Raw genomic sequence first — 57,671 nt, 5'->3', positions numbered from 1 at the left:
GGCGCTACTTCCTTTAGGAATTCGTAGTTCGGTGTCCAGTTCTACTTCTACAACCACGTTTCCGGGATTTGTATAATCATAAAATATGTCGCGTACAATACCTACACGAACACCGTCTGCGAATACCGGGCTCGACTTAGTCAATCCGTTAACGTTCTGAAATTTAGCATAGAAATAGCTGGAAGGTTGAAACATATGTATTCCTTTCAGCCAGTTAATCCCATAAACAAGTACACACAGTGCAATGATACCTGCGATACCTATTCTGACTTCTTTTGTAATATACTTCATTTTATCTTTTATTTATTTCTTCTTTTCTTAAACTCGGCAATTGCTTCATTGACATTCATTTTTTCACCGTCTCGGAAAGCAATGATAAAAGCATCTTTGAACTGGGCTGTAATAGTACGTTTGGTACGTAGTACCTTATTATAATCACCGGAGGCACCATATGTGTATTTATATATACCTTTTTCTTTATAATAATCTACACCTTTCAATCCTTTCAGTCTCTTGTCATTTTTAGCAAGAGGTTTGGAAGAGGTGAGTATTTGTATCTTAAACGTAATTTCATTGTCATTGGTTGCGCTTTCCGCAACCTTTTGAACGGTTACGGGTCTATCGTTTTCTTTCTCTATCTCTTGTTCTTTTTGTTCGGTCGGTATCACAGTCTTGCTGACTCCGGTTAGCCGTATTTCGTGCTCTCTTTTATAATTGAGGAAAGCATGATAGATTCCTTTAGCCATGGTTGTAGCCCCCGTTTCGGAGTTCAGATAACGTTCCTCCTCAGGAGTGGAGATGAATCCTAATTCTATCAGAATACTTGGCATGGCACTTGCTTTTAAGACGAGGAAGCCGGCTTGGTGTACTCCGCGGTCTAAACGTTTACAAGTATGACGAAATTGTTTCTGCATCAAAGACGCCAGGTGCACACTTTGTTCCATGTATTTATCTTGCATGAATTCAAATATGATATAAGACTCAGCTGAGTTCGGGTTGAATCCTGCATACCGAGTCTGATAGTCACTTTCGTAGAGAATTACAGAATTTTCCCGTTTAGCTACTTCTAGATTGGCGTCCGATTTAGCCAAACCGAGTGTCCAGGTAGATGCTCCTTTTGCAGTGCGGTTGTTTGCCAATGCATTAGTATGAATTGAAATAAAAAGATCTGCTTTCGCATTGTTTGCTATTTCCGCCCTTCGGTCTAGAGGAATAAAAACATCTTTGCTACGGGTATAGATCACTTTAACGTCATCGCAATTGTTTTTTATCAGATTTCCTACTTTTAAGGCAACGTTCAGATTGATATTCTTTTCTTTTGAGATTTTTCCAATAGCGCCGGGGTCGTGTCCGCCATGTCCGGCATCAATGACTACGACAAAATCTTTCCCCCATAAATGGCTGGTGCATGAGGGTAAGAAAAGAAGCCAGAGGCAAATGCATATATATAATATGTAGGGTCTATTCAGTTTCATATTTATAATACGGTGCAAATGTAGTAGAAATTTGTAGAAAACTTATTATTTGCCATTAAGTTTTGTGTTTTTTTCGGTTTAATGATAGCTTTTTTCCTGAAATCTCCGTTACTTTGCGCTCCGAAGTTAAAATGTACGACGATGCTTAAGTTTTTGAAGAATTGGACATTGCCTATTGCCATGTTGGTGGGTGCTGTGGGTTATCCGTTATTTATCTGCCTCTCTTTTCTGACTCCGTATCTTATCTTTACGATGTTGCTGTTGACATTCTGTAAGGTGTCTCCGCGCGATTTAAAGCTTAGACCGCTTCATGTATGGTTATTGCTGATTCAGATTATCGGGGCGTTGGCTGCTTATTTGCTGTTGTTTCGGTTTGATAAGATTGTGGCGGAAGGGGTGATGGTTTGCATTATTTGTCCGACAGCCACTGCTGCTGCCGTGATAACTTCGAAACTGGGTGGGAGTGCGGCAAGTCTGACCACTTATACGCTACTTGCTAATATCGGAGCTGCCATTGCGGTGCCTATTCTTTTTCCATTAGTGGAGGTTCATCCTGACGTTAGTTTTTTGGAAGCGTTCTTCGTTATTTTAAGCAAAGTATTTCCTCTGCTGATTTGTCCGTTTCTGGCTGCATGGTTATTGAGCAAATGTTTGCCGAAAATACATCGGAAATTATTGAGTTATCATGAACTTGCTTTCTACTTGTGGGCAGTTTCGCTGGCTATCGTGACGGCACAGACGCTGTATTCGTTGTTGAATGATCCTGCGGATGGATTTACTGAAATTATGATTGCTGTTGGAGCATTGGCAGCTTGTTGTTTACAGTTCTTTTTGGGAAAGACCATTGGTTCTATTTATAATGACCGCATCAGTGGCGGACAGGCATTAGGGCAGAAAAATACGATTCTTGCTATCTGGATGGCCCATACTTATCTGAATCCATTGTCTGCTGTTGCGCCGGGATCGTATGTTTTGTGGCAGAACATCATCAATAGTTATCAGTTGTGGAAAAAGAGAAAAAAAGAACTAATAAATTGAATATAAATAGTTGATATATAGTATTTTATTATTGTTGTATCTTATTTCCTTTGTTTTGCTTGTTTTCTATATTTAGCCTATAAATTCCTTTATTTTGTTACCAGTTTGTTACTCAGATAGTGTTGAGTAACAAAAATAAATACTATATTTGCCATCGGTAACAAAATAAAAACATAAGTATGGCGAAGAAAAAACAAGAGGTCAAACTGAAAGAACCTGTAAGAATCAGATTTAAGCAGCTTGCCAATGGTAATCAATCCATCTATTTGGATTATTACACTGGTGACGTGATTAGAAAAGAAAACTATGTTGGTGGTAAACGGCAATATGAGTTTTTGAAGTTGTATCTAATCCCCGAAAAGACGAGGGAAGATAAGACAAAGAATGAAGCGACTTTGGCACTTGCCAAAGCTATTCAGAGTAAACGGATTGTTGAGTTGCAGAATGATGCGCACGGATTTCAAAATACTAATAAATCCAAAGCAAACGTACTTGATTATTTAGTGGATATGCGACAGCAATCTAAGGAGCGTGGCAGTCTGAATTACGAAAAGACTATTGGGAATACTATCCGTGAATTGAAATTGTTTAGAGGGGATTATATCGCTTTTCGTGATATTGATAAGGATTTCCTTAGTAGTTTTGTGGATTTCTTAAAGCAGGCAAAGAAAGCGAGTAAATACGGAGTAACAAAAGCAGGCGGATTATTAAGCAATAATTCGGTGGTTGCTTATTATGGAGTATTGCGGACTGCTATAAATAGGGCTTATAAAGATGGCATTATAACAGTAAACCCGACAAAAGAGTTTGACTTTGCCGATAAAGTAAAAGCAGAAGCAAGCCGTAGAGAGTATTTGACAATGGAGGAATTGAGGTTACTTATTGCTACGGAGTGCAAGTATGAGATAATGAAACAAGCCTTTCTTTTCAGTTGTTTGTGTGGGTTGCGTGTAAGCGATATAAGAAAATTGAAGTGGAACGATTTACAGAAAAGCGGTGAAAGAATAAGAATTGAAATCAAGATGCAGAAAACCAAGGAGCCGCTTTACTTGCCTATATCCGATGAAGCGTTAAAGTGGTTGCCGCAACAAAATGAAGCAAAAGGCGATGATTTGATTTTTTCTTTGACGCATGAGGGGACTATAAACAAGACACTTCAAAGATGGGCGAAAGATGCAGGAGTTACTAAACATATCTCGTTTCATGTCGCCCGGCATACACATGCTACCATGATGCTTACATTGGGGGCTGATTTGTACACGGTTAGCAAACTGTTAGGACATAAAAATATAGCCACAACTCAAATTTATGCGAAGATTGTCGATAAGAAAAAAGAAGAAGCTATAAGTTTGATACCGAATTTGACGGATTAAAATTAAAGAAAGTACGGTTAGCATAAGTCCGTACTTTCTTTCTTTTTTTGCCTTTGTTTAGTCGAAAAAATATATCTTTGTTTCTACTAACTGAAACATAGGATATTATGACAGAAGAAGAACTGAAAATAAAATTCGACCATATACAAGGCATCTTTAACCGTTGTATCAATCATGCCAACCAAGTGTTGACAGACAGCATTGCTGCCAAGTCTGTATATCTCAATAAAGAACAGGCTGATAAGCTGGAACAGCAGGAATATATTCGTACCGCTGATGAGTTAGTACAGTTATATATACGTTATTCCGTATTGAATGATATTCAAAGTTTTTATTCGGTATCTGACTTCTTTTGGGAAAGTGGTTTTTATGAATCTTTGAAATCCGATGAGAAAAGAAAATACATGTCGTTTAATCCTCTTTCATTTGATTATTCCCGATATGAACAAGATAATACGGTTTATGATGAAGAACTGCCTTATTTCTCCGTAGTAGTCAAAGTTGTTGTGTTAGAAAGATATTCGGCATACTTGCGAAAAAAGAAAGAAGATAAGGTGCAAGTGGAAATGCAACCACAACAGGAACGGAAAGAACCGCAACCAATTCAAGATGAATACCAAGAGCCTAAAATTATACCCCATATTGCTAAAACTGAAAATCCTTTTAAGTCTATTTTAAACGATAGGCAAATAGAGTTATTGGTAGAGTGTATCAATGAGGTAGAGATTTTCAATGCCCCTATGACTTTTGAAGATTTGAAAGCGATACTTTCTTGTAAGCCTAAAGTTATATTTAGGTCTAATAACAACAGGCAAGTAGCTTTTCTTTTTTCGGAGTTAAGCAGTCGTGGTTTCATAACATCTAATTGGCAATCGGTTATTGCAAATAGCAGGCTGTTTCTTACAAAGAATACAAAAAGGGATAAATATCTAAATCAAGGGGATTTAGCTACAGCTACCAATTATGTGAAAGATTTGGAGCATGAAAAAGAATATGCGACTATTAGAAACTATATCAAACAACTGAAAAAACTTTAAGAATAGGTTAAGACCTCAAACATAGTTTAATCCGCTATCAAGCTATTCCTCAATACTTTTGCCCCCGTAATCGATTACAAGAAACCGGAGGGCATGCACTCCATATTGTCTAACGCAAATACTTTTGTTATATGGAAACAAGTATTGAGAAGCGAGTTGCAGAACTCGAAAATTTAGTGTTCCTTTCAAAGAACGTGCTTAGCTTCGATGAAGCGAGCAAGTTTTTGAACCTTTCTAAAAGTTACCTGTACAAGCTGACTTCGGGTAACTTGATACCTCATTACAAGCCGCAGGGCAAAATGCTTTATTTTGAGAAAGCGGAACTGGAAGCATGGTTACGTCAGAACCCGGTCAAGACGCAGGCGCAGATAGAGCAGGAAGCGCAGAAGTATATCCTTAACCGTCCTCTAAAGAAATAACGGTTATGGAAAATAGAAAAGCGACAGAAGCCGGGCAGGGCGTTACCATGCAGAAAGAGGATTTCGCAGCCCTTTGGAAAACCATTCATCTAAAGGTGACGGACACTTTTGAAGTGCCGCCCGAAATACTTTGGGTGAATGGCTCTACCATCGGCACGCTGGGTAATTTCAGCGCATCCACGGGGAAAGCCAAGAGCAAAAAGACATTCAATATTTCCGCTATCGTTGCGGCGGCGTTGAAGAATGACGAGGTTCTGAAATATTCGGCATACCTGCCACCGAACAAACGTAAAATCCTCTATGTGGACACCGAGCAGAGCAAATACCATTGCCACAAGGTTATGGAGCGTATTTTGCGGCTTGCCGGACTGCCGACCGACAAGGATATGGACGATTTTGTTTTCATCGTGTTAAGGGAACAGACACCCGACAAGCGGAAACAGATAATCGGCTATATGCTGGAGAATATGCCCGATGTGGGGTTGCTCATCATTGACGGAATCCGTGACTTGATGTACGACATCAACAGCCCCGGTGAATCGACCGACCTAATCAATCTCTTGATGCGCTGGTCAAGCGGATATAACCTGCATATCCACACCGTACTGCATTTGAACAAAGGAGATGATAATACAAGGGGGCATATCGGTACGGAACTGAATAACAAGGCTGAAACCGTTCTGCAAATCACGAAAAGCCAGCAGGACGGCAACATAAGCGAGGTAAAGGCGATGCACATACGTGACCGGGAGTTTGCCCCGTTCGCATTCCGTATCAACGACAGCGCATTGCCCGAAGTCGTGGACGGTTATGTATTCAAGCAGCCCAGCCAAGACAGGGGTTTTTCACTGGCAGAACTGACGGAGCAACAGCACAGGACAGCTTTGGAAAACGGTTTTGGCAAACAGGTTATATATGGTTATGAGAATGTCCTAAAGACCTTGAAACAGGGTTATGCGAGTATCGGCTACGAGCGTGGGCGCAATATCCATGTGGATTTGAACAAATTCCTTGTGAACAAGCGCATGATTGTGAAAGAGGGCAAAGGCTACCGCTACAATCCCGATTTCCATTATTAAAAATCGGTTTGGTTTAGTCCGGGTGTATATATAAGCGGAACGGACTTTCTGCTTTCCTAATATTGGCAACAGACAAGTTTAGTATGGTACGGGTGTATATATAGCGGACTAAACAGGACTGGCGCACTTTTCAATTATTCTTTCAACCATTAAAAGAAAATATTATGAATATCGAAGATATAAAGAAAATATCCATTGTGGATTATTTGCACAGCTTGGGCTATTCACCCGTCAAGCAGCAGGGAAACGGTTTATGGTACAAATCACCGTTGAGGGAGGAACAGGAAGCGTCCTTTAAGGTGAATACCGACCGCAATCTCTGGTATGATTTTGGCGCAGGCAAAGGCGGCAACATCATCGCACTGGCAAAGGAACTTTATTGCTCCGACCATCTGCCATACCTTTTAAACCGGATAGCGGAACAGACACCGCACGTCCGCCCGGTCAATTTTTCATTTCGCCAGCGGAGGACGGAGCCGAGTTTCCAGCATTTGGAAGTCCGTGACCTCACCCATCCGGCATTGCTCCGTTACTTGCAGGGGCGTGGCATCAACATCGGACTGGCAAAAAGAGAATGCAAGGAACTCCATTTCACCCATAACGGCAAGCCGTTCTTTGCCATCGGTTTCCCGAATATGGCAGGCGGTTACGAGGTGCGCAATTCCTTTTTCAAAGGCTGCATCGCCCCGAAAGACATCACCCACATACGGCAGCAGGGAGAACCGAGAGAGAAATGTTTGGTATTCGAGGGATTTATGGACTATCTTTCTTTCCTCACGCTCCGGATGAAGAACTGTCCGACCATGCCCGACCTTGACAGGCAGGATTATGTCATTCTCAACTCTACCGCCAATGTGTCGAAAGCCATTGATGTACTGTCACCGTATGAGCGCATACATTGTATGCTTGACAATGACAAGGCAGGGTATAAAGCGACACAGGCTATCGCATCGGAATACTCCTATCGTGTACGTGATTTCTCGCACAATTACAGGGGTTATTCGGACTTGAACGATTATCTGTGCGGTAGGAAGCAGGAGCAGAAAAACAGTATCAGCCAAGCGCAGGAAATGAAGCAGGAAACCGGACAACGTACCGCCCCAAGACAGAAAAGAGGCAGGGGCATTTAGTCCGGCAGAGTTACCAACGGCAGGCGGTTTAATTTGGAGAGCAAGGTTATGTTTCGGTAGACCGAAACCACCTTGCTTTGCTGACCGCAAAGAAAATTTCTCCCGTTGGTCGCAATTTTTAAGATACCATTTAAAAGCAAAAAAGTATGACAGACATAAAGGATAAGCCGGGCGGTCGTCCGGCAAAGAAACGGATAGACAAGCAGCAACGGGTAGTCAGTACGAAGCTGACCGAGTTGCAGTATTACGCCATCAAGAAACGAGCCGGAGAAGCCGGGTTGCAGGTCAGTGAGTATGTACGGCAGGCGGTCGTTTCGGCAGAGGTCATACCCCGGCTGAACAGGCAGGATGCAGATACCATCCGCAGGCTGGCAGGGGAAGCCAACAACATCAACCAGTTGGCGCACCGGGCTAATGCCGGAGGTTTCGCACTGGTGGCGGTGGAACTGGTGAAACTCAAAAACAGGATTGTCGAAATTATAAACCAGTTGTCGGATGATTGGAAAAATAAAAAAGGGAAGCAGGTTTAAGGGTTGCGTAAACTATGTGTTGGGCAAGGAACAGGCGGCTTTGCTTCATGCGGACGGGGTATTGACGGAAAGCCGGGGCGATATAATCCGCAGCTTCTGTATGCAGACCGGGATGAATCCCGACTTGAAGAAGCCGGTCGGACATATTGCGCTAAGTTATTCGGCAGTGGATGCACCCAAATTGACAGACGAGAAGATGATACAGCTTGCACTGGAGTATATGCGTGAAATGAAAATCACCGATACGCAGTATATCATCGTGCGCCATCAAGACCGGGAACATCCACATGTACATATCGTGTTCAATCGCATAGACAACAACGGCAAGACCATTTCGGACAGGAACGATATGTACCGGAATGAACAGGTGTGCAAGAAACTGAAAGCCAAACACGGGCTTTATTTCGCTGGTGGAAAAGAGCAGGTGAAGCAGCACCGCTTGAAAGAGCCGGACAAATCGAAATACGAGATTTACAACGCTGTAAAGAATGAAATCGGGAAGTCCAAGAACTGGCAGCAGTTACAGCAGCGGTTAGCGGAAAAGGGTATTACTATCCAGTTCAAGTACAAGGGGCAAACGGGTGATATACAGGGCGTTTCCTTTTCCAAAGGCGAATACACGTTCAAGGGTTCGGAGATAGACCGCAGTTTTAGTTTCTCCAAACTGGATAAATGTTTTGGGGATGTAGGGCAAACGACAGTCGGAAGCAATAAGCAGACGGTTACCGCACCTGTTCAGAAATCAGTATCAGCACCCGACAAAGCGGATAATTCTTTTATAACAGGTTTAGGCGGTCTGTTTTCCGATTTGTCAGCCCCGGCTGATGAAATGCCCGATGATTCCTTTTTGAGAAAGAAGAAGAAAAAAAAGAAAAAACAACTAAAGTTATAAGCGTATGGAGAACAATTTGATTTTAGAGGGGCTTCTCTCAGTGGTTACTGAACTGAAAGAGAAGCAGGAAGCACAGGTAACGCCAGCCAGTCGGGAGGAAACTCTCGAAAGACTGAACGCAATCGAACAGGCATTGTCGGAACTACATAGTAACCCGGCTATTCCCGAAAAGGATTTGCAGGCTATCCGAAGCCAGCTTGACGATATAAGGAACGGGATGCAAGGTCAGCGGAAACATATCGAGGACACCAAGAAAATAACATTGGAAACTTATCGTTGTTTCAAGGCTATGGTTGAAACCTTGAACTCTTACAAGACGGAGAAAGAGAAAGTAGAACCAATATCGCTTTATCAGCGAATTTATAACAAGGTCGTTTCTTGGGTTCGTCCGGGATTGTTTCTTTTTTCGGCAGTGCTGGTTATCTGTTCCGCTTCCATATTCTTGAATGTCCGTTTGGCTGAACGTATGCAGCAGTTGCAGGACAACGATATAAAATACCGCTATTTGCTGATGCAAGGACAGGCAGACGGAGAAACTTTTGATATGCTGGAAAATAAATTCAAGTGGCACCGGGATAACCATTTTATCCAAAGTGTTACCGATTCAGTGATAGATTTTGAATACCGTAGCCAAAAGCAAGCGGAAGCACTGGAACGTGCAAGACTGTTGAACGAGCAAGCCGAGCAACTAAAGGAAGAAGCCGATAAGTTGGTTAAGCCATAAATGGAGAAAGCCGGAACGGATGAGACACATTCACCGTTTCGGCTTTTCAAATTCACTTCTTTTTCTTCGTGCAGTGTTCTTTCTCGAACTTGTGCAATGTGGTTACGTTAAACCTTTCCTTGATGAACTCCCGGACATCGGAAGCCTTGTAATACACTTTTCCGCTGATTGTGAAGTATGGCAGCACACCGATAGCCCGGTAGCGTTGCAGGGTTTTGATACTTACTTTGAACAGTAGGCACAAGTCTTGATTATCCAACAGGTTATCATCTTCGGGCAATACCTTGTCTGCATTGCGCAGTACCCGTATGTCCTTGCAAAGTTCTTCCAGCTTGGCATATAATTTCTGCATCCATTCGCTGAACTCGTTATTTTCTATATACATAGTCGCTTCATATTTTAGATTATACCTTTTGTAATTTGATGAAGCAAAGTTCAGAAAAAGAGTGCAAGGTAATTACGAGGGCGCACATGGAATCCATTATAAATAAATCGTAAATCGCTGATTATCTATATCCTTTTTTATCGTGTTCTTTTCGGATAAGGTCTGCCAGTCCATTAAGAAATTCGGTAAGTTTGCCCGGTTTACGCTTTATTACATCCTCATGCTTTTGGTGGCAATCGTTTATTTTGATGTTGAACAACCATTCAAAACCTTTGGATAAGTCCACCAAGTAGGCAGGTTTCCCGTTCTGATATACGATGTTTTTGGAGAGGAATAGACCGCTTACCATTTCCATAATATTGATAAGGGCTGTTTTATCAGCGAGGTAGAGAGGGGAAAGTTTTTGTTTTTCAATCACCTGTTTGAGTTGTTCCGGATACTTGATACGCCATTCGATAAGGCATATTTCAGTGTTTAAAAGTTCTATCGCTTCATCAATAAGATGCAAATAGGGCATTTTTTTCTTGCTCAAACCGTACACGGTACGATTTAAGACGATGCAAGCCAAAAGAAAAATAACGGAGCAATATGCTATAATCCTGTTCGTTGATACTGAAATTGGCTACATGTGTAGCCAATTCCTCAATAGCTTCTGTAAATTCATTTACAGAAACTTTACGTTGCGAATATTCCGACAATAATCGGAAAAATCTCTGTTGCAATAATTCTTTCATTTTACAAACTATAATGATTAAAAATAGGTGGTGTAGGCGTTAAATCGTAATAATCCAATTCACTAATAGCAAGACGAAAATAAACTAATTCTGAATATGAATGATATAAGCGTATTAGAACTGGATTTGTTTCATAGATTTCTTTTCCTATATTATTGGAAACATCAAAAAGAGCTTTTCCCTTTACTCTTACTGAAATATTTCCAGCCATTGCGAGTAATTCCACAAAAGGATTTTTTTGCAGTTGCTGATAAACTTCTTTATGGGTAGCTGTTGCAAAATAAAGTATGTCTTTATTTCTTTTCATTATTTGGAAGACGCGAATTTTAGGTTTATCTCCCTCTACTGTTGCGAAAGCTACGTCTTTGTGTTCTGATAAAAAACTTAAAGCATTTTCCATATTGCATTTATTTTAAACAATATAAGGCTACCAATGGCAACCTTATATTAAATGTGAAATTCTATTTTTACTTGTACAAAATATTAGCCAAGTCTGATAATCCAGCCTCTCCGGGTAAATTAGGATAAGCCTTTTTCATGGCATCAATAAATGAATCGGCTGTATTATTTGCTGCAATTGTACGTTTCATTGTTTTCAGATAGTTAATCTTAAATTTTACCATATTGCTTTTTGCAGCCCCACCGTGCCCACCAATAAAATATTCGCATCCAGATTTTAAAGCCTTTTCTGCTTCTGCAATTTCCGCATCAATCGCAGCTAAGGAAGATATTTGTAAATGGCTGATGTGAGATTTAGCAGGTGCCCAGTGTGTATAATAAACCTTGCCGCCTATTATAATACTTGCTGCCGGAAAATCTGTTGAAGCTCCTTGTTGAAAAGAGAACTTCACACCACCCCAATTTTGGGTACTTCCTAAAGATACTTCCTCTGCTTTTCCGGTTGGCATGGGGACAATGGCATCACCAAACATCTTTGCAAAATTCTGCATCATTCCACCATAAATAGCTCCCTTGACAAATTCCGGCATTCCCTCAATCATCACAATATCATGATTTCCCGTGCCACCTACATGATAATTAGTGATAATTTTCTGTACAGGCTTATTCAATGAAGTCACATAGGTGTTGAATTCCGATACATTATCCCTAAACAGTGGTTGTTCCAATGTTACAACTCCGTCATTGCCCTCTATAATGTAGCTTGCATCTCCAAGTGCATCATTTGTATTATATACATGCAGTTTAAAATTACCTAAATCCAATACTTCAAAATTTCCTTTAGTCTGTGCTTCTGCCACCATTGCTACAAAGGTCAGCAAGAATAAAAATACGTTCTTCATAATTTCTATATTGTTATCATTAGTAACCGATGGTAAAACGCTCCCAGTGATGATTTGCCTGTTCCATTTCATCTACCATTGCAACTGCATAATCTTCTACTGAAATGTGGCTGTTTCCGTTTTCATCAACAATAAGGTCGTCCTTTCCCAAACGGAATTTTCCTGTACGTTGTCCCGGTTCAAGAGTTCCGGCAGGTGAGAAAAACACCCAGTCAATTTCTTTTTCATTGCACAATGTATTTAGGTAGAATTCACCTAAAGACTTCACACCGCCCATAATTTCAGCAGGTATTGCACCCGAATCCACTACTCTAAGCCCCGGAGCGCAAAACAAAGTACCTGCACCACCGACACACAACAACCGCTTAATGCCTGCTTGCTTTACTGCTTTGAGGATTAATGGATAGTTTTTCAACGTCTCTTCGTAAATATTGGGGTTTGTCCAGCCGGGATTATAAGCGCTGATAACAATATCTTTATCCTTACAAGTGGCAGTTATTGTTTCCACATCAGATACATCTGCCTTAACTACTGATAAATTACTGTTGCTAATTGTAATCTTTTCGGGATTACGAACTACTGCTGTAACTTTGTTACCTCTGTTTAATAACTCACTAAGGATTGCAGTTCCAACAAAACCGCTTGCTCCAATCAATACTACATTTTTCATAACTATAAATATTTAATAATCAATATTACTATCTAAAAGATTGTTTATCTCTTTTCGGATGCAAAGATGAAACACTTTTTTCAGTTATACAAGAAGGCACTTTGTACTCAGATAGTTACCTGTATGAAACTATTGTTGATTATGAAGAATTTGAAAAATACATGTTTAACACTATTTAGCTGATTACTATTTCACCCTTGCTTATTTGAAGAATGTTAGTTACTTTTGTAGTGCGAATTGAAATATAATATATTATGGTAAGAACAGAAATTCAAAATGAATTATATCCCGATTGTCCTATTCGGAATATACTTGCTCGTATAAGTGATAAATGGTCTATATTAGTTCTTTTTACATTAAATCAGTCTGCATTAATGCGTTTCAATGCCTTGCAAAAAAATATCCCCGATATTTCACAGAAAATGCTGACTGTTACTTTGAGAACTCTTGAAGAGGACGGATTTGTCAGAAGACAGGTATATGCAGAAGTGCCGCCAAGAGTTGAATATTCACTAACTGATAGAGCTATATCTTTGTTGCCACATATCAACAGTTTGATAACTTGGGCAAAAGATAACATGGATGCAATTTTAGTTGATAGAGAAAATAATAGATTAAAGTCATAAACCCAAGTTTAGTTTGTGCCTTTGCCTATATAGCCAAAACGGACTAAACTTATTTTTATTGATAGCAAAATATATATGCTGGCGAAAAGAGAAGAAGAAAAAATACCTTTGTTTTCTTTTTGCCAGCATTATTTTTGTACTTTTGTCGCATATAACAAAGCGTAAATGGATATAAATCAGAATTATAGAGAAGCAGTAAAGACCATAAAAGAAGCTATCCTACGTAGCCAGTACCGTGCAGCCGCATCGGTGAACAAGGAACAGCTCTCTCTTTATTACGGCATCGGACGTTATGTGTCGGAAAATTCTCGTACAAGCTTTTGGGGGAAAGGTGCAATTGAACAGATATCTTCCCTATTACAGAAAGAATTGCCGGGGCTAAGGGGATTTTCAACTCGAAGTATTAAAAATATGCGGCAATTTTATGAAGAATGGGAACTTGTTTTAAATCAGCAGCCAGTGGCTGCCGATTTGGAGTTGGATGAAAAATTGCTTCTCATAGAAATTCGGCAGCCAATGGCTGCCGAATTTAACTGGTCTGATTTCCTTTCAATCGGCTTTAGTCATCACATAGAAATCATTGCCAAAGCTAAGACTTTGGAAGCAAGGCTATTTTATATACATGAGTGCGCTACTCGCTATTGGAGTAAATACACTTTAAGGGATTATTTAAAAGCAGACCTGTACAGCCATCGGGGAACTTTACCTAATAATTTCGTCCAAACATTGCCCGATACTAAGCAAGCTCTAAAAGCTGTTTGTTCATTTAAAGATGAATACCTGCTTGATTTCATTAATGTGGAGGAACTGGATGAACAAGAAGAGGATTTAGACGAAAAGATAGTAGAAAAGGCGATTGTTGCCAATGTGAAAAAGTTCATCATGACCTTTGGGCAGGATTTCAGTTTTATAGGTAATCAATACCGTATTGAGGTAGCGGGAGAGGAAATGTTCATTGATTTATTGTTTTTCAATCGGGAACTTAATTCTTTGGTCGCTGTTGAATTGAAGTCCGGAAAATTCCGAAGCTCCTATTTAGGGCAACTGAACACTTACCTTTCCGCATTGGATTCATATGTGAGAAAGCCGCACGAGAATCCCTCTATCGGAATCATCCTTTGCCGAGAAATGAACCAAACCTTTGTAGAGTTTGCAGTACGTGATTACAATAAGCCAATGGGTGTTGCTACTTACCGGGCATCCGAAGATATGCCGGAACGACTTCGCAAAGCATTGCCGGATATTGATGAATTGAAAAAGTTGTTATAGAAAACAAGTTTAGTCCATTCTTTTGTCTATATATCCAAAACGAACTAAACCTATTTCTATTGACAGCAAAATATATATGCTGGCGAAAAGAAAAAATAGTATTCTTCTTTTCGCCAGTTTTACTTTTATGGTTAGAGGGCATTTGTTACCTTTGCACATGAAGCCCACCATAAAGCGATTTCTTCGTTTTTTTTTGTTACTATTTTGTTACCCGCTGTTAGTAACAGGTGGGCTTTCCTTTTGATAATCAATATTGTATGCTGTTGTATATATAATATGTGGCAAAATATCATTAATAGTTGGCAATTGTGGAAGAAGAGAAAGCGGGAAGAGAATCAATAAAGCAGATACTTCTTTCTCGTCTCCCGATAAGCCCGTAATTCTTTTTTCCAACCATTTCGAATAGTTTCTTCAGATTCTCCTCTGAGAATAGCTTTGCGCACCGTGTCGGTTCCCATAAGTAAATCAAACCATCGGGGGCGGGAAAAGAATCCGGCTCCTTCACCTGATATTTGATAAAAACGTAGGAAATAGTAAAGGGTAAAACCATTAGTATCCGTGTTGTTCCGTAAGTCTTCTCCGTAGCAGGCTATTCCTTTGTGTAATGGATTCTTGTTGAATCCAGGCAGGGAACGAGGAGTGAAAACGAAATTGCCATATTTTTTATTGGGTGCACCTAATACCTGAAAAGGAAAGGTTGTTCCCCGTCCTACGCTGATGCGGGTTGCCTCAAAAGGACAAAGTGATGCATACAAACGAATAGACTGGTCATTGGGCAGATTAGGAGAAGGTTTAATCGGAAGCGAATAGGGCTCTCCATGTTTCCAGCCTATCATTGGAATTACTTTTAATAAGCAGGCGTTTTTTTTGTTGGCAATCCATCCTTCTCCGTTTATCATTTGTGCCAGCTCGCCTATAGTACATCCATGAAGTATAGGAATGGGAAGCATACCAACAAAACTCCGATAGGGGGATTTGAGTACCGGACCGTCTATATAGTCACACGGGTTAGGCCGATCCAGTACGAGCATTTCCTTTCTGTTTTCTGCACAAGCCTCCATGACATAGTACATTGTACTGATATAGGTATAAAAGCGCGCTCCTACATCTTGGATATCAAACAAGATGACATCAATGTCTTTTAATTGACCAGCGGTAGGCTTCTTATTATTGCCATAAAGTGAAATAATAGGGATACCGGTGCGTAGGTCCTTTCCATCCTTTACTGTTTCGCCCGCATCCGTATTGCCACGAAAACCGTGTTCGGGGGCAAATACTTTCACTATTTTTATATCCAACTTTAATAAGGTGTCGAGCAGATGAGTCTGTTCTATTCCTACAATAGAAGTGTGATTGACTACCATTCCGACACGTTTGCCTTGAATAAGTGATAAGTATTGTGCGATACGTTCTGCACCGGTTGTTATCTTACTGTGGGTATATCCTGAAGGGGATATAGCGAGTAGATAAAAAAGAATGAGCAAAGTTCTAGCTTGCATGTCGGCATTTTTTTGTAATATTGCACAAAAATATTAATTTCTCATCAAGAGAACAAAAAAACGACACATGAATCCATACGAAATCATTGATAAGTATTATCCGGAGAATACGGAACAGCGACAAATCTTAGTAATACACAGCCTTTCAGTGTCAGGAAAGGCTATGAAGATGCTAGATGCACATCCGGAGTTGCATTTGAACCGGAGCTTTGTGAAAGAGGCCGCTCTTTTGCATGATATCGGTATCTTTCAGACAGATGCTCCGTCCATTCGATGTTTCGGTACTCATCCTTATATTGCTCATGGATATTTAGGAGCTGAAATTTTGCGTGCTGAAGGTTTTCCTCAACATGCGTTAGTTTGTGAACGCCATACAGGAGCCGGTCTTTCCTTGCAGGATATTATTGATCAGCAACTTCCGGTTCCTCACCGTGAGATGCTTCCTGTCACATTGGAAGAGCAATTGATTTGTTTTGCGGATAAGTTCTTTTCTAAGACTCATTTGGATGAGGAAAAGACGGTGGAGAAAGCACGGAATAGCATTGCAAAATATGGTGAAGAAGGACTAAACCGTTTTGACAGATGGTGCTCTCTCTTTTTATAGCACTAAAAAATAATTAAATAACGGAGATTCTAACTCATAATTGGTGAAGTTTGTGTACTTTTGCCACTTCAAGCGTAAACTATTAGTTAATGGCGCCATTGAAAGCAAGAATACTTATATCATTTATACTGCTGATTGTCTTACTGATGCTTCCCGATGAGGCTACGTCTCAACGTCGAAGGAGAGGAATGATTACCTCCAATACTGCACAAAAAGATTCACTACAAGGAAGCGATTCGTTGAAGGCAGATACGGTTACGGTACGCATTGATTCTATAGCACCTGTTAAGAAGAAACAACCGCTCGATGCACCGGTTGTTTATGAATCCAACGACTCCACTGTTTTTACATTGGGAGGATCGGCCACACTTTATGGTAGTGGAAAAGTGAACTACCAGAATATAGAGTTAGCTGCGGAAGTTATCTCGATGAATCTTGATAGCAGTACTGTTCATGCATACGGTATCAAAGATTCTACCGGAGTAGAGAAAGGTAAACCGGTCTTCAAGGAAGGGGATACTTCTTATGATACGGAGACCATCCGCTATAATTTCAAAACTAAAAAAGCCGGGATTACCGATATTGTCACTCAGCAAGGTGAAGGTTATGTGACCGGAAGCAAAGCTAAGAAAGGGGCCAATGATGAAATCTTTATGGAACACGGTCGCTATACAACTTGCGATCATCATGATCATCCTCACTTCTATATGCAGCTGACTCGTGCAAAAGTGCGTCCTAAAAAGAATGTGGTGACAGGACCTGCTTATCTGGTAGTGGAAGATGTTCCTTTGCCATTGGCTGTACCGTTTTTCTTCTTTCCGTTCTCCAGTAGTTATTCATCCGGTTTTATAATGCCGACTTATATGGACGACTCCAGTCGCGGTTTCGGCTTGGCTAATGGAGGATATTATTTTGCTATCAGTGATATTATGGATTTGAAGATGACGGGGGATATCTTTACAAAAGGTTCATGGAGGCTTTCCGGATTGACAAACTATAATAAACGCTATAAATATTCTGGAACGTTGCAGGCGGATTATCAGGTCACCAAAACGGGTGACAAAGGGATGCCGGACTATGCAGTATCTAAAGACTTTAAAATTGTCTGGAATCATCGTCAAGACGCTAAAGCCAGTCCGAACAGTACTTTCTCGGCCAGTGTAAATTTCTCGACCAGTAGTTACGAACGTTCTAATATCAACAACCTCTACAACTCTCAGTTGCTGACTCAGAATACGAAAACATCAAGTATCAGTTATTCACGTAGTTTTCCCGATATCGGCCTGACGCTTTCCGGAACGACCAATATCGCTCAGACAATGCGTGACTCTTCTATTGCAGTAACCTTGCCCGACCTTAATATAACATTAAGCCGTCTGTTCCCATTCAAACGTAAGAAGGCTGCGGGGGCCGAACGTTGGTATGAAAAAATATCCATTAGTTATACCGGACGTCTGACAAACAGTATTCGTACAAAGGATGACCGTTTGTTCAAAGCAGGTCTGAGCGAATGGGAAAATGCAATGAATCATAATATTCCTATCAGTGCTACTTTTACATTGTTCAAGTATTTGCAGGTTTCTCCTTCAGTCAATTATACGGAACGTTGGTATACCCGTAAAATTAATCAGCAGTATAATGAAGTGGACCGCAGATTGGAGTCGTTACCGGGTGATACGTTGAACGGTTTCTACCGAGTGTCTAACTATTCGGCAAGTTTGAGCCTGAGCACGAAGCTTTACGGTATGTATAAACCTCTTTTCGCAAAGAAGAAAGAGATACAAATCCGCCACGTATTTACTCCGCAAGTGAGTTTGAGCGGTGCTCCGGGATTCAGCAAATATTGGGAAGAATACACAGACTATAATGGTAACACGCAATATTATTCACCTTTCACCGGACAGCCTTACGGTGTGCCTTCGCGTGAAGGTTCGGGTACGGTCAGTTTCTCTATTTCCAATAATCTGGAAATGAAGTATTATGATGCAAAGAAAGATACACTGAAAAAGGTGAGCCTAATCGATGAACTTGGAGCGAGTATGTCTTATAATATGGCGGCCAAAGAACGGCCGTGGAGTGATTTGAGTATGAATCTCCGTTTGAAACTGACTAAGAATTATACGTTCAATATGAATGCGTCATTCGCTACTTATGCCTACACGTTCGATAAAAATGGTAATGTGGTTACCGGCAATCGTACAGAATGGTCTTATGGTCGTTTCGGACGTTTTCAGGGCTATGGATCTTCTTTTAATTATACTTTCAACAACGATACTTGGAAGAAATGGTTCGGACCGAAAGAGGAACAGGGAAAGGATAAGAAAAAAGGAGACGAGGAGGATGAAGATTCAGACGGAGCCGATGAAGAAGAGGCTACAACTAAGAAAGTAGAGAAAGCCGCGGCTGATGCGGATGGTTATCAAGTGTTTAAAATGCCGTGGTCATTAAGTCTTAGTTACTCATTTAATATTCGTGAGGATAGATCGAAGCCGATTAATCGTCATTCAATGAGATATCCTTATACCTACACACATAATATCAATGCGAATGGAAATGTGAAGATCTCCAATAACTGGTCGCTCTCATTCAATTCCGGTTATGATTTTCAGGCAAAAGAAATTACGCAAACCTCTTGTACTATCACACGTGATCTGCACTGTTTCAACTTGTCTGCCAGTCTTTCGCCTTTCGGACGTTGGAAATACTACAATGTGACAATCCGTGCGAACGCAAGTATTTTGCAAGACTTGAAGTATGAGCAGAGAAGCCAGACTCAAAGTAATATTCAATGGTACTAAAATAGATGAATATATAAAAAGTGGCGGCATTTATTACGAAAGAAAAATGCCGCCACTTTTTATATATTATTGTAAACTTTCTACCAGATAATTTCTGTTTTTCCGTGTGCCTTTAAATAATCGTTTGCCCGGCTGAAATGTTTGTTGCCGAAAAAACCATTGTAAGCAGAAAGGGGAGAAGGGTGTGCTGATGTGAGTACTAAATGTTTGTTGCGGTCGATAAAAGCCCCTTTCTTTTGTGCGTATGATCCCCACAAGATAAATACGATATTTTCTCTATTTTCTGCTAACGTGCGGATGGCTGCGTCAGTAAAGACTTCCCATCCCCGATTTTGGTGTGAACCGGCTTGGTGAGCTCGCACAGTTAGGGTAGCATTGAGGAGCAGAACTCCTTGCTCGGCCCAACGTGTTAAGTTACCCGTAGCAGGTGCATCGGTACCAAGGTCCGTTTTAATCTCTTTGAAGATATTTACCAATGAAGGAGGGAAAGGAACTCCGTCATTTACGGAAAAACAGAGACCATGTGCTTGACCGGGACCATGATAAGGATCTTGCCCTATAATTACAACTTTCACTTTGTCGAAAGGACAAAGGTTGAAAGCATTGAAAATCAGTCTTCCCGGAGGAAATATCTGATATTGACTATATTCGCTTCTGACGAAATCTGTTAATGTCCGAAAGTAGTCTTTGTCGAATTCAGGTGCTAAATGTGCTTTCCAGCTTTCTTCAATTTGTACGTTCATGATAATTATATAAGGTGAATTTCTAGTTCTTCGCATTCCTTGCGCATATCTTCGGGCCAAATACTGGCTTGTATCTCTCCGATATGGGCTTTACGAAGGTAAAACATACATAAACGAGATTGACCGATACCGCCACCGATGGATAATGGAAGTGTGTCGTTCATCAAACGTTTATGGAAATAAAGTTCCAGTCTTTTCTCTTCTTTTTCTTCTTTTAATTGTCGTTGTAGAGCCTCCTTGTCTACACGTATACCCATTGATGACAATTCGATGGAACGTTGCAGTACGTCGTCCCACAGAAGAAGGTCACCGTTTAATCCGGGTAAATTATTCAGTCCGATTGTTGTATAATCATCGTAATCCGGCGCACGTCCGTCATGTTTTTTACCATCACTCAATTTGCATCCTATACCGATGATGAATACAGCACCGTATTTTTGGCAGATAGCATGCTCGCGGCATTTAGGCTCCAAGTTAGGATAAAGTTGGCGTAACTCCTCTGAATGAATGAAATGCAGCTTTTGTGGCAAACAAGGTTTAATTTGGGGATACATTTCGTATACCATATATTCGGTGCGAATCATAGCCGCATAAATACGGTTTACGATTTCTTTTAGGAAGTGTATGTTTCTGTCTTCATCGGTGATAACGCGTTCCCAGTCCCATTGATCCACATATAGAGAATGTAGATTACCCAGTTCTTCATCCGAGCGAATAGCATTCATATCCGTATAAATGCCATATCCCGGTTCAATGTGGTAATCAGCTAAAGTTAATCTTTTCCATTTGGCCAATGAATGAACCACTTCTGCCTGTGCGTCTCCCAAGTCTTTGATGGGGAAAGAGACAGGACGTTCAATTCCATTTAAGTCATCATTGATACCCATTCCTTTTAATACAAACAAGGGGGCTGTTACACGTCTGAGACGTAATTCAGATGATAAGTTTAATTGGAAGAACTCTTTTATTTGTTTAATTCCCAGCTCGGTCTGTTTGAGGTCGAGTAGTGGTTTATAGTTCTTAGGTTTTATCAAGTAACTCATAGGTTTGTTGAATGTTAATTGTCGGCAAAGATAGGAATAAAATTGATATATGTAATGGTAAATCTCTAAAAGATTGTCAAATTGATAAAGTATATGCTCTAAATCATTTCAAAATAACAAACTCTTAATAAGATGGATTGCCTTAAGAACTATAAAAAAAGGAGAAACATTAGGAAGATGAGAAGATTTTTTATACTTTTGCTTCGCATTTAAAAAAAATGGCCCCGTAGCTTAGTGAATAGAGCGTCAGATTCCGGTTCTGAAGGTCGTGCGTTTGAATCGCACCGGGGTCACGAAGAAATCCCTTGATAATCAGTTGATTGTTGAGGGGCTTTTTTTTTAGGTGACTATTATTTTAAAGTCAAAATTGGACTTAATCTTGTCTAATATGTCTTATTGTTGATCTATTGTTGACCTTAAATTCATATTTAATCGTAAACTCCGAAGACTGAATTTACTTCTCTTCCATATTGATTTCATACCTCTTCTTTCATGAATCGGTACCATCTTTTATTTTATACTTGTATAATTTAGTTCAAATTATACAAATAAGTTGTTTAATGCAATCGGTATCTCCGTAGAAAATATTATTTTTGCAATGATGATAATTTGTATTAACCCTAGATTTTGCTTATTATGGAAGAAGCTGGAAAAAAGAAATGGTCTAGTATTGTGTTGGTTGTTGGAGCTATCATCTTTATCGTTCTTTTAATTTATTTTACAGTAATCTCAAGTATTAATCTGTAAACGAACCAATTATGAGAATTGAAAATTAGAGCCTGGACATGACGGATAATTCCTATGTCCAGGCTTTAATTTGAGATTTTAGCTTCTTGAAATCTGAAGTCCTTTATCGGAAAGAGACATTTCTACAAAGCGGGCACGTGGATTTGGAGCCTCTTCAGTCAGAATCCGACGAATCAGTCCTGCGGCTTGTGGATCTTTGGCTACCATATACAGATAGCCACCACCACCTGCACCCGGCAGTTTATATCCTAGCGTATAATCTTTGATCTTTTCGATAATGGCAGCTACTGCCAGTGGATTCGTTCCACAATCCAATGCTTGGTTCTGTATCCAAGTTTTGCCCACCAGATTGCCGAAATTAGTGAAATTACTACGGAGGATAGCTTCGCTCATATCCATAGCGTGTGCTTTCATTTCCGCCAATAGACTCAGATGTGTGCCTGAATTAAGGAACATGGAACTGACTATTTCTGCCAGAATGCCTTTGGCTGTGCGGGTGATTCCCGTGTAATATAATAAGTGGCAGTCACGATAGTCGGGATGAACAAATAGCTGGTCGGGCAGCCATCGTACCAATGGATTCTGTTCGAAACCTGCTTCGGATTGAAGCAACTTGACACCAGAGAAGACACCGCCGTATTGATCCTGCCATCCGCCTCCTGTGGTTAATAACTGTTCCAATACAAGTGTATAACTGCAAATCTCGTTTTTATCCCAAGCCAGTCCGCAGAAGTCATTGATTGCTCCGAGTACGGTAGAAGCCAAAATAGAACTTGTTCCCAAACCTGAACCGGCAGGAATAGCTGCTAATAACGTTATTTCAAGGCCCGAACCAAAAGCTTTCAATTGCTCTTCCAGTGAGGTGTAACGTTCGGCAGAGAATGCAGGAGCGAAACCTGCCAAAGTAAGAGCGGCTTTGGGGATAGAAAACGGAGAACCTACTTTCTTGTAGTCTTGCAGTTCATCATAATTACTTATGACCTCCATAGCTCCCATATCTATAGAACGAAGAACAATATGGAACTCCTTGCACGGTTTTACATATACTTGTAAGGGTGGCTGACCGTTTAATTCAATGGCGAGATTGACAACACTTCCTCCCGAATAAAGAGAATAAGGAGGTGTATCCGTCCATCCTCCTGCCATGTCAATTCGTACAGGGCTGCGTCCCCATACGATTTGATCGGAATAAACGCTGAGTGTCGGATGATTTTTTTGTGCGGACATTGCTCCTAGTAAACCATCGCGGAGAAGTTGGAAAGCTGCTTGTTCTTCTTTCTGCCATTCGCCGTTTCCACGTAATTTCATAATCCGTGCACGGAGCATTCGGTTATGTATCCGTACCATTGGAGCCGCATCTTCTTTCAAAATGTCGGGAGTTTCCAAGTCTAAATGTACAAACTCGTTGGCAGCATCCTGTAAATCGAGCTGATAGAAAACACTCTTCTCATAATTAGCTGCCAAGCCTTTCCAATTCTCACACCGATAATTGCGACGTTGGGTGTAAAGACGTTTGAGATTGGCATTTGCCGAGATTTCATCAGCAGAAACTTTCACGGATTTCTTCCAAAGTTCTTTCCCTTTTTCCAATTGTGGTTCCGATGTCATCCATCGGAGTATTATTCCCAATTCCTCAATGGAATTGGTTCTTGGGAAGATAGCAGCCGATTGTAAGTCGTCCGTCCGGCCTTCGATTGTTTCCCAGTCAAGTCCTCTTTCTTGCATCCACTGTGAAAAAGGGATATTGAGATACATAGTCGTTTCATTGTTCAGGGCCCCCTTGAATATGTCATCCAACCCGTACGGGCGTGCTATAAAATCATGTTCACCGATAGGGATGATATCGATGCAGACATTGTCAGGAATAGTTATATTCCAATGGTTTTCCGGAACTCCCGTTATGATTTGACGAGCCCCCAGTTTCCATTCTTTTCCCACATAGCTGTTTTCGATCCACAAATTAGCATTGTTGGCGGAAAGAGATACCTGTGTGATGGAATTCTGAATGAAAATAGCCGGATTCGGTTTTACTTTACGGTGCATGATTTTCCGTTGGTCGCGTACCTTATCCTGTATGGTTAAAGTGGAAGATATCAATTCGTGGCTTGTGCCGTAATGATAAAATTCTCCACCGGGCAGTGGCAGGATTGCTACCGATAAGCGGTTGATTTCTTCATCTTCCGTTTTAGGGTGTTTTCCCAAAGCCAGGCCGTAGTCCGAATATAAGTCATAATAGTTAATATCGCTCGTTCCACTTTTTAATGACCGTTTCATTAATACTTCAATGGCACGGTCACTTAAAATCCAGATACCGATATCCATCAAGAAGAGATGTGTCTTCGACAGCCTTTCCAAGTCTTCGAGAGAAGGCTTCTGTAACATGAAATCAAGAATCTCCGGACTTTCCCGATTAGAAACAAACACGCCGTGATGTGTTGCTAATGAAGGATTTACCCATAAACCGTAACATACCACGTCTGCATTCGGAATGTCTTGTAGTGGCTTTTCCGAACGGATATATACATCGCCGCTCGCTATCAAAGTATTCAGCCCGTCGGGAGCTTGTTTCATGATTCTTTCATATAGCGGAAGTTGCAGCGACAGCAGGTTCTGTCCTAGCTTTTGTCCCCGTTCCCAACTGAAGATTGGGATCGGAGTCAGTATCTTGCCGGAAGGACCGTAGCTTGGCAGGCGACGGCTTTGTCCGCCCGCATGGAGTAATATTCTTTTCTCTCGTCCTATCCAATCACTGAAAGGAACTTGTGGAGCAAATTCCTGATGACAGGCTTGCAGTAGCCATGTGGTTCCACCACCGGAGCCTAATTTGCTTCCAACAGGATCAGACGTGCAAAACCAATCGGTACGATTCACTCCTTCCAGTTCATGAAAGCAATGAATTAAATTTGGGGGTAAAGACAATAACTTTTGCATAGTGGAATTGGTGTTAACTTAGATAGAATCTAGGTGAATTAAGCAGTTGTCCCATTCATCGCATAAGGCTTGCATGGAAGGAAACAATAAATCAGCCCCGGAATCCAGCAAAACCTGACCATCTAGCGGACCTGTATTAACGGCGATAGTGAATATGCCAGCTTTATGTCCGGCTTCCACTCCTAAAGGAGCGTTTTCTATAACTACGGCTTCATCGGCTTTCAGTCCACCTTTTTTAAGGGCCATCAAATAAGGTTCCGGATTTGGTTTCCCATATTTCACATCAAAAGCTGTTACCATCAGTTCTTTATGAAACATTCCGGGAAAGTTGTGTTCCAGCCGTTCGAGCAGAGACAACTGTCCGGAGCCTGTCACTACCATAGGAACCAGTCCTTCATTTTTTATTTTTTGCAGCAACTCCCATGCGCCGGGCATCCGCTCGGCTTCTGTGTAAGAATTGAATAAGACACTTTTCTCCTTATAGATACTTTCTATTTCTTCCTGTGTCGCCTCCCTACCCAATTCGCGTTGGAATACAATATTGATAGTAGCGGCTCCCGTTCGTCCTTCGTGCATATAAGCTTCTTCGCGACTAAGAGTAAGTCCATGCGATTTCATTACATTATGCCAGGCTTCGGAATGGTAAGGCATAGAGTTAAAGAGCACGCCGTCCATATCGAATAGGACAGCTTTTATCTTTTTCTGAGACATATCTAAATACCTATTAATTAGTTTTAAAGCACAAAGTTACACATTTTTTGCTATTTAGAAGATAATATGTATTTTTGTAGCATTATAAAATTAGACGATAGCATGAAAAAGAGAGTATTACTACTGCTACCATTGTTTCTAGGCGCCTGCTCCGATGGCGGGGAGAGTCCTATCATTAAAATAGAGAAGCTATCTGTTAAGGTTGATTCTGACAATAATAGCGTTGAAGGAGAAGACTATGCCAATAAGATGGATAATTTGCCGACTCTGAAAGTGGGGGATGAGGTGGAAGCTCTTTTACTTTTGGACGGTAACGGAGCTGAATTAAAAACATTCAAACTTCAGAATGATGAAGAATTGGCTACTAAGCTTATTTATAAAGAGGAGGAAGTTTCGACTGAAGGAAATCTGACGGATGAAGATAAAGGGCAACTGCGTTTCAAAGACGGCGTGACACAAAGTCAGGTTATAGTTCGAGCTACCATCGAACACGTTGATGAGAACGGTGACGTGAAATTGGAATTTTATCTTTCCTCCAAAGCTGAGTGTGAAGGAGCTGAAGAAGTCATCGGACTGAAAACAACGAATGAAAAAGAAAATTGATAGCTGATTGCAGTTTATTGGTTTAAACGCAGAATTAACGCGGATTCTCGCAAAGGAATCTTCTTATAAAGAAGTCTGATCTGCGAAAATCTGCGTTAATTCGCATTTTAATATTACTTACAGTCTTGCCTGAATCGCTTTAGATTCTTCTTCATAACCCGGCTTGTTCAGCAAAGCAAACATATTCTTTTTGTATGCTTCCACACCCGGTTGGTTGAAAGGATTGACGCCTAGCAGATAGCCACTGATACCACAAGCCTTTTCAAAGAAATAAAGCAGACCGCCGATATTGTACTCGGTCAGTTCCGGAAGAACGATACGCATATTAGGTACACCGCCGTCAACATGAGCCAATTGAGTACCCAATTCCGCCATTTTGTTTACTTCATCCACGCGCTTGCCGGCTAAGAAGTTCAAGCCATCCAGATTTGCTTCGTCAGAAGGAACTTCCAGTTTATGATTTACCTTCTCTACTGAGATTACAGTTTCGAAGATAGAACGTTCACCTTCCTGAATCCATTGGCCCATAGAGTGAAGGTCAGTTGAAAAATCCACCGATGCAGGGAAAATACCTTTATTATCTTTTCCTTCAGATTCCCCGTAAAGTTGTTTCCACCATTCGCTCACATAGTGTAGTTTCGGGCAGAAGTTAACGAGAATTTCAATCTTCTTGCCATTTCTGTATAACTCGTTACGGGTCGCGGCATAGATAGCGGCGGGATTTTCAGCAAAAGCAACGTCAGAACCACATGCCTTTTCCATGTCGGCAGCACCGGCAACCAGTTTCTCAATGTCGAATCCGGCAACTGCAATCGGCAGTAAACCTACCGGAGTCAGTACAGAAAAACGTCCGCCCACGTTATCGGGGATGATGAACGTTTTATATCCTTCCTTGTCGGCTGTGACACGGGCAGCACCCTTTTTTGCGTCCGTAACGGCAACGATTACTTTCTTGGCAGTTTCTTTACCGCGTTGGTCCTCACATTGTTTTTTCAGCAAACGGAAAGCAAGTGCTGTTTCAGTTGTAGTTCCTGATTTGGAGATATTAATGACACCGAACTTCTTGTCTTTCAGATATTCAGTGAGTTCATACAAATAATCTTCGCTGATATTATGTCCGGCATAAATCATGATCGGATCAGCCTTCTTATTCTGCAACCAGGTAAAGCTGTTGGACAGAGCCTCGATGACGGCACGTGCTCCCAAGTAGCTACCACCGATACCGGCAACGATTACTACCTCGCAGTTATCTCTCAAAACCTTTGCAGTAGCATTTAAGTCAGCCAGGTGTTCTTTAGTGATAGAAGAAGGCAAGTGCAACCATCCTAAAAAGTCATTACCTTTGCCTGTTCCTTTTTCAAGCATTTCCTGTGCGGCTTTAACCTCAGCTTCGTAAGCAGAAACTTTTTCTTTGGAGATAAATCCAAATGTCTTTTCAATGTTCAAGTTTATCATATCGTTTTTGTTTATAAGGTTATCTAAAAGAATCAGTTAATAATTTAATCTCGATCGTGGGCGAGATACGCTCGTACAGGATGTTGTAAACAGCGTCCAATATGGGCATATTGACATGATGATGTTTGTTGATTTCCTTGATACACTTCGTACCATAGTAACCTTCCGCAATCATTTCCATTTCAATCTGTGCACTCTTCACGGAATATCCTTTGCCTATCATCGTGCCGAATGTACGGTTACGGCTGAAATTGGAATAACCGGTCACCAGCAAGTCCCCCAGATAAACAGATTCATCTACGTTTCTGTTCAACGGGTGTACCGTGTTTAGAAAACGGTTCATTTCCTGTATGGCGTTGGAAATCAACACAGCTTGAAAGTTGTCACCATATTTCAACCCGCTACAAATACCGGCAGCAATGGCATATACATTTTTCAGCACCGAACTGTATTCGATACCCGAAACGTCGTCGCTGACCGAAGTTTTGATAAAACTGCTTCCCAATCTGCGTGCGAAGATACGTGCCTTATCCTTGTCGGGACAAGCGATGGTTAGATAAGAAAGACGTTCCAAGGCCACTTCTTCCGCATGGCAGGGACCTGCCAGCACAGCGATGTTTTCAGATGGTACGCCATATTCCTTAGTGAAGTATTCGGACACGATAACATTGTCGTCGGGTACGATTCCTTTGATAGCGGTAATGATAAATTTATCTTTAATCTTGGTTTTCAGCTTTTTCAAGTGTGCCTTCAGATAAGGGGAAGGAGTGACGAAGATTAGTGTATCCGATTCTTTCACAATATCGTTGATATTGGAACTGAAAGAGATACGTTTGGTATCGAATTTCACTCCTGTTAGATAAGCCGGATTATGCCCTAATCTCTTGAAATCTGCGATGCGGTCGTCGCGTCGCATATACCAATTGATAGAGTCTTCTTGAGCCAGACACATCTTTGCGATGGCTGTAGCCCAACTTCCTCCGCCCATTATCGCTATCTTGCCGGGTAATTTCATTTCTAATTGAAAGTTGAAAAGTTGAAAGTTGAAAGTTAAGACTTGAAAATGTTATTCATATAACAACTTTCAACTCTCAACTTTCAACTCTCAACTTATTTAAGTTTGTTAATCCACTCAGTTACGTCGTTTACCGACGGATTGGTAAGCTCTAATTTATATTTTTTGTTGATACCGCAGATGTCTTGGTGCAGTTTCTGCGGATTCACATCTTTCATATCGTCTACTGTGTTGTAACCGGCTTTCTGGATAACCGGCACCCAGTCTTCTGCAATTCCCAATTCCATGTATTTGGCAGCAGCGTCTTTTTTCACTACTTTTTCCGGGCGCATTTGCGGGAAGAACAATACTTCCTGAATGGTAGTCTGTCCGGTCATTAACATCACCAGACGGTCGATACCGATACCGATACCCGATGTAGGAGGCATACCATATTGTAAAGCGCGCAGGAAGTCCTGATCGATAATCATCGCTTCGTCGTCTCCCTTGTCGGCCAAACGCATTTGTTCTTTGAAACGTTCTTCCTGATCCAGCGGATCGTTCAATTCCGAGTAGGCATTAGCCAGCTCTTTACCGTTCACCATCAGTTCGAAACGTTCGGTCAGTCCCGGTTTAGAACGATGCATCTTGGTCAGCGGAGACATTTCAACCGGATAATCGGTGATGAAAGTCGGCTGGATATACGTATCTTCGCAGAATTCTCCGAAGATTTCATCAATCAGCTTGCCTTTACCCATTGTCTCGTCGATTTCCTCCATTTTCAGTTCCTTGCAAACTTGGCGGATTTCTTCTTCGCTCTTGCCGTTCAGGTCATATCCTGTCTTTTCTTTGATAGCATCCAGGATAGGCAGGCGGCGGTAAGGAGCTTTGAAACTGATAGTTTTTCCGTCAACAACGCTTTCCGTACAGCCGTTTACAGCGATACAGATACGTTCCAGCAGTTTTTCGGTGAAATTCATCATCCAGTTGTAATCCTTGTACTGAACATAAAGTTCCATACAGGTAAATTCCGGATTGTGAGTTTTATCCATACCCTCGTTACGGAAGTTCTTACCTATTTCGTATACACCTTCAAAACCACCTACAATCAGTCGCTTCAGATAAAGCTCCGTTGCGATACGTAGGTAAAGGTCTATATCCAATGAGTTATGGTGAGTGATGAACGGGCGTGCACTGGCTCCACCGGCAATAGATTGCAGGATAGGAGTTTCCACTTCCGTGTAACCAGCCTCATCCAAAACGTTGCGCAAAGTTTTCACTACAGTGGCGCGTTTCAGGAATGTTTCTTTGATGCCGTCATTTACTACCAGGTCCACATAGCGTTGGCGATAACGGAGTTCGGGATCTTCAAAAGAGTCGTAAGCTACTCCGTCTTTGTATTTAACGATTGGCAACGGTTTAATAGACTTTGCAAGTACAGTCAGTTTCTTTGCATGGATGCTGATTTCACCCATTTGTGTGCGGAACACGAAACCTTCGATACCGATAAAGTCACCTAAGTCGAGCAGGCGTTTGAATACAGAGTTGTACAGTTCCTTGTCTTCTCCCGGGCAGATATCATCGCGGGTGATGTACACCTGGATGCGACCTTTAGAGTCTTGCAATTCAACGAAAGATGCTTTACCCATCACGCGGCGGCTCATGATACGGCCGGCTACGGAAACTTGGCGTGGCTCCTCGTCGTCTTTAAATTCAGCTTTAATATCTGTGGAGAAAGCATTGGTTACATACTCTGCTGCAGGGTACGGATCAATACCCATCGCACGAAGCTCATTCAGGCTGTTGCGTCGAATGATTTCCTGTTCACTTAGTTCTAATATATTCATTTCGTTACGTATTAACTCAATTTTGGAGGCAAAAATACGAAACTTTTCTCATATATCCTGTAATCCACCTCTTTTTTGTATCTTTGCCGCCTCAAACTAATAGGTATGACAGGACAAAAGACACCCACTGCGCTGGGTACGGAAAAGATTGGGAAGCTTTTAATGCAGTATGCCATTCCGGCAATTATAGCCATGACGGCATCTTCTCTTTATAATATGGTAGACAGTATTTTCATCGGTCACGGTGTGGGGGCAATGGCGATTTCCGGGTTGGCACTGACCTTTCCGCTGATGAATCTTGCCGCGGCTTTCGGTTCGTTGGTCGGTGTGGGAGCGGCGACACTTGTTTCGGTGAAACTGGGACAGAAAGATTACGATACGGCCCAACGGGTGCTCGGCAACGTACTGGTTTTAAATATTATTATCGGGCTTGCCTTTACGGTGGTTACTTTGATATTTCTTGACCCGATTCTCTATTTCTTCGGTGGCAGTGATGCGACGGTAGGTTACGCCCGCGATTATATGGTCGTTATCTTGTTAGGTAATGTCATTACCCATCTTTATCTGGGTTTGAATGCTGTGCTCCGTTCAGCAGGCCATCCTCAAAAAGCGATGTATGCCACGATTGCTACGGTAATCATCAATACGATACTCGATCCGGTCTTTATCTATGGTTTTGGTTGGGGGATTCAGGGAGCGGCTGTGGCTACCATTACCGCGCAGGTTATCGCGTTGGCATGGCAATTTAAATTATTCTCCAACAAAGAAGAATTGCTGCATTTTCACAAAGGGATTTTCCGGTTGCGAAAGAAGATTGTTGTAGATTCGCTTGCCATCGGTATGGCACCGTTCTTGATGAACCTGGCGGCTTGCTTTATTGTCATCCTGATAAATCAAGGATTGCAGCGTCACGGAGGCGACCTTGCCATCGGGGCGTTCGGAATTGTGAACCGGCTGGTGTTCCTTTTCGTAATGATTGTGATGGGCTTGAATCAGGGAATGCAACCGATTGCAGGTTATAATTATGGAGCCAAGCAATATCTTCGTGTGACGAAAGTGCTGAAAATAACGATTTATGCCGCTACCATAGTGACAACTGCCGGATTTCTGATGGGAATGTTGATTCCCAAACTCGCTGTTTCCATCTTTACAACGCATGAAGAACTGGTGGATATTTCTGCCAAAGGCTTGCGAATCGTCGTGATGTTCTTCCCGATTGTCGGTTTTCAGATGGTGACCTCCAATTTCTTCCAGAGTATCGGAATGGCAGGCAAGGCAATCTTTTTGTCAATATCCCGTCAAGTGCTCATTCTGATCCCCTGCCTGTTGATTCTTCCACAGTTTTACGGACAATTGGGTGTTTGGATCAGTATGCCGGTTTCCGATATCACAGCCAGTCTGATAGCAGGAACAATGCTGTGGTGGCAGTTCCGGCAGTTTAAAATCCGGGAAAAATCATAATGGACTAGAAAATACGCCAAATCGGACAAAAATTGTCCCGATGCCCCTTTGTCGTCTTGCTCGTTTGAGATACATTTGTGGAAAACAAATTGCAATCTAAAATATGAGACGATTCAACTTATTATTAGCAGGAATTTTAGCCGTTCTATCGGCTTCCTGTGGTCATCGTACGCAGGGTACGGAGGACAGGCCGACAGTAAAAATCGATACAGTACTTTCTGCCGATGAGCAGACATCATTGCAATTTCCGGGTAGGGTGAAGGCTGCGCAGGATATAAGTCTGGCTTTCCGGGTGAGCGGGACTATTTTACGTATGCATGTCAATGACGGTTCTTATGTACGTAAAGGCCAGCTGCTTGCCGAGCTAGACCCTACCGATTACCAGATTCAACTGGATGCGGCGGAAGCCGAATATCAACGTGTGAAAGCGGAGGCCGGACGTGTGATGGCACTTTATAAAGAAAATGTGACGACACCCGATGCCAATGACAAGGCTGTGTATGGATTGAAACAGATTACCGCCAAATATAATCATGCCAAAGACCAATTGGAGTATACCCGTCTGTATGCTCCTTTCAACGGTTATGTGCAAAAACGCCTTTTCGATTCACATGAGACGCTTGCTGCCGGTATGCCGGTGGTGTCAATGATTAGCGAAGGCAAGCCGGAAGTGGAAATTAATCTTCCGGCTGCGGAGTATATACGCCGGGAACAGTTTACAAGCTACCATTGTACGTTTGATATTTACTCCGGACAGCAATATTCATTGAATCTGATAAGCGTCACTCCCAAAGCAAATGCCAATCAATTGTATACCATGCGCCTGCAACTGGAAAGAACGGGTGGACAACCTCTTCCTTCTCCCGGCATGAATACGATGGTCACCATTGAACGTACTGAAAACGGGCAACGAAATTTATCTGTACCTACAGGTGCGGTTTTGCATGAAAAGGGAAATACGAGTGTTTTCCTGTATAATTCTTCTACGCAGACTATTCACCGTTGCAGTGTGACGATGACCCGTTTGCTCAGCGACGGACGTTGCCTGGTCACTTCGGATGAAATAAAGCCTGGAGCATTGGTTGTGGCGTCGGGTGTGCATCATGTGAAAGATGGCGAAAAGGTGGAACCTCTTTTACCCGCTTCTGAAACCAATGTAGGAGGATTATTATGATAGATATAAGTAAGTGGGCATTTGAAAACAAGAAGCTTATTTACTTCTTGATTGCCGTGCTAGTGCTTGGCGGAGCTTATTCGAGCTATGAAATGAGTAAACTTGAAGATCCTGAGGTGACGGTGAAAATCGCTATGGTAGTAACTGTCTATCCCGGAGCTTCTGCGCATCAGGTAGAGTTGGAGGTGACTGATGTGCTTGAGAAGAATATCCGCACGATGGGAAACATAGATAATGTGGAAAGTTACTCTTACAATGACCTCTCCCTGATTCAAGTGGAACTGAAAACTACGGTCGGTGAAGACGACGTGGAACAATGTTGGGATTTGTTGCGCCGAAAAGTAGCGAACGCGCAGGCGGAGCTGCCCGCGGGTGCCGATCCTCCTTTGGTGAAGGATGATTTTGGAAATGTTTACGGAATGTTTTATGCTTTGACGGGTGACGGCCTTTCGGATAGGGAACTATCCGATTATGCGGAGCTTATCAAACGGGAGGTCAGCGAACTCGACGGAGTGGAACGGGTGGATTTGTATGGAGAGCGTTCGGAGTGTATCAATATCTCTCTGCTGCAAGACCGCATGGCGAATCTGGGGGTGAAACCTGCGGAGGTGCTTGCTACGCTGAACGGGCAGAATAAAACTACTTATACCGGATATTATGATAATGGCGATAATCGTATCCGTGTGACGGTCAGTGACAAGTTTAAGACGGTGGAGGATATCGGACGTATGCTGATTCAGGGACATGATGACGACCAGTTGCGTCTGAGTGATATAGCCCGCATCGAAAAAGATTATGAAAATCCCACTCGCAATGAATTGTTTTACGACCGGCAACGAGCTATGGGAATTCTGGTCGCCGCTTCTTCGGGGGCGGATATTATCAAGGTAGGTAAAGGAGTAGAGCGTAAATTGGAGCAGTTGAAGGCGGAACGGCTTCCGACAGGAGTCGATTGTCACAAGGTGTTCTACCAACCGGAACGTGTTTCCGGTTCATTAGGGACATTTATTATCAATCTGATAGAATCCGTCATCATTGTGGTTGTCATCCTGATGATAGCAATGGGATTTAAGAGCGGGATGATTATCGGTATCAGTCTGGTAGTGACGGTGTTCGGCTCTTTCCTGTTCCTGTATTTTATGGATGGTACGATGCAACGTGTTTCTTTGGCTTCGTTTATCCTCGCTATGGGGATGCTGGTAGATAACGCGATAGTCATTATTGACGGCATTTTGGTGGATCTGAAGGCGGGTAAAAGCCGGATGGAAGCAATGACAGCTATCGGGCGACAGACCGCAATGCCCTTACTCGGAGCTACTCTGATTGCGATTATTGCTTTTCTCCCTATCTTTATGTCGCCCGATACTGCCGGAGTCTATACAAGAGATCTGTTTATAGTGCTGGCTGTTTCATTATTGCTGAGTTGGGTGCTTGCTTTGGTGCATGTGCCTTTGATGGCGGACCGCATTTTGCATCCGGGAATTACAGATAAAGAGACAGATGCCGGAAAACGTGTTTACGAAGGGAAGATATATGCAGTATTGCGTTCCTTATTAAGATTCAGCCTGTCACATCGCTGGAGTTTCGTTTTTGCCATGTTGGTATTGGTAGTACTTTCCGCTTTCAGCTACCGTTTTATGCGGCAGGGATTTTTTCCGGATATGGTGTACGACCAACTTTATATGGAGTATAAATTGCCGGAAGGAACTAATTTCACGCGTGTCACGAGCGACCTGGAAGAGATTGAAGCTTACTTGAAAACCCGTCCGGAGATTACGCATGTCACGGCTTCCGTAGGAGGAACGCCCGGACGTTATAATCTGGTACGTAATATAGCCAATCCCTCTCTGTCCTATGGTGAACTGATTATCGACTTCACTTCTCCCGAAGACCTGGTGGATAATATGCCCGAAATTCAACAATATCTCTCGGCGCATTATCCGGACGCTTATGTGAAGTTGAACCGTTATAACCTGATGTTTAAAAAGTATCCCATTGAGGCGCAGTTTACAGGCCCGGATCCTGCTGTGCTGCATCAATTGGCGGACAGTGCCCGATGTATTATGGAACAAAGTTCCGATGTGTATCTTATAACCACTGACTGGGAACCGCAGATACCGGTGCTGACCATCGAGTACGACCAGCCCACCGCCCGTGCTATCGGGCTGAGTCGTAATGATGTGAGTCTTTCCCTGCTTTCGGCTACGAGTGGGATTCCGATAGGTTCATTCTACGAAGGAATCCATCGGGATAATATTTACCTTCGTTGCCTGGACGAACAAGGCAGACCGATTGAGAATCTTGATAATACCCAAATCTTTTCGTCTCTTCCCTCACTGAACGGCCTGTTGACGCAGGAGATGATGATGAAGTTGAAAACAGGTACGCTGTCAAAGGAAGAGTTGGTGGAAACGCTGATGGGGACTACTCCGTTGAAACAGATAAGTAAGAAGATTGATGTGAGATGGGAAGACCCGGTGGTTCCCCGTTTCAACGGACAGCGTAGCCAACGGGTGCAATGTTCTCCCGTTCCGGGAATAGAAACGGAGAAAGCCCGCCAGTCTGTGGCGGAACAAATAGAGCAAATCCCGTTGCCGGACGGATATAAGCTGCAATGGCAGGGAGAAAGGAATGCCAGCACGAAATCCATGCAATATTTGTTCAAAAATTTTCCGTTTGCCATCATTCTGATGATTGCCATATTGATTATGCTGTTCAAGGATTATCGCAAGCCGACCATCATATTTTGTTGTATTCCTTTGGTTTTTGTCGGTGTAGTGGCTGTAATGCTGCTTACCGGGAAAACATTCAATTTTGTAGCGATTGTCGGAACTTTGGGGCTGATTGGAATGATTATTAAGAATGGCATTGTGCTGATGGATGAAATCACACTGCAGATCAGTCAGGGGATAGAACCGGTTACGGCTTTGATTGATAGTGCGCAAAGCCGTCTGCGTCCGGTGATGATGGCCTCGCTGACTACGATTCTGGGTATGATTCCGTTGTTGCCGGATGCAATGTTCGGTTCTCTGGCGGCTTCCATTATGGGAGGATTGTTGTTCGGTACATTGATAACGTTATTGTTTATACCTATTTTATATGCTCTATTCTTTCATATAAAATATTCCGGTCATACCTAAGGAATGTCCAGAATATTGGTGATAATTCTGACTTGTCGGGGAGTGAATGTGCGTGTTCGCGGATGGTAGCCGGTTTCTGTCAATAAACGGAATAACTCTTTGTTCATTTTAATCCATTTGGTGAATATACGTATGGCACAACGTGGGGTGATGCTTGGACTGTACATACAGGCTAATTCCTTTTTTGTATAGGATTTGAAAATGAACGGTTTTTCTTCTTCTTCGATTGATAATTCCATTTTTATAGTTTTTATTGTTAGAAGTTGTAAATATACAAAATTATAGGGCGTTTGTCAAGGGATTAATAGAATAATGTGGAAGAGAGTGTCATTTTACTATTCATTGTGACACTCTCTTCCTGCCTCAAAGAGGGCAGGGATTATTCTCCCGGATCGGGAGCTTCTCCATCCCCTTTGTCCGGATTTACCGGTTCATCCGGTTCCATAGAACCATCAGCGGCGACAATCATCTTTTGGACACTGACTTTATTCAACATCTCTTTAAATTTATATCCTGGGGTAAAGATGATTTTCACTCTTCGGATAGTATCGCTATCCACATCTTTGGCGGTATCCTGACTATCACAATTCAGACTGGGACGAAAGCAGCCAAAATCACCTAATTGGACTGATATACCTTTATTCAGGTTCATATTCAGCGTATCAATGAGCGCGTCGAGCACAAATTTGACAGCTCCACTGGGCACTAATCCGACTTTGGTAATTTCATCACACAGATTTCTGAAATCCAACGTATTGGTGATTACATTCTGCGCTACATACTTTTCGGTTTTAGTCTTGTCAAAACCGAATGTTCTTTTTTTAATAACATATTTCAGTGACATAATTTTGTTTTTTTAATTAATACTTTTGGTTATCGTTTCTCTTTCTTTGTGATCACGATGCAAAGATATAACAGTCACTTACCGGTGAGGTGCTTTAATGGTGCTCAATGAATGCAGATTGGTTTAGACTTGTGTATACGCTTAATTTTCCGACTCCTTCTTTACGGATAACCCCATCGCTGATGAATGAATTTAATTCTTGGATAGCAATCTTCTTATTCCGTCCGGTTAAGAGGGAATAGTCTGTCCGGCTGATAAATAAATGATTCTCCAAATATTTGTTGAGACGTGCAAGGCAGGTTTCCCGGCTAATGCTGTTCCTTTTGGGACGGATCGGTGATTCGCCACGCTGTAATCTCATTTTGTCACTGACCTCCTTTTTGAATGAACGGCTTGCGCGAAGATGGATATTTTTCATTTTAATAGAGGTGGAGCGGATTTCTTTTTTATCTATTACCGGTGGGCATTCCAGCGATGTGGATAGGAAACCGAAATTTCCTATTTCTACATTCCAGCCCTCCGCCAGTAAATCTCTGGCTTCATTGGAAAAAGATTCCATTGCACCTGTCAGCAGGCTGCGGCTGATTCCTGTGAATTTATGCACACGGTCCAGAAATTCGTCTTTACTTATTGTTCCTTTGGATACAATGCGGGCATGTAACGGTTGTTTCTCCTGTTTGTTAGGACTGGGAGTTTCAAATAAATCATATATTGCACTCATATACTGATGTCTGTTGCTTTATTAGTTAGTATTAATTCGTTTTACAACTGTTGACTTTTAGTTCCACAGTTGTTTCCCTTTAGTTCTATATCTATTATCGTTTTGTTCCATATCTGTGGAACGAATCGGTATCTACTACAAAAGTAGATAGTTTATGTAGCGTGGAGGTGCTTTAGATAGCAGGAGTGTCTTTTGTTTATGAAATCAGTGGTTACTTCAATATAGTGAAGATAAAAAGGCTCGGCAACTGGCTATTGGGACAACTCGTCATCGATTGCTGATTCAATTTCGCGGTTGGGATATGGTGCGCTGTGAAGAAGTGTAAATTCTGGCAACCTTTATAATTTTTAGGTTCCCGTACGTGCTATATCCGCCCGTATTCTGCTGAGTGACTGTGGTGTAATCCACAAGTAAGACGCAATATGTTTTAAAGGCACATATTGCAATAATTCCGGAGTCTCTTTGATAAGGTTGAGATAGCGTTCTTTAGCCCGTGGGCTTCCCGAACTGATAAGCCAGTTTTCCTGTTGAAGAAACTGATGATCCATGAGGCGGAGCCCCAAATTAGCGAGTCCGATGGATGAGGCGAATAACTGATTCAGAGCTGTTCGGGAAATACAATAGGCCACACTGTCACACATGACCTCAATATTTATTAATGAGTAGGCATTATCTACATACCCCCAGACGGAGAAAGCAGCTTCTCCGTCTGAAGCAAACCAGATGGTAGTGTCCACTCCGTCTTTATGATAATAGGCTCGCCATATTCCTGTCTTGATAAAATAAAGATTACAGTTCTTTGTCCCCTCGCGTACTATTAAATCTCTCTTTTTGAAATGTACCTCTTCCATACAGTTCAGTAGAGACTGTACATCGGTTTCTGATACCTTGTATCTATCGCAAAGTTTTTCAATGAATGTTCTCATATTGTAAAGATACTTATCGTCGGCAAACAATGAAACGATCTTTCAAATAAATTCCGAAAATATAGAAAGTAGTTAATAACTCTGCCAATGGTACGGCTAGCCAGATACCCGGTGTACCCAATACCGGAGGGAGCGCAAAGAATCCGATCAGCATAAACACTACTCCCCGGAGAAGAGTGATAATTGTTGCCCGCTGACCTCTTTCAACGCTTTGATAATAACCAATGCCAATCATGTTGACGGCAAAGAATATGAATCCTATTCCGAAATAAGGAAGCCCGTTTACTGCTATATCGAATGCAGCGTAGCTGCGGTCAATGAATAGCGAAACAATGTCCTGGCAGCATAGTACGGTAAGAATGAAAAAGCTGATACCGCAGATTAAAGCGGTCCGAATGGCGAGATGCAGTGTCTTTCGTACACGCTCGGGCAGTCCGGCTCCGAAGTTATAGCTGATAATGGGTTGTGCGGATTGTGCAATGGCATTATAGACCATGAAGATGATAGGGAAGAAGTAACAGGCAATACTAAATGCAGCTACTCCGTCTTCACCGAGATGGCGGATGAAAACGTAGTTCCCCAGAAACATCATACAGGCAATGGAGGCTTCACTGATAAAAGCAGAACTTCCCAGTTTAATCATATAACCGATGTTGCGAAGAGTCAGTAACAGGCTTTTGATACTTAACTTTATTTGGCATAGATGGAGGGTACGAGAGAAACGGAGGAGGTAAATCAGTGTCATCAACCCTCCCACAACAGTTCCCAGACTGGTGGCAAAAGCTGCTCCCATCATTCCCCAACCAAATTCGAAGATGAATATATAATCCAGTATGATATTGAGTATGGCTGCAACTGCATTACACATCATGGCATAGGTGGGCGAACCATCCAGGCGGATGCAGAACATTCCTATATTTAATACTTCGTAGAATACGAGAAAAGGAAGATACCATGCCATATATTCTACGGCTAACGGCAACAATCGGTCCGAACTACCCAATAATCTGGCCAATGGCTCTATAAAATAAAGACACAGAGCAGACAGGATAAGTATGAGCAATGCGGAAAAAGCAATTGCCTGAGTGATATTAATACTTGCTACTTTGCGTTTTCCCTGAGATAAATGAATGGAAGCCACCACCGAAGCTCCCACTCCGAACATCAGTCCGATACCCGCTGCAATCATAAAAAGCGGTGCAGTGATATTTACTGCTGCCAGTGCGTCACTGCCAATACCTTTTCCTACAAATATACCGTCCGTAATAACGAACAGAGCCGAGAATACCATCCCAAGTACCGTAGGAATTAGTAACTTACGGAACAACGTGGAGATGTTCATACTGCCGAAATTAATACTATCTTTCATAACTTTCTACCTTTGTCGTTGAAAATGGCGACAAAGGTAGGGTTATGAGAGGAGATAAAAATTACCATTTGGTAATTTTTATCTCTATATTTAATAGGGAAAAGAATCTCTTATGTATATTCTATCAATTATTTGAGCATGTTGAAATCCTTTATTCCAAAAACTTCAGTGGATATTTCACCCAACCAACCGCTTTTACTATTAACACCCACTTGTACTTTGATAAAATCAACGTACTTCAGGTTTGCATCCTTACCGTCGAAAGTTACAGCATGGGATATCTTGAAATGATTGTCAGACGGTCCGGCATTATAGTTGTCATCATCTGTCAGACGATCAATGGCGCTGAAATTATCAGCATATCCCCATTCATAACTATCATTTACCCAATAAGTACCATTACCGGATTGATCGTAATTACGCTCTTTCAGGCGAGTACCTCGCAAAGTATATTGTTTCTCCTTTACCCAGGCGGGATAATAATAATCTTGCCGGTGAAAAGCGCCCAAATAATCAATAGACCCACTTTGACCATGATTGTCTGTCCATGGGGTGGGAAGCTGAATACCGGTTGGTTTATGATAGGTGACGGCATAGTCCTGCCAGGTTTCGGCTTTTCCATATTCGGATCCGCGCAATTCATACCAAGTGTCATTGGGTAACCCATCACCATTTTCGTCCTGCATTACCCATACAATTCCGGGTTCTGATGAACCATCGAAAGCATTACCAGTAACAGCGATGTTGTAATCTCCGTCGTTCACGATACTATGATCGAATCCAACGATGATGTATCCACCGAATCCGCCTAAAGAGACATAAGCAGTCTGATTGATTCGTTCTTCTGCATAGGTACAGGCTTCTGCCATGGTAGTTACTGTATAGTTCTCATTAACAAACTGACCGGGAGCGGGTAAAAATTCATATACTTTGTTCATAGAAGCAGAACTAGTAGCATTTATCTTGCGTTGGTATGTTCCCTCGGGCGGACAAACGTTGACTTTTAATGTTTGCGTGACAAGTATATACGAATTTTTCATTTCTACTTTAATTGTATGTTCTCCTTCTTGGTCGGATGTGAACAAATAACTATCGCTTGCTCCTGATTGTACTTGTTTGTTATTTACAGACCATGTATAAATAGCATCTTGTGCATTTTTTATATCTACCGGCTTGATTTGAATCGTTCTACCTGATGACATATTATATTCGTCTTGTAGAAACGTCCAATTGAAATCTATTTGATCCGGTGAACATACTTCGACTTTAAAGGAGATTTCATCTTCACCATCTTCGTTATGAGTCGAGAAGCGAACATCATATTCGCCAAGCTCATTTGTAGGGAATGAATAATTTGGTTCAGTTGAAACTTCCTGACCATTTATTTGCCAAGAATAACTAGTATCTAGGAAAGAGTCAACTACCGGTGTTATGGTTAGTTCGGATCCCTGAAGAACTTTGAAACCTTTGTCTGCATCGGCTATAGAAATGGTGGGTACATCAAGTTGGAAAACATCAATACGTATTTCTTTTTCTGTTGTTCCTCCGGCGTTAGTTGCGGAAATCAGGATATAATATCTTCCGGCTTCATCGGCTGAAAATGTCAGGGTGGAAGCGGTACAGATATTCTTTCCATCTATTGTCCAATTAAAGGCCGTTTCCGAATCGATGTTTTCGTAAATAGGAGCGATGGTTATTTCCCGACCGATTTTGGTTTTATAGATGGGGACTTCTTCTTTCAAGGTAATGACAGGAGCGGCAGGAAGAGGAGATTTCTCCTCTTCTTCCGCACATGATATGCATGTCAATAAGGCGAGTAGTAAAGGTGTAATGTGTTTCATTAGAATCTTACCGCTACGTCATCATAACAAAAATAGGCCGGTTGGCTGAAACCATAACCATTGTCACTGTCACCTGCCATATTAAACTCAATTTTCGAAACTTTGCCTAACGAAGAAAGATCCCAGTAAGTCCATTCCTGAATATTACCTCTAGCATTAGCAATGAAAAACTCTAAATGATTGGTTATTTCTTTACCTGCTGCATCAAAACCGATGGCGATTATCTTTACATAACCATCCGGACCGACAGGCTCAGTCAGGCTGTTACCGTTAAAAATACAGTTAGCTAAATAAGTATTCCACATGACATACATATGATCTACTACACGTGCTTGGTTATCGGAAAAATAAATGGATGGTAATTTTGCACCATCAGTAAATCCGGAATCATCCTTATATCCATAGTGTACACAGAAATTTTTAGAGCCATTATGACCGCCAAAACCAGTTATTGGATCTTGGTAATAGACACCAAGTTGATGTAGATAATCTCCGTTGGCCATATCTGTTTCTACGTAGTTTGATATGGCATGTCCACCACCCCAATATTTATAGTCACCCCATCCATTAGGAAGTTCGGAAGCTAGGAAAGTGTTGTTTTTGTCATTCCATTGATAGAGAGTACTTGTCGTAGGATAAAGTAGAGGACCGTTATATTGGGGATTATCAATTAATGAAGACCAGTTTGTTTTTCCTACTATATTAGCATCACCTTTGTAATCGGCGTCTTCAAATGTTAAAAAGCGCGCTTCATGAACTGCTCTTAATTGCATTTTTATCACTTTTCCAAAGGCTTTGGATGGTGTAACAAGTATTTTAAGTTCACCATCCTTGACATCATCACCTGAAACTGCTGGAGCTGTGATTTTTAAATCTTTATCATTAAGAACCGCTGTCCATCCTTGCGGAATAGCAATTAATGTTGCATCGTCTATATTGGCGGTTGTAAGCAGATACGTCCTTGTTTCATTAGACGAGAACAAGGTATAATCTCTATTGGCAATGTCAAATGTATATGTTTCCCCTTTGGGTAATGTGAACGATGTTCCATCTGCAAGAGTAACTAATACATAGTTGTTATTGACTGTAACGGATTTGAAGAAAGAATCTCCATCTTCCCCTTTTGCTTTTATAGGTTTACCGTCTGCCCCATTTATTGGTTGGGCTCCGTCACCTGTATTAACCGTCCAGTACCCATCGTCGTCAACTCCCATGATTGGGGTTGTACCCGTTACTTTTAATTTGTTGTCTGCATCCGGAAGCCAGTCTGTAACCCCATTAGTGGTAATTGTCCAGTAATATGTTCCGTCTTCATCTGCTTTTATTCCAATGACAGGAGCATCTGTGCCATTTGTTCCATTCTTTATGGACACTTTGCTACCATCATTGAAAGTCAATGTATAACCTTCAGAGGTTTGTTCTGTATTTGTAATTACTTTCCCTTGATTTAGCGCGTCTACCAGATTCTGTAAAATAGTAATGTCAGAGTTCATTCCCTTGACGGTCGTTTCCAGTGTTTCTACTCGTCCGTCGAGATCATTGACTTTATCCCAAAGATCATCATCATTGTAACAACTGCATACTGTAATGACAGTGAGCAGTAAAAATAGAACTTTCTTCATTGTTTTTGTTTTTTTAGTTATTAATGGTTATGAATTTAATTATTCAATCTCTTTTAGTTTTTTGTATGTAAAAGCAATATGAGCAGGAATATCTCCGGTTGTGACTGACCATTTCTTTTTTCCATCCCGGGAGAAACAATATAATGTGCCGGGAGTCACATAGTCTTTGGCATCGGTGACGAAGAATTCACCTGTTTCCGGATTGATTGCTATTCCATAAGGTATCTTGATAGATTTTTCCGTACCATCTGTAATAAAATTGCGGGTATCAGTTTTCTTTGTTTTTGTATTATAAATAGCGTAAGAGACTGTCCAACTGTTGGTGTAATAACTCCATTCTGTACTGTATACATACAGTGAATCTCTGCAAATAGCCATTTCTGTATTGGGAAGAAGCGGTAATTCTTCGATCACTTTATCGGTATTGGAATCTATTACAAATGTTTCGGAGTAAGTGTCATAATAATCTCCCCGGGATGAGACATAAATATTTCCGTATTGGTCTAATTCCATTCTATGCAAATTGATTCCCACATCAATGGTTTTGATAACTTTGAATGTGTTCAAGTCGATGACGGATACCGTGCGGTCATAATTAGGTACGCGATACCCGCCGGAGTTGGCTACATAGAGTTTGTTGCCCACAATCACCATTTCTTCCGGCTGGTAGCCGACCACACAGGTATCCTTGACAGTCAGTGTGGTAGTGTCAACACGTGCTACATACCCCAGTCTGGCGTTGGGATCTATTTTGACAGGGCCTGCATACGAACTGACGTATGCATATTTATCTTTAAAGACGATATAACGGCAATTAGGTATGGAAATTTGCGTGATGTGTTTTGCTGTTTCTACATTCATCACTTCTACGAAATGAGAACAGTTGATGATGGCATATAACTTATTTCCATAGATTTGGATATCATTTCCCACATCCCCCAATTCTTGTACGACTCCCGGGTTCCGTTCCGCATAGATATTCTTATGATAGATACCGGTTTCGTAATCAAAGTAATCAAGGGTAGCCTTGTTGCTTCCCATATTTCCTTCATTGAGTAGAAAGAAACCTTTGACAGAGGTACCGCTTACTCCGGGGGTAACTTGGTTGGGAGTTGACGGAATAATGCGTTCATCTTCGCGACAAGAAGTCGACAGAAGAACAAAACAGATAATGATGGATAGAACAGATATTCTCATAACATGACGTTTAATTTGATTTTAAAACTTGTACCGGGCATAGGATAGCATTGCACTACTTCATATTGCTGATTGAAGATATTATTAATTTCTGCCGTTACACGTATTCCCGTTTTCCCCCATTGAAAAGTTTTGGATAGGGAAAAATCGTGAGTATACCAAGGCTGTGCGTAGTTCTCCGGGATATTGGCGACTGCTTCATAACGTTCACCTGTATAAATGAAACTATAGTTACAGGACCATGTTTGGTAACTTCCATTGAGGATGATGGAACCTCCATGCCAAGGTATATAAGGAATCTGGCCTCCATACCATTCACTGGTAGGATCGGTAAAATCCTGTGCCTTTTGATAGGTGTAGTTGAAGAGAGTGCTAAGTTCCACCTTTCCGAAGCCCCATTCTCCTCGTATGGCTGCGTCTAATCCCCGAATTTCCACATGTCCGAGATTAATCATAGTCCAACGGAACTGGTTGGAGGTAGGCATGGCAATGATTTTATCATCTACTTCATTATAGTAACCATCTATTTGTAAGTCCAGGCTTTTCAGCCAATGGTTATTCCAGGTGTGAGAGAAAGTGATACCCACATCGTATTGGGTGGTATATTCTGGTTTTAAGTCCTTATTGCCTATAAAAGTATAATACAAATCATTGAGAGTCGGCATACGAAAGACTTTCTTATAAAAGGCTCGTACATTCAGAGGGAGCTTGGTCAATGGTTGCCAGGTGGCTATGACAGACGGAGTGTATTTGTTTTTGGTGCCTGCATTGGCTCCTTTGGTACGTGTATTGTCGTCGACATGAGTATATAACAGGCTCGCCTGCAACATGAGGCGGTTGAAGTCAAAGGACGTGGCAGCAGAAGTCAGGATTGTATTACGGGTTGGATAGACAAAATCTATGAGATCGGCCCGTAATGTATTCCATTGAAAATCGTTGGATAATGACATACTCCACCAGGGATAGATGGTGAATAAATGGGCGGCCGAAGCATAGATTTCTTGCTGTCGGTAGTGATTGTCTACATACATGGTGGTGACATCCAGTCTGGGATCGGATAAATAGTGGAGATAGTCATAAGCATATTTTCCGTTGGCTAGCAGACTGTACCAAGGCTTAAAATAGTTTTGAAAAGATCCTTGCACAAACAGATTGGTATCCCATTGCCGGTCCTGATGGCGAAACTTACCCGGTTCTTCTCTTACCGCAGCTCCGGGGTATCCCCGTTCCGAGTTGTATAGGTATGCTTTGGCTTTCCATTCTCCTTTGGGGACTTTTCCGAAGAATGCATTCTCCAAACGTAACATTCTTACGTCTCCATTTTGACGAACAGCTGTTGTGTCGTAACCATCTTTCTTGGCGTATGTGAATTTATATCGTCCTGATGTATACATATACTCCGTACTGATGGAACTGCTTATTCGTTCGTTGAAACGGTGTTCCCAAAGTAGTGACGGATTGATGGTGGAGAATGAACCGCCTTTCACCCCGATGTTCAGATTGTTTTTCTTTTCCCCTTTGAATATGGGCTTTCGTGTCTGCATATATATGGCACTTGCGGAACTATAATCTTTGGCAGGTTGGAAGATGGCACTTTTTTGACCATTATACAGTGAAATGACTTCCATATTATCTAATGAAAACCGGCCTAGATCGACGACTCCATTTTGCGCATTTCCTAATTCAATACCATCATAAAATACTCCGACATGATGACTGCCCATACTTCGTATATTGACGGTTTTTAGTCCTCCAATACCTCCGTAATCTTTTATCTGTACTCCGGAAAAGTAGCGCAAAGCATCAGCAACGGAGTAAACATTGAGCTTCTCCAGTTCTTTGCCGGACAGAATCTGTACAGGAGACATCTTTTTTTGTATCCGGTTGCTGTAGATAGTAACTTCTTTGAGTTTGAGAAGTGTATCAGACAGAGAAGTCTGATGCCGAACTCTGGACTGGGAAATGGCCGGTAATGTGGTAAATAGAGATAGAATCAAACATAATATCCACCGTAAATGGATACAATGCTTATTGTATGAATGGACTTGAATAGAAAGCATGTCTTTTATTTTATAGGTATAAAAAATCCGTTTGTTCAGATCTGAATTCAATCTACACAAACGGACATATAGCTATTATACCAAATAAAAGATAATTGCTTATTTTCTATTTGACTACTACCCGAAATCCCGCAGGTGTAAATCAGAGCATCAAGGCAGGTCTTCTGACTCATCCCATTTTGCAACGCCTTCCCAGATAAACTATCCAGTGACTTTCGTGTTGCAATTTTGCTCTCTGATTACAAGGAGCGGAGATTTACAGCAGCAGGTTCTGTTGCCGGTTTACACGGCATTCCCTTTTAATTCCTTAACAGTGTATATACTGTAACAAGAAACCTTAACGCCACAAAGTTAGAGAATTTATTAATAACTTTATCTTGTTTGGCTAAAAAATCAGCTTACGAGAATCATATTTTATTATTTATATTTTTATCCTAGTGATAAAATGTTTATTTTATACGTACCCTCATCTTTTGTGCGTCGAATGTCACCGACTCGTTTCGGAACAGTCTTTCGATATGTCCGCTCGCTACCATTTCCGGAGTAGGCAGTGTATACATATGCGGGTTGTCTATCAGCATGATAGAGTCGCAGAGTGACAGCGCTATGTCGAGGTCGTGTGTGGAAAATAGGATACATTTGTCCTCTTCCTGTGCCAGTCTCTTCAGGAGCAGGCAGAGTTCGTAACGGTTAGGCAAGTCGAGAAAGGCGGTGGGTTCGTCGAGCAGGATGACAGGGGTGTCCTGGGCTAACGCCCGGGCAATCATGATTCGTTGACATTCGCCGTCGGACATCTTATCCATGGTTTTTTCCGCATAAGCGGACATACCGACCAGCTGTATGGCAGTATCTACCCGCATTTCGTCTTCCGGTCGTAGTTGTCCGATCCAGTTTGTATAAGGGGCGCGCCCCATAGACACTACATCTTTACAGCGAAGATTGGCGATGCGTACTTTGTCTGTCGTTACAAAGCTGATGCTACGGGCTAGTTTTTCCGGTTTCAACGAGGCTATTTTCTTGCCTTGTAGGATGATTTCTCCCGACTGTGGCTTTTCCAGTCCCATCATGGCACGGAGCAATGTACTCTTTCCTGCCCCGTTGCGTCCCAGCAGGGCGATGAGTTGTCCGCCCGTCATCCGGGCATTTACCATCTCTAACAGCGTACGCTGTCCATACCCTAATGTCAGTTCTTTAAGCTCTATCATTTGAATCTACGCAAGTTTTTAGCGATTACCCATAAAATAACCGGAACACCCAGCAGGGCAGTGATGCAGTTCACCGGGAGCAGGAAGCTCTTGGCGATAATGTCACAGAGAAGCATACTGATAAGTCCCGTCAACATGGTGCCGGGAACAAGTATCCGGTGGTCGGCATTGTTGAACAGCAACCGGGTGACGTGTGGCACAGCCAGCCCGATGAAACCTACCGGACCGCAGAAAGCAGTGACCGTTCCTGTCAGCAATGCGGTAGAAACGAAAATGAAGGTGCGTGAACGCTTGATGTTCATTCCCATTGTCCGCGCGTAGTTCTCACCGAGCAGCAATAGGTTCAGTGACTTGATGCAAGCTACGGAGATCAGCAGACCTATGCACAACATCGGAATCATGACTCCCAGTTGGGTGGCAGTGATATGGCTGAGCGAGCCCATCGACCAAAGCGTGAACATTTTCAGTTGTTCGGCAGAACTCAGATATTGCAGAATCTGGATAATGGCACCTGCCACGTATCCTATCATAACCCCCATAATCAGCACGCCGAGAATATTTTTCACTTTCCGGCTGATGACGGCTACTCCCAATAGGATGACAGTCGTTCCTATCCATCCCGAACCGACGATACCCATTGATTGGAGAAGCGGGAAGTTCGTCCATCCGAGCAACGGAGTGCCTAGTATAAACAGAGCCACTCCCAGTCCTGCGCCCGAACTGACTCCCAGCAGATAAGGGTCTGCCAGCGGATTCTGAAAAACTGTCTGCATCTGCAGGCCGCTGACGGAAAGCGCCACGCCTATCAGTCCCGCCACTACTACCCGTATGAACCGGATGGAAAGTAGGATATTGCGCGTCGTTTCGTCATATTCGCCGCCGGTGAGCACCGCCCATACTTTCAAGATAGGGATGTACGTATCTCCTGTTGCCATGTCTATCAATAATAATAGTACGGCAACGATACCTAATGCAATAAATAAAAGGGCGGTATGTTTATGAGGTTGCTTCATCTGGAATTGCGAGTACGTTTGGCAAATAAAGATTCGATCATTCTTCTAGGCATAGGTTCGTTTCATTCCAGATGCCTGTAATAATAGAGTGAATCCGGTACCAGTTCTGGATGGAAGATATGAATCAGGTCGCGTAGAACCATGTCAGGGTGTACCACTGCCGATTCCCAGTAATCATTACCGCCCGTCGGGGTCAGCCGCAAATTATTATTATAAACCGTCCGTTCACGTACAGCTTTCGCATCTGCGAATTTCGGATTGACGGTTTTCAACTCATCCAGACTCGTTGCCGAACCTACATTAATCCAATAATCCGCTTTTTGTATCAGCCCGTAAGCCGTTTCCAGTCCAATCGGGGTTGAACTGTTGGAACTGTTTTCTTTGTAGATATACTCTGCACCCGCATCCGCTACCAGTTGCGCCATATAGCTTTTTGTAGAAGGCATCACCCAACTGTCGTTCCACGGCATGTTGAACATAACTGTCGGGCATTGTCCGACCGATTCCGTGAGTGCTTTCAATGACAGATAACGCTTCGGAATTTCACTGAATATTTCGATACCCTTCTCTCGGCTGTCCGTCAGTTCGGACAAAACAACCATCCATTCGGCTTTGCCTAGCGGTGATTCCTCCAAGTATTCACCCATATAAATATAGGGAATGGATAGCTCTTTCAGCTTGTCCGTTATGGCGGTCTGTGCGTCTCCGATACCGTATAGCAGAACGATGTCCGGCTTCAATCCCAGCAACAGTTCATAATTCATCTCAGGTCCCATGTCCTTGATAGAGTCCTTATGCGCAAGGATATATGGGTTCGATACATAGTCGATGCCCGATACCGCCACGATTCGGTTTACCTGTCCTAGTGCATCGAGCATGGCGATGTAGGAAGAAGACATACATACAATGCGCTTTGCTCCGGCAGGAATGGTAGGACCGGTGAATCCGGTGGGTGCCTGCTCTCCATTTCGTGATATGAAGTAGGACATTTCTACCTCTTTGGATCCCTGCCATGGGTTGAATACCTGTATCAGAGTACTTTGGACATTGGTTGAGCCTAATATCTTAAATCCTGCCGCATATTCAGGAGTATATATATCTTGATTGAATGCTTCGAGAGAAGTCTTCTTGTTAGAAATACAACTTGTCAAAAATAGCAAGGAGAATAGAATGAAAGTGTAAATGGATTGTTTTATCATTTTATTTACATTTGGTTGTAACAATCTTGTGAACATATCGTGCAAATATATGAATTGTTTTCTAATATGTTATTATTCCGTTTCTACAAAATTGCTACTTATTTATATATCGCATATAGCGAAATTTCGGTCTTATCTCGTTTGATATCGATATTGACTTTGAATTCTTTATTAGAATAATGTCCAAATGAAAATTTGGAGGTAAACAAGAATGTGGGGAGCTTTTGGGATTTTTCACAGAACTTTCTCTTGAATCATAGTTGGATTGTGTACTTTTACCCTTGTAAAACTACTAAAAGAGACTAGCTTATCGACATGGAAATTAATAGGATGATTGGATTGCTTTTGTTGTTATGTTGTATGCATACAATTTTATATGCTCAACAGACGAGAACTGTCAAAGGCAGAGTACAGACGTTGGAAGCAGGAAGTGATAAGCTACAGTCTTTACCTTCAGCTAGTGTTGTTGTCTTGCAAAAGGAGGATTCCACTTTTGTGAAAGGTACGACAAGTGATAAGAACGGTCGTTTTGTTCTTAAATATCAGCCGCAGAACAGAAGGCAATATTTGTTGAAAGTCTCCTTCATGGGAATGGAATCCGCATACCGCATATTAAGTGATTCGCTGTCTGTGAATGTTGGGGCGGTCACACTGAAGGATGATGATATACAAATCGGGGAAGTGACAATCACGGGAAAATTGAAAGAAGTGGAGATGAAGGGAGATACTACCGTTATCAATGCTGCTGCCTATAAAACTCCCGAAGGTTCTTATCTGGAGGATCTGGTGAAACGTGTTCCGGGATTGGTGTATAATAAGAAAGATCATTCGTTAACCTACAACGGTCAGGCTATCAGTGAAATCAATGTCAATGGAGAATCCTTTTTCTCGGGGGATAAGAAAACGGCGCTCGAAAATCTGCCGGCAAACTTGATTAGCAAGCTGAAAGTATATGATAAGAAATCAAAAGAAGAAGAGTTTACCGGAATCAGTTCTGGAGAGAAAAAGTATGTGCTTGATCTTCAGACTAAAGATGAACTGAACAAGACTTGGCTGACGAATGCGACGGTAGGATATGGAAATAATAAAAAGAAGGACCTGGAAGGACAGGTGAACTATTTTAATAAGAACGGGGAGAACCTCTCTTTTATGGCCCGTTCTACCAATCGCTATCAGAATAGCACTTATAAGGACAATATCAATAACTCTGTCGGGCTGAATATGACGCGCAAGTTCGGCAAGAAGTTTTCTTTGACCGGAAATGTGAACTATGACTTGAACCGGAATGGAAATATCACTTCCATGTACAGGGAACAATATTTGACGAGTGGCAATCAGTATTCGGCTTCTGCCAATGAGGGTACTTCGAAAAGCCGGTCTATGAATTCGAGTCTGATGGGAGAATGGAAAGTCGATAAGCGTACGCGCATACATTTCAACGGGAGTTTCGGGCTTTCTCCCAACGAGAATGAGAGCAGTAATCAGAGTGCTTCTTTTGATGCTCCTCCTAATGTGAATCATGAGAGTCTGTTTGCTGATTTTGAATCTATACCTAAGGATATGAAAGTCAATCGTAGTGAAAACCGTTCGGCTTCGGAAAATAAATCCAATCGTTATAATTGGATGATTGGGATTATGAGGCGTTTGAATGAGAAAGGAACTACATTAGGACTGAATGTTACAAATTCAGATTCATGGGGAGATAATGAGAGTTTTTCGCTGTCTCAGACTACTTATTTCAAGCTGAAAGACAAGAATGGGAATGATTCGGTACTTTATCGAAACCAATATATAAAGTCTCCTCAGACAAATAATCAGTGGAGGGTAGGAGTCAGCTTTACTCAACCGATTGGCAAGAAGGTGCATTTCCGGGCAGCATATAATTGGAATACACAGTATGAACGGGACAACCGTGATACGTATGAATTGTCTTCCATGACAAACCGGGATTCTTTCGGTGATTTGCCTACAGGTTATGAGGCGGGGTATGTGGATAGTTTAAGTAATAGGAGTCATAGCCGCAGTAATGGGCACGACTTGAATGTAGGCTTCAATTATTCGGATGATACTTGGATGTTTAATGCTTCGTTGGGGGTCACTCCGCAGAAGCGTACTATTGATCGGAAAGTCGGAAAACTTTATGCGGACACCACAATGCGTATGATTGATTATCAGCCTATGATATGGCTGAGTTGGCGGAAAAAGAAAATGCGTGTCAGTCTTAATTATAACGGAAGAACCCGGCAGCCTTCTTTATCGGACTTAATGCCGTTGACGGATAATAGTGATCCGTTGTATATTACTCGTGGAAATCCGGATTTGAAACAGATGTTTATGCATACTATGCATGTGAGTTTTCAACATCCTTCAAAGGGAATATCCGCCAATCTGGGATGGCAAATGGAGAAGAACAGTGTCACACAAGTTGTTCTCTATGATGTGCAGACCGGCGGACGGGAGACATACCCTATAAATATCAATGGAAATTGGAATACATATGGTAGTGCTGACTGGTGGAAGCGTTTCGGACATTTTTCTTTAAAACTGAGTACCTCCGGAAGGCATAGTAATCGTGTCAGTATGATTAATGAGGATAGAAGTCAACAGCCGGAGAAAAGCACAACACGTGATACCGGGTTGAATTGCGAGATGGAAGCTTCTTATCAGCCCACTTGGGGAGGGTTTGATTTTTCTACTTCATGGGATTATCAGTATTCACTTAATTCTCTGAATGATAATAATACCTATACCCGCTATTATAATTTCCGTTTTGACGGCTATGTGGATTTTCCTTTCGGGTTGCAGTTGCGTACGGATGCAGGCTATATCTTGCGTAGCGGGACAAATATCCAGAAAGGAGAGGATGATGAGATTGTGTGGAATGCGAGGGCAACCTGGCGATTCTTGAAACAGAGAAAAGCTGAATTGTCGGCTTATTGGGCGGATATTCTTGGCAAACGGAAAAGTTATGCTCGTATGGCTACTTCCGACGGGTTCTATGAGTCTCGGACGCAGGAAATAAAAGGATATTTTATTGTAACTTTCAAATATAACTTTCGTCTGATGATGTGAGTCTTAGAAATAATTCGTATGTTTGCTACCAAACCATAAAACAAAATGTACTATGAGCGGTAGCTATGTCATTAATATCGGTCGCCAGTTAGGTAGTGGCGGAAAAGAAATAGGAGAGAAGTTGGCAGCCCGTTTGGGCATCGACTTCTATGATAAAGAGTTGATCAATCTAGCTTCTGAAGAGAGCGGATTGTGTAGAGAATTTTTTGAAAAAGCGGATGAAAAGGCTTCACAAGGTATTATCGGTGGGTTGTTCGGAATGCGGTTTCCTTTTATCAGTGAGGGGGCTATGCCGTGTACCAACTGTTTGAGTAATGATGCTTTGTTTAAGGTACAGAGTGATGTCATTCGTCATTTGGCGGCTGAAAAATCCTGTGTGTTTGTGGGGCGCTGTGCGGATTATATATTGCGCGAACATCCGCGTTGTGTAAACGTTTTTATTTCGGCTTCCAAAGAAGACCGCATTGCACGGTTGTGTCAGATCCATCATATTGATGAGGAGGCTGCGGAGGAAATGATGGAGAAAGCAGATAAGAAACGTTCGGAATACTATAATTATTATAGTTATAAAACATGGGGAGCGGCAGCTACTTATCATCTGTGTGTGGACTCCTCTTCTTTAGGAATAGAAGAAACGGTACGCTTTGTGGAGGAGTTTGTAGTGAAGAAACTGAAGTTGTAATATATGGTATAATGAATAAAGGGAGATAAAACAGTAAAGCCGGCATATTCTACTTAAAAGAATAGAGCCGGCTTTACTATTTATAAGCTAAGCTTGAGCTTGATTTACATCATTGTTAATAATATCATCTGTCCCGTTAGGATACGGAGGAACATAGATAGCGGATAAACCGTCGAATACCCTACGGCCGGAGCGTCACCGGCAGTTGTCTGGTTGGCATAAGCCAATGCGGGAGGATCGGTATTACTACCGGCTATCAATCCCATCAGAGTGAAGTAGTTTACCTTATAATACAGTCGGGCAATAGCGCCGATAATAAGCAATGGAATGACGGTGATAAGGAAACCGCAACCTACGTATAACAATCCGTCACCTTCGACTACCGTTTGCACAAAATTGGCACCTGCATCAATACCGACACTGGCAAGGAAAAGCACGATACCTATTTCGCGAAGCATTAGGTTGGCGCTCATTGTTGTGTAAGTTACCAGATGGAGTTTGTGACCGAAGCGTCCGATAAGGATCGCTACTACCAGCGGACCACCTGCCAAACCTAGTTTCAAAGGAGTCGGCATACCCGGGAATGCAATCGGAAGGCTGCCTAGAAGAATACCTAAGAAGATACCGACGAAGATAGTTACGATATTCGGAGTGTCCAGACGTTTCAACTGATTACCCAACACACCTGCCACACGTTCTACTGCATCTTGCTGACCTACTACCATCACACGGTCACCTACTTGAAGTACCAGATTCGGATCGGCAAACAGGTCCATACCGGAACGGTTGATACGGGTTACATTTACCCCATACATACTGCGGAAGTGCATAGAACCGAGCGTTTTTCCGTTAATCTCCGGTTTGGTGACCAAGATACGGCGTGAAACCATCGGCAGGTCTTGTTTCTCCCAATCGAGTTCCACCTCTTTTCCTATAAATACGGTGATAGCCGGAGCATCCTCTTCCGAGCAGACGATAAACAACTGATCGCCCATATTGAATATGGTCTCGTGGTCGGGAATACTGACGTGCCCTTCATGGCGGATACGCGAACAAACGAAGTTGCGTCCCAAGAACTCTTTAATCTCAATCAGTGTCTTTCCGCTGATTGATTCGTTGCGTACCTCAAGGCTCATCATGTGCGGCTTGTGGTGTGCGTCCCCGCTTTGAATCTTCAGATTCTCTTCTTCCTTAGCCATATTGACACGGAAGATGTAGCGGATAGCAATGATAGAACCGATAATACCTACCACACCGAGCGGATATGCACACGCATAACCCAACGCGATCTGCGGGCCGGTATAGTTCAACTGGTTCAATGCTTCATTGGCGGCACCAAGTCCCGGAGTGTTTGTCACAGCTCCATAGAGTATACCAACCATCATCGGCAATTCCACCCGGCCGTTCCACAGGTAATAAAGCCCCAGCGCAACAGCAATATTTAACACTACGATGCCTACAGCCAACAGGTTTAGTGTCATTCCCCCTTTTTTGAAAGAAGAGAAGAAAGACGGCCCCACCTGAAGACCGATACAGAATACGAACAAAATCAATCCGAATTCACGGATGAAATGTAGGATGTGTGTATCGGCCGTGAAGCCGAAATGTCCCATTAGGATGCCGGCAAACAAAACAAACGTGACACCTAAAGATATTCCGAATATCTTTATCTTACCGAGATACACACCGGCTGCCACTACAAATGCGTAGAGGAACACGATATGTGCCACAGAACTAGGGTCCCACAATAAACTTTGTAACCAATCCATAATTTATAGTAGTTTTTATAATGTCTTTTATAAAACGGGTGCAAAATTACTCATAACATCGGAGCAAATCAAGTAAATGAAGAACTAAAAATGAAAAATGAAGAATTTCTATACCTATTGTATATATGGGATGAATAATGGTAATTTTTCATTTCCCATTCCCTATTCTTTATTTATTTGTTCCTCATTTTCCGGGCTGTGCGAATTTTCTCTAAAAAAGAGTATTGTTTTAACTATTTGGTTATATTTGCAAGTCGAACAACGGACTTTTAGAGAGATAGATAAAAATAAAGACAATATTAATCTTGTTTTAATTTTAAATAAACTATGGCAGACAAAAAAGAAAAACTCTTCTCAGACTTTTCTCCTGTCTCCACCGAACAATGGATGGAGAAGGTTACAGCCGATTTGAAAGGTGCTGATTTTGAGAAGAAGCTCGTTTGGAAAACGAACGAAGGGTTCAAAGTGAAACCTTTCTACCGGATGGAAGATCTGGAGGGTTTGAAGACTACCGATGCGCTTCCCGGAGAATTCCCTTATCTGAGGGGAACCAAGAAAGACAACAATGAGTGGCTGGTTCGTCAGGAAATCAGAGTGGAATGCCCGAAAGAAGCTAATGCAAAGGCGTTGGATATCTTGAATAAGGGTGTCGATTCACTTTCTTTCCATGTGAAAGCAAAGGAACTCAATGCGGAATATCTTGAAACATTGTTGAATGATATTCAAGCTGAGTGCGTTGAACTGAACTTCTCTACTTGCCAGGGACACGTCGTTGAGTTGGCTAATCTGCTGGTAGCTTATTTCCAGAAGAAAGATTATGATGTGAAGAAACTGAGAGGTTCTATCAACTATGATTTCTTCAATAAGATGTTGACTCGCGGTAAGGAAAAAGGCGATATGGTGCAAACGGGCAAAGCTTTGATTGAGGCCATCCAACCGCTTCCTTTCTATCGTGTACTGAATGTAAATGCTTTATCTCTGAACAATGCCGGAGCTTATATTTCTCAGGAGTTGGGTTATGCGCTGGCTTGGGGTAATGAATACATGAATCAACTGACAGAGGCCGGTATTCCCGCTGCCATTGTTGCCAAGAAAATCAAGTTCAACTTCGGTATCAGCTCCAATTACTTCCTCGAAATTGCAAAATTCCGTGCCGCACGTCTGCTTTGGGCGAATATCGTAGCTTCTTATAAGCCCGAATGTGTACGTGATTGCGACAATAAAGGTCCTAACGGTGAATGCCGTTGTGCTGCAAAAATGGCGGTTCACGCCGAAACTTCCACATTCAATCTCACTTTGTTTGATGCACACGTGAATCTGCTTCGTACGCAAACCGAAGCGATGAGTGCTGCTTTGGGAGGTGTGGATTCAATGACAGTTACCCCGTTTGACAAGACATACGAGACCCCCGATGAATTCTCCGAGCGTCTGGCACGCAACCAGCAACTGCTGCTGAAGGAAGAATCTCATTTTGATAAAGTGATTGACCCGGCTGCAGGTTCTTATTATATTGAAAACCTGACTGTCTCTATCGCTAAACAGGCTTGGGAACTCTTCCTGTCTGTCGAAGAAGCCGGTGGTTTCTATGCTGCCTTGAAAGCGGGAACAGTTCAGGCTGCTGTGAACGAAAGCAATAAAGCGCGTCATAAAGCGGTGGCACAGCGTCGTGAAGTATTGTTGGGCACCAACCAATTCCCCAACTTTAATGAAAAAGCGGGT

General features: G+C 42.1%; 49 protein-coding genes, 1 tRNA gene and 1 riboswitch (2 of these 51 cut by a window edge). Of the genes, 21 read left to right on the top strand and 29 right to left on the bottom strand.

The window, feature by feature from the left end:
• Positions 1 to 291 carry the start of an MlaD family protein gene (locus GD630_RS20740; protein WP_143864946.1) on the bottom strand. The gene continues 603 nt to the left of window position 1, outside the view, so 291 of the gene's 894 nt are visible here — the first part of the coding sequence; it begins with the start codon at positions 289 to 291; the stop codon falls past the left edge of the window.
• 8 nt (positions 292 to 299) lie between these two features.
• Positions 300 to 1,475 carry an N-acetylmuramoyl-L-alanine amidase family protein gene (locus tag GD630_RS20735; RefSeq protein WP_017142902.1) on the bottom strand — a complete coding sequence of 392 codons (1,176 nt, stop codon included), beginning with the start codon at positions 1,473 to 1,475 and terminating at the stop codon, positions 300 to 302.
• A gap of 81 nt (positions 1,476 to 1,556) precedes the next feature.
• Here GD630_RS20735 and GD630_RS20730 point away from each other — a divergent pair, with 81 nt between their 5' ends.
• The 9 genes from GD630_RS20730 to GD630_RS20690 all read left to right on the top strand — a co-directional run bounded on the left by GD630_RS20730 (position 1,557) and on the right by GD630_RS20690 (position 9,697).
• Positions 1,557 to 2,513, top strand: a complete 957-nt coding sequence (locus tag GD630_RS20730; protein WP_143864947.1) for a transporter — start codon at positions 1,557 to 1,559, stop codon at positions 2,511 to 2,513.
• A gap of 179 nt (positions 2,514 to 2,692) precedes the next feature.
• Positions 2,693 to 3,886: a site-specific integrase gene (locus tag GD630_RS20725; protein ID WP_143864948.1), complete on the top strand. Its 1,194-nt coding sequence runs from the start codon at positions 2,693 to 2,695 to the stop codon at positions 3,884 to 3,886.
• Between the two features lie 107 nt (positions 3,887 to 3,993).
• Complete coding sequence (locus GD630_RS20720) at positions 3,994 to 4,923, top strand: hypothetical protein (RefSeq protein ID WP_143864949.1); 930 nt, start codon at positions 3,994 to 3,996, stop codon at positions 4,921 to 4,923.
• A gap of 131 nt (positions 4,924 to 5,054) precedes the next feature.
• Positions 5,055 to 5,342 carry a helix-turn-helix domain-containing protein gene (locus tag GD630_RS20715; protein ID WP_005802192.1) on the top strand — a complete coding sequence of 96 codons (288 nt, stop codon included), beginning with the start codon at positions 5,055 to 5,057 and terminating at the stop codon, positions 5,340 to 5,342.
• Between the two features lie 5 nt (positions 5,343 to 5,347).
• Positions 5,348 to 6,421: an AAA family ATPase gene (locus GD630_RS20710; RefSeq protein ID WP_143864950.1), complete on the top strand. Its 1,074-nt coding sequence runs from the start codon at positions 5,348 to 5,350 to the stop codon at positions 6,419 to 6,421.
• A gap of 164 nt (positions 6,422 to 6,585) precedes the next feature.
• On the top strand, positions 6,586 to 7,551 hold the full coding sequence (locus GD630_RS20705) for a toprim domain-containing protein (RefSeq protein WP_143864951.1): 966 nt from the start codon (positions 6,586 to 6,588) through the stop codon (positions 7,549 to 7,551).
• 146 nt (positions 7,552 to 7,697) lie between these two features.
• Positions 7,698 to 8,081, top strand: a complete 384-nt coding sequence (locus tag GD630_RS20700; RefSeq protein ID WP_143864952.1) for a MobC family plasmid mobilization relaxosome protein — start codon at positions 7,698 to 7,700, stop codon at positions 8,079 to 8,081.
• Entirely contained in the window at positions 8,047 to 8,973 is a 927-nt protein-coding gene (locus GD630_RS20695) for a relaxase/mobilization nuclease domain-containing protein (RefSeq protein ID WP_143864953.1), read from the top strand. The genes GD630_RS20700 and GD630_RS20695 overlap by 35 nt, the downstream gene beginning before the upstream one ends.
• A 4-nt stretch (positions 8,974 to 8,977) precedes the next feature.
• Entirely contained in the window at positions 8,978 to 9,697 is a 720-nt protein-coding gene (locus GD630_RS20690) for a hypothetical protein (RefSeq protein WP_143864954.1), read from the top strand.
• Positions 9,698 to 9,749: 52 nt separating this feature from the next.
• Here the strand turns inward: GD630_RS20690 and GD630_RS20685 are convergent, their stop codons facing one another.
• The 6 genes from GD630_RS20685 to GD630_RS20660 form a co-directional block, all read right to left on the bottom strand.
• Positions 9,750 to 10,082 carry a helix-turn-helix domain-containing protein gene (locus GD630_RS20685; protein ID WP_143864955.1) on the bottom strand — a complete coding sequence of 111 codons (333 nt, stop codon included), beginning with the start codon at positions 10,080 to 10,082 and terminating at the stop codon, positions 9,750 to 9,752.
• A gap of 121 nt (positions 10,083 to 10,203) precedes the next feature.
• Positions 10,204 to 10,623, bottom strand: a complete 420-nt coding sequence (locus GD630_RS20680) for a hypothetical protein (RefSeq protein WP_143864956.1) — start codon at positions 10,621 to 10,623, stop codon at positions 10,204 to 10,206.
• Complete coding sequence (locus tag GD630_RS20675; protein WP_143864957.1) at positions 10,577 to 10,816, bottom strand: hypothetical protein; 240 nt, start codon at positions 10,814 to 10,816, stop codon at positions 10,577 to 10,579. Before GD630_RS20675 ends, GD630_RS20680 begins: the two co-directional genes overlap by 47 nt.
• Position 10,817: 1 nt before the next feature.
• Positions 10,818 to 11,216 carry a pyridoxamine 5'-phosphate oxidase family protein gene (locus GD630_RS20670; protein WP_143864958.1) on the bottom strand — a complete coding sequence of 133 codons (399 nt, stop codon included), beginning with the start codon at positions 11,214 to 11,216 and terminating at the stop codon, positions 10,818 to 10,820.
• 67 nt (positions 11,217 to 11,283) lie between these two features.
• Entirely contained in the window at positions 11,284 to 12,117 is an 834-nt protein-coding gene (locus GD630_RS20665) for a hypothetical protein (protein ID WP_143864959.1), read from the bottom strand.
• Between the two features lie 19 nt (positions 12,118 to 12,136).
• Complete coding sequence (locus tag GD630_RS20660; RefSeq protein ID WP_143864960.1) at positions 12,137 to 12,787, bottom strand: NAD(P)-dependent oxidoreductase; 651 nt, start codon at positions 12,785 to 12,787, stop codon at positions 12,137 to 12,139.
• 254 nt (positions 12,788 to 13,041) lie between these two features.
• Here GD630_RS20660 and GD630_RS20655 point away from each other — a divergent pair, with 254 nt between their 5' ends.
• Positions 13,042 to 13,413, top strand: a complete 372-nt coding sequence (locus tag GD630_RS20655) for a winged helix-turn-helix transcriptional regulator (RefSeq protein ID WP_143864961.1) — start codon at positions 13,042 to 13,044, stop codon at positions 13,411 to 13,413.
• Positions 13,414 to 13,578: 165 nt separating this feature from the next.
• Positions 13,579 to 14,682: a PDDEXK nuclease domain-containing protein gene (locus GD630_RS20650; RefSeq protein WP_143864962.1), complete on the top strand. Its 1,104-nt coding sequence runs from the start codon at positions 13,579 to 13,581 to the stop codon at positions 14,680 to 14,682.
• 335 nt (positions 14,683 to 15,017) lie between these two features.
• Here GD630_RS20650 and GD630_RS20645 read toward each other — a convergent pair whose 3' ends face one another.
• Positions 15,018 to 16,181 carry an exo-beta-N-acetylmuramidase NamZ family protein gene (locus GD630_RS20645; RefSeq protein WP_143864963.1) on the bottom strand — a complete coding sequence of 388 codons (1,164 nt, stop codon included), beginning with the start codon at positions 16,179 to 16,181 and terminating at the stop codon, positions 15,018 to 15,020.
• Between the two features lie 67 nt (positions 16,182 to 16,248).
• Between GD630_RS20645 and GD630_RS20640 the strand changes: the two genes are divergently transcribed.
• Positions 16,249 to 16,785 (top strand): HDIG domain-containing metalloprotein, encoded by a 537-nt coding sequence (locus GD630_RS20640; protein ID WP_007767021.1) that lies wholly within the window; start codon positions 16,249 to 16,251, stop codon positions 16,783 to 16,785.
• 89 nt (positions 16,786 to 16,874) lie between these two features.
• The gene (locus GD630_RS20635) at positions 16,875 to 19,583 is read left to right on the top strand and encodes a putative LPS assembly protein LptD (protein ID WP_143864964.1); all 2,709 of its coding nucleotides are present in this window, start codon (positions 16,875 to 16,877) and stop codon (positions 19,581 to 19,583) included.
• 80 nt (positions 19,584 to 19,663) lie between these two features.
• Here the strand turns inward: GD630_RS20635 and ung are convergent, their stop codons facing one another.
• Positions 19,664 to 20,326: a uracil-DNA glycosylase gene (gene ung / locus GD630_RS20630; RefSeq protein ID WP_143864965.1), complete on the bottom strand. Its 663-nt coding sequence runs from the start codon at positions 20,324 to 20,326 to the stop codon at positions 19,664 to 19,666.
• Between the two features lie 5 nt (positions 20,327 to 20,331).
• Complete coding sequence (asnA, locus tag GD630_RS20625) at positions 20,332 to 21,369, bottom strand: aspartate--ammonia ligase (RefSeq protein ID WP_143864966.1); 1,038 nt, start codon at positions 21,367 to 21,369, stop codon at positions 20,332 to 20,334.
• Positions 21,370 to 21,589: 220 nt separating this feature from the next.
• Between asnA and GD630_RS20620 the strand changes: the two genes are divergently transcribed.
• Positions 21,590 to 21,662: transfer RNA gene (locus GD630_RS20620), tRNA-Arg, on the top strand.
• A gap of 532 nt (positions 21,663 to 22,194) precedes the next feature.
• Here the strand turns inward: GD630_RS20620 and GD630_RS20615 are convergent.
• Positions 22,195 to 25,047, bottom strand: coding sequence for a bifunctional fucokinase/fucose-1-phosphate guanylyltransferase (locus GD630_RS20615; RefSeq protein ID WP_143864967.1), 2,853 nt, complete (start codon positions 25,045 to 25,047; stop codon positions 22,195 to 22,197).
• Between the two features lie 18 nt (positions 25,048 to 25,065).
• A complete protein-coding gene (locus GD630_RS20610) occupies positions 25,066 to 25,758 on the bottom strand; it encodes an HAD family hydrolase (RefSeq protein ID WP_143864968.1) in 693 nt (230 codons plus the stop codon).
• Between the two features lie 102 nt (positions 25,759 to 25,860).
• Between GD630_RS20610 and GD630_RS20605 the strand changes: the two genes are divergently transcribed.
• On the top strand, positions 25,861 to 26,361 hold the full coding sequence (locus tag GD630_RS20605; RefSeq protein ID WP_032839490.1) for a DUF5035 domain-containing protein: 501 nt from the start codon (positions 25,861 to 25,863) through the stop codon (positions 26,359 to 26,361).
• 117 nt (positions 26,362 to 26,478) lie between these two features.
• Here GD630_RS20605 and GD630_RS20600 read toward each other — a convergent pair whose 3' ends face one another.
• From GD630_RS20600 to lysS, 3 genes are all read right to left on the bottom strand, one after another.
• Positions 26,479 to 27,816: a glucose-6-phosphate isomerase gene (locus GD630_RS20600; RefSeq protein ID WP_007751853.1), complete on the bottom strand. Its 1,338-nt coding sequence runs from the start codon at positions 27,814 to 27,816 to the stop codon at positions 26,479 to 26,481.
• 19 nt (positions 27,817 to 27,835) lie between these two features.
• Positions 27,836 to 28,831, bottom strand: coding sequence for an NAD(P)H-dependent glycerol-3-phosphate dehydrogenase (locus GD630_RS20595; RefSeq protein ID WP_143864969.1), 996 nt, complete (start codon positions 28,829 to 28,831; stop codon positions 27,836 to 27,838).
• Positions 28,832 to 28,926: 95 nt separating this feature from the next.
• Positions 28,927 to 30,657: a lysine--tRNA ligase gene (gene lysS, locus GD630_RS20590; protein ID WP_143864970.1), complete on the bottom strand. Its 1,731-nt coding sequence runs from the start codon at positions 30,655 to 30,657 to the stop codon at positions 28,927 to 28,929.
• Positions 30,658 to 30,732: 75 nt separating this feature from the next.
• On the opposite strand from lysS, the gene GD630_RS20585 reads away from it, so the two are divergent.
• The 3 genes from GD630_RS20585 to GD630_RS20575 all read left to right on the top strand — a co-directional run bounded on the left by GD630_RS20585 (position 30,733) and on the right by GD630_RS20575 (position 36,432).
• Entirely contained in the window at positions 30,733 to 32,118 is a 1,386-nt protein-coding gene (locus GD630_RS20585; RefSeq protein WP_182505676.1) for an MATE family efflux transporter, read from the top strand.
• Between the two features lie 103 nt (positions 32,119 to 32,221).
• Positions 32,222 to 33,292, top strand: coding sequence for an efflux RND transporter periplasmic adaptor subunit (locus tag GD630_RS20580; RefSeq protein ID WP_143864972.1), 1,071 nt, complete (start codon positions 32,222 to 32,224; stop codon positions 33,290 to 33,292).
• A complete protein-coding gene (locus GD630_RS20575; protein WP_143864973.1) occupies positions 33,289 to 36,432 on the top strand; it encodes an efflux RND transporter permease subunit in 3,144 nt (1,047 codons plus the stop codon). Before GD630_RS20580 ends, GD630_RS20575 begins: the two co-directional genes overlap by 4 nt.
• On the opposite strand, the gene GD630_RS20570 is transcribed toward GD630_RS20575, so the two are convergent.
• From GD630_RS20570 to GD630_RS20515, 12 genes are all read right to left on the bottom strand, one after another.
• Positions 36,429 to 36,671, bottom strand: a complete 243-nt coding sequence (locus GD630_RS20570) for a DUF4248 domain-containing protein (protein ID WP_143864974.1) — start codon at positions 36,669 to 36,671, stop codon at positions 36,429 to 36,431. The two genes, GD630_RS20575 and GD630_RS20570, sit on opposite strands and share 4 nt — an antisense overlap.
• Before the next feature lie 140 nt (positions 36,672 to 36,811).
• Positions 36,812 to 37,276, bottom strand: a complete 465-nt coding sequence (locus tag GD630_RS20565; RefSeq protein WP_143864975.1) for an HU family DNA-binding protein — start codon at positions 37,274 to 37,276, stop codon at positions 36,812 to 36,814.
• Positions 37,277 to 37,370: 94 nt separating this feature from the next.
• On the bottom strand, positions 37,371 to 37,997 hold the full coding sequence (locus GD630_RS20560; protein ID WP_143864976.1) for an HU family DNA-binding protein: 627 nt from the start codon (positions 37,995 to 37,997) through the stop codon (positions 37,371 to 37,373).
• 347 nt (positions 37,998 to 38,344) lie between these two features.
• Positions 38,345 to 38,923, bottom strand: coding sequence for a Crp/Fnr family transcriptional regulator (locus tag GD630_RS20555; protein ID WP_143864977.1), 579 nt, complete (start codon positions 38,921 to 38,923; stop codon positions 38,345 to 38,347).
• 13 nt (positions 38,924 to 38,936) lie between these two features.
• Entirely contained in the window at positions 38,937 to 40,292 is a 1,356-nt protein-coding gene (locus GD630_RS20550; RefSeq protein ID WP_143864978.1) for an MATE family efflux transporter, read from the bottom strand.
• A 128-nt stretch (positions 40,293 to 40,420) separates the two neighbouring features.
• The gene (locus GD630_RS20545) at positions 40,421 to 42,133 is read right to left on the bottom strand and encodes a PKD-like domain-containing protein (protein ID WP_143864979.1); all 1,713 of its coding nucleotides are present in this window, start codon (positions 42,131 to 42,133) and stop codon (positions 40,421 to 40,423) included.
• Complete coding sequence (locus tag GD630_RS20540; protein ID WP_143864980.1) at positions 42,133 to 43,755, bottom strand: PL29 family lyase N-terminal domain-containing protein; 1,623 nt, start codon at positions 43,753 to 43,755, stop codon at positions 42,133 to 42,135. The genes GD630_RS20545 and GD630_RS20540 overlap by 1 nt, the downstream gene beginning before the upstream one ends.
• Positions 43,756 to 43,794: 39 nt before the next feature.
• A complete protein-coding gene (locus GD630_RS20535) occupies positions 43,795 to 44,952 on the bottom strand; it encodes a DUF5074 domain-containing protein (RefSeq protein WP_143864981.1) in 1,158 nt (385 codons plus the stop codon).
• Positions 44,949 to 47,012: a TonB-dependent receptor gene (locus GD630_RS20530; protein ID WP_143864982.1), complete on the bottom strand. Its 2,064-nt coding sequence runs from the start codon at positions 47,010 to 47,012 to the stop codon at positions 44,949 to 44,951. The genes GD630_RS20535 and GD630_RS20530 overlap by 4 nt, the downstream gene beginning before the upstream one ends.
• Before the next feature lie 137 nt (positions 47,013 to 47,149).
• Positions 47,150 to 47,367, bottom strand: a riboswitch (cobalamin riboswitch).
• A 94-nt stretch (positions 47,368 to 47,461) separates the two neighbouring features.
• On the bottom strand, positions 47,462 to 48,217 hold the full coding sequence (locus tag GD630_RS20525) for an ABC transporter ATP-binding protein (protein WP_143864983.1): 756 nt from the start codon (positions 48,215 to 48,217) through the stop codon (positions 47,462 to 47,464).
• The gene (locus GD630_RS20520; protein ID WP_143864984.1) at positions 48,214 to 49,230 is read right to left on the bottom strand and encodes a FecCD family ABC transporter permease; all 1,017 of its coding nucleotides are present in this window, start codon (positions 49,228 to 49,230) and stop codon (positions 48,214 to 48,216) included. Before GD630_RS20520 ends, GD630_RS20525 begins: the two co-directional genes overlap by 4 nt.
• A gap of 62 nt (positions 49,231 to 49,292) precedes the next feature.
• Complete coding sequence (locus GD630_RS20515; RefSeq protein WP_143864985.1) at positions 49,293 to 50,429, bottom strand: ABC transporter substrate-binding protein; 1,137 nt, start codon at positions 50,427 to 50,429, stop codon at positions 49,293 to 49,295.
• A gap of 360 nt (positions 50,430 to 50,789) precedes the next feature.
• On the opposite strand from GD630_RS20515, the gene GD630_RS20510 reads away from it, so the two are divergent.
• Together GD630_RS20510 and GD630_RS20505 are read left to right on the top strand one after the other, a co-directional pair.
• Complete coding sequence (locus GD630_RS20510) at positions 50,790 to 53,501, top strand: outer membrane beta-barrel protein (RefSeq protein ID WP_394368243.1); 2,712 nt, start codon at positions 50,790 to 50,792, stop codon at positions 53,499 to 53,501.
• 52 nt (positions 53,502 to 53,553) lie between these two features.
• The gene (locus GD630_RS20505) at positions 53,554 to 54,183 is read left to right on the top strand and encodes a cytidylate kinase-like family protein (protein ID WP_007751763.1); all 630 of its coding nucleotides are present in this window, start codon (positions 53,554 to 53,556) and stop codon (positions 54,181 to 54,183) included.
• A gap of 104 nt (positions 54,184 to 54,287) precedes the next feature.
• Here the strand turns inward: GD630_RS20505 and GD630_RS20500 are convergent, their stop codons facing one another.
• A complete protein-coding gene (locus GD630_RS20500) occupies positions 54,288 to 55,952 on the bottom strand; it encodes a putative transporter (RefSeq protein WP_143864987.1) in 1,665 nt (554 codons plus the stop codon).
• 327 nt (positions 55,953 to 56,279) lie between these two features.
• Between GD630_RS20500 and mutA the strand changes: the two genes are divergently transcribed.
• A protein-coding gene (gene mutA / locus GD630_RS20495; RefSeq protein WP_007766879.1) for a methylmalonyl-CoA mutase small subunit crosses the window boundary here: on the top strand, positions 56,280 to 57,671 show its 5' portion. Its footprint extends 513 nt past the window's final position; 1,392 of the gene's 1,905 nt are visible here — the first part of the coding sequence; it begins with the start codon at positions 56,280 to 56,282; its stop codon lies off the right edge, out of view.

This window comes from Bacteroides zhangwenhongii (assembly GCF_009193325.2).
Lineage (GTDB): Bacteria > Bacteroidota > Bacteroidia > Bacteroidales > Bacteroidaceae > Bacteroides > Bacteroides zhangwenhongii.
This window is presented reverse-complemented; position numbering and strand designations above follow the sequence as displayed.

Excerpts from the sequence above, each read along its gene's own strand:
- GD630_RS20735 (WP_017142902.1), bottom strand. The coding sequence starts at position 1,475 with ATGAAACTGAATAGACCCTACATATTATATATATGCATTTGCCTCTGG.
- GD630_RS20730 (WP_143864947.1), top strand. The coding sequence starts at position 1,557 with ATGATAGCTTTTTTCCTGAAATCTCCGTTACTTTGCGCTCCGAAGTTA.
- GD630_RS20725 (WP_143864948.1), top strand. The coding sequence starts at position 2,693 with ATGGCGAAGAAAAAACAAGAGGTCAAACTGAAAGAACCTGTAAGAATC.
- GD630_RS20720 (WP_143864949.1), top strand. The coding sequence starts at position 3,994 with ATGACAGAAGAAGAACTGAAAATAAAATTCGACCATATACAAGGCATC.
- GD630_RS20715 (WP_005802192.1), top strand. The coding sequence starts at position 5,055 with ATGGAAACAAGTATTGAGAAGCGAGTTGCAGAACTCGAAAATTTAGTG.
- GD630_RS20710 (WP_143864950.1), top strand. The coding sequence starts at position 5,348 with ATGGAAAATAGAAAAGCGACAGAAGCCGGGCAGGGCGTTACCATGCAG.
- GD630_RS20705 (WP_143864951.1), top strand. The coding sequence starts at position 6,586 with ATGAATATCGAAGATATAAAGAAAATATCCATTGTGGATTATTTGCAC.
- GD630_RS20700 (WP_143864952.1), top strand. The coding sequence starts at position 7,698 with ATGACAGACATAAAGGATAAGCCGGGCGGTCGTCCGGCAAAGAAACGG.
- GD630_RS20695 (WP_143864953.1), top strand. The coding sequence starts at position 8,047 with ATGATTGGAAAAATAAAAAAGGGAAGCAGGTTTAAGGGTTGCGTAAAC.
- GD630_RS20690 (WP_143864954.1), top strand. The coding sequence starts at position 8,978 with ATGGAGAACAATTTGATTTTAGAGGGGCTTCTCTCAGTGGTTACTGAA.
- GD630_RS20685 (WP_143864955.1), bottom strand. The coding sequence starts at position 10,082 with ATGTATATAGAAAATAACGAGTTCAGCGAATGGATGCAGAAATTATAT.
- GD630_RS20675 (WP_143864957.1), bottom strand. The coding sequence starts at position 10,816 with ATGAAAGAATTATTGCAACAGAGATTTTTCCGATTATTGTCGGAATAT.
- GD630_RS20670 (WP_143864958.1), bottom strand. The coding sequence starts at position 11,216 with ATGGAAAATGCTTTAAGTTTTTTATCAGAACACAAAGACGTAGCTTTC.
- GD630_RS20665 (WP_143864959.1), bottom strand. The coding sequence starts at position 12,117 with ATGAAGAACGTATTTTTATTCTTGCTGACCTTTGTAGCAATGGTGGCA.
- GD630_RS20660 (WP_143864960.1), bottom strand. The coding sequence starts at position 12,787 with ATGAAAAATGTAGTATTGATTGGAGCAAGCGGTTTTGTTGGAACTGCA.
- GD630_RS20655 (WP_143864961.1), top strand. The coding sequence starts at position 13,042 with ATGGTAAGAACAGAAATTCAAAATGAATTATATCCCGATTGTCCTATT.
- GD630_RS20650 (WP_143864962.1), top strand. The coding sequence starts at position 13,579 with ATGGATATAAATCAGAATTATAGAGAAGCAGTAAAGACCATAAAAGAA.
- GD630_RS20645 (WP_143864963.1), bottom strand. The coding sequence starts at position 16,181 with ATGCAAGCTAGAACTTTGCTCATTCTTTTTTATCTACTCGCTATATCC.
- GD630_RS20640 (WP_007767021.1), top strand. The coding sequence starts at position 16,249 with ATGAATCCATACGAAATCATTGATAAGTATTATCCGGAGAATACGGAA.
- GD630_RS20635 (WP_143864964.1), top strand. The coding sequence starts at position 16,875 with ATGGCGCCATTGAAAGCAAGAATACTTATATCATTTATACTGCTGATT.
- ung (WP_143864965.1), bottom strand. The coding sequence starts at position 20,326 with ATGAACGTACAAATTGAAGAAAGCTGGAAAGCACATTTAGCACCTGAA.
- asnA (WP_143864966.1), bottom strand. The coding sequence starts at position 21,369 with ATGAGTTACTTGATAAAACCTAAGAACTATAAACCACTACTCGACCTC.
- GD630_RS20615 (WP_143864967.1), bottom strand. The coding sequence starts at position 25,047 with ATGCAAAAGTTATTGTCTTTACCCCCAAATTTAATTCATTGCTTTCAT.
- GD630_RS20610 (WP_143864968.1), bottom strand. The coding sequence starts at position 25,758 with ATGTCTCAGAAAAAGATAAAAGCTGTCCTATTCGATATGGACGGCGTG.
- GD630_RS20605 (WP_032839490.1), top strand. The coding sequence starts at position 25,861 with ATGAAAAAGAGAGTATTACTACTGCTACCATTGTTTCTAGGCGCCTGC.
- GD630_RS20600 (WP_007751853.1), bottom strand. The coding sequence starts at position 27,816 with ATGATAAACTTGAACATTGAAAAGACATTTGGATTTATCTCCAAAGAA.
- GD630_RS20595 (WP_143864969.1), bottom strand. The coding sequence starts at position 28,831 with ATGAAATTACCCGGCAAGATAGCGATAATGGGCGGAGGAAGTTGGGCT.
- lysS (WP_143864970.1), bottom strand. The coding sequence starts at position 30,657 with ATGAATATATTAGAACTAAGTGAACAGGAAATCATTCGACGCAACAGC.
- GD630_RS20580 (WP_143864972.1), top strand. The coding sequence starts at position 32,222 with ATGAGACGATTCAACTTATTATTAGCAGGAATTTTAGCCGTTCTATCG.
- GD630_RS20575 (WP_143864973.1), top strand. The coding sequence starts at position 33,289 with ATGATAGATATAAGTAAGTGGGCATTTGAAAACAAGAAGCTTATTTAC.
- GD630_RS20570 (WP_143864974.1), bottom strand. The coding sequence starts at position 36,671 with ATGGAATTATCAATCGAAGAAGAAGAAAAACCGTTCATTTTCAAATCC.
- GD630_RS20565 (WP_143864975.1), bottom strand. The coding sequence starts at position 37,276 with ATGTCACTGAAATATGTTATTAAAAAAAGAACATTCGGTTTTGACAAG.
- GD630_RS20560 (WP_143864976.1), bottom strand. The coding sequence starts at position 37,997 with ATGAGTGCAATATATGATTTATTTGAAACTCCCAGTCCTAACAAACAG.
- GD630_RS20555 (WP_143864977.1), bottom strand. The coding sequence starts at position 38,923 with ATGAGAACATTCATTGAAAAACTTTGCGATAGATACAAGGTATCAGAA.
- GD630_RS20550 (WP_143864978.1), bottom strand. The coding sequence starts at position 40,292 with ATGAAAGATAGTATTAATTTCGGCAGTATGAACATCTCCACGTTGTTC.
- GD630_RS20545 (WP_143864979.1), bottom strand. The coding sequence starts at position 42,133 with ATGAAACACATTACACCTTTACTACTCGCCTTATTGACATGCATATCA.
- GD630_RS20540 (WP_143864980.1), bottom strand. The coding sequence starts at position 43,755 with ATGAAGAAAGTTCTATTTTTACTGCTCACTGTCATTACAGTATGCAGT.
- GD630_RS20535 (WP_143864981.1), bottom strand. The coding sequence starts at position 44,952 with ATGAGAATATCTGTTCTATCCATCATTATCTGTTTTGTTCTTCTGTCG.
- GD630_RS20530 (WP_143864982.1), bottom strand. The coding sequence starts at position 47,012 with ATGCTTTCTATTCAAGTCCATTCATACAATAAGCATTGTATCCATTTA.
- GD630_RS20525 (WP_143864983.1), bottom strand. The coding sequence starts at position 48,217 with ATGATAGAGCTTAAAGAACTGACATTAGGGTATGGACAGCGTACGCTG.
- GD630_RS20520 (WP_143864984.1), bottom strand. The coding sequence starts at position 49,230 with ATGAAGCAACCTCATAAACATACCGCCCTTTTATTTATTGCATTAGGT.
- GD630_RS20515 (WP_143864985.1), bottom strand. The coding sequence starts at position 50,429 with ATGATAAAACAATCCATTTACACTTTCATTCTATTCTCCTTGCTATTT.
- GD630_RS20510 (WP_394368243.1), top strand. The coding sequence starts at position 50,790 with ATGCATACAATTTTATATGCTCAACAGACGAGAACTGTCAAAGGCAGA.
- GD630_RS20505 (WP_007751763.1), top strand. The coding sequence starts at position 53,554 with ATGAGCGGTAGCTATGTCATTAATATCGGTCGCCAGTTAGGTAGTGGC.
- GD630_RS20500 (WP_143864987.1), bottom strand. The coding sequence starts at position 55,952 with ATGGATTGGTTACAAAGTTTATTGTGGGACCCTAGTTCTGTGGCACAT.